Below are 55,303 nucleotides of genomic sequence, written 5' to 3' on the forward strand. Positions count from 1 at the left end.
AAGGTCGGCATGGGCGCCCTGCGCGCCTACCTCCTGGTCGCGATGGTGATGGTCATCATCAAGATCGTCCAGACCGCGCTCAACCACTGAGCCGCAGACCGCAGCCCGGACGGACGGGTGGTGGGCAGCGGCCCGCCACCCGTCCGTCCGTCTCCCCGGTCTCGCAGCCCTTTCCGCTCTCCCCGCTCTCCCAGTGAAGGAGGTGCCGTCGTGCACACCCTGACCACCGTCGACTTCCTCGTCCGGCTCGCCACCGGGGTCGCCTGCGGCGCGCTCATCGGCGTCGAACGCCAGTGGCGGGCCAGGATGGCCGGCCTGCGCACCAACGCCCTGGTCGCCGCCGGCGCCACCCTGTTCGTGCTGTACAGCGAGGCCGTCGGTGACGCCGCCAGCCCCACCCGGGTCGCCTCCTACGTCGTCTCCGGCATCGGCTTCCTCGGCGGTGGCGTCATCCTGCGCGACGGTGCCGGCGTCCGCGGTCTCAACACCGCTGCCACGCTGTGGTGTTCGGCCGCCGTCGGGGTGCTCGCCGCCGCCGGGAAGCTCGAATTCGCCGCCCTCGGCACGCTCGGCGTCCTCGCCGTCCACCTGATCCTGCGCCCGGCCGGCCGGATGCTCGACCGGGCCCCGCAGTCCGGCAGCGACCCCGACTCCACCGTCCGCGCCACCGTCCACCTGGAATGCGAGCGCAAGGCCGAGACCCACATCCGGGCCCTGCTGCTCCAGGCACTGTCCGCCTCCGGCCTCGCTCCCACCGGCCTGCGCGCCCGCCGCACCGACAGCGGCGACGCCACCAGCCTGCGCGCCACCGTGGCCATCACCGGGCAGGTCGCCCCGGCCCTCGAACAGGTCGTCAGCCGGCTCTCCCTCGAACCCGGCGTCCGCGACCTGCACTGGCACCTCGACGACGAACCCGACGACCCGAGCCGCCCGGCGCTCGCCTAGAGACCGGCCCGGGGGAGGTAGAACGGAGGCACCGTCACGAGGCCGACCAGGAGGTCCCGATGTTCACCCCCGACCCCAGGCACGGGCCGCTGGTGCCGATGCTGCTGGTACTCACCGTCGTCACCGGACTGGTGGACGCCGTCAGCTACCTCCGGCTCGGCCACGTCTTCGTCGCCAACATGACCGGCAACGTGGTCTTCCTCGGCTTCGCCCTGGCCGGTGCCGCCGGACTCTCCGCCACCGCCTCGCTGAGCGCCCTCGCCGCGTTCGTACTCGGCGCCCTGGTCGGGGGCCACCTCGCCCGACGGCTGCCCGACCACCGCGGGCGGCTGCTGACCACGGCGGTGGTCGCCCAGACCGTGTTCGTCGCCGCGAGCATCGCCCTGGCCACCGTGGCCGGCTACACCTCCGACCCGGCCCGCTACGGCCTGATCGGGCTGCTGGCCTTCGCCATGGGCGGCCAGAACGCGGTGGTCCGCTCCCTCAAGGTCCCCGACCTGACCACCACGGTGCTCACCATGACCATCACGGCCCTCGCCGCCGACCGCACCGGCCCCCGCCGGCTGGCCTCCGCCGTCTGGATGTTCGTCGGCGCCCTCGTCGGGGCCTTCCTCATCCGCCAGGCCGACGTCCCCGTCGCCCTGGCCCTCGCCCTGACCCTCCTCGTCGCCGTCGCGGCCCTCACCCACCGGGCCGCCGGAGCCCACCCGGCACCGGCCTGGATCCACCCGCTCTGACCCTGCGCCGCGCCCCTCCGCCCGCCGGTTCGCTCCAGGTCCTGTCAGTCGTCCTGGCGGTGGCCGGCGCGGCCGCTCCAGAGGGGTTCGAGGCGGGCCCAGCCCTGGGTCCAGGCTTCGTCGGCGCGGCGGTCGAGGACGTGCAGGCGAAGGCGCAGGGCGAGGGTGAGCAGGGCCAGGAGGGCGAGGAGGGCGCCGGCGCCGGTGCAGACGGCGGAGACGGCGACGGTGGCGCGGTTGGTCGGGGGCGAGGAGAGGGCGCCGGCGGGGTCGACCCACACGGGGACGACGGTGCCGGTGACGGCCGTGCGGGGGGCCTGGACGGTGCCGGTGTGCGGCTGCCCGTCGGGGTAGGTCCAGGCGGCCTCGGCGTCGACGCGGGTGTTGTAGCCGCTGCCGAAGCGTCCGCCGGTGCCCGCGCCGGTGCCGTGGTCGGGGAGGGTGAGCACCACGGCGTCGACCTTGTGGAGGCGCACGCGGTCGCTGTCGGCCTGGGGTGCGGTGGCGTGGTAGGCGAGCAGGGCGCTGCCGGTGGCGAAGGCGAGGGCGAGCACGGCTCCGAGGGTGCTCAGCAGCCAGGCGCGGGCGCGGGCCCGGTCGACGGGCCGGACCAGTGGTTCGTGCCGGGCACCGAAGGCCCGCCGTAGCCGGCGGCCGGTTCGCGGCGGGCGCGACGAGGGCCGGGCGGGGCGGGGTGTGCTGGACACGTCGACGGCTCCTCAGGGGGCTTGGGGCGGCGCGGTGGTGAGGTCGTGGTGCTTCGTCACCCAATTTCCACCCGGTGGCCGCCCGCGCACAAGAGTCGTGCGGGCTCGTACCACCGGGACCTGTGGACGGCGCCGCCGCGCGCCGGTCGCGTTCCGGGTCGCGCCCGGGCACGCGGCCACCCGGCGCCCCTTCGCACACCCGGGACGTTCGGCCCTCGGCAGCGGCCGGGGCGGGCGGGCAGGCTGGGGTCCGGCCGCATCCTTCGTGCCAGGGGACGGCTTGGCCCGGTTGACCGTGGGGGTGCCGGGCCGTGGTGCGGTGCAGGGGGTGAGCGTGGGGCTGCCTCCTGCCCGCCCGCACCCGGGTGACGGCGTCTGCGCCCGGGCGCCGGATGCGCGAACTCGCCGAACGCGCCGGGTGAGCCGCGGCATCGCGAACGGCCACCCGTGGTCGGGATCATCGCCCCGACGCCGCCGCTGCTGAAGCGGATCACCAACCCCGAGGCCGCCCGCAACGGCTGACGGCCCGTCGCCACTCGGAGCGGGCCGCCCGAGCGGTGGGCTCTCAGCGTGGGCCGAACGGGGAGTGGTGCCTCGGCGTCCGAGCGGCGACCGGGTACCCCGTCGCCCTCAGCGGGTGACGGGGTACCCGGTCGTTCCGGCCCGGACCACCGACGGCCGTTCCGGCAGCCAGGCGCCGAGGACCAGCGAGGACGGGTAGAACATCGGCTCCGGCAGCGCGTCCAGCGCGACGCGCTCCCAGCCGCCGCAGGCGTGCGGCTCGGTGACGACCGCCTCGGCCAGGCTCGGCGGCGCCAGCACGGCGGCGGTCAGCCGGGGCCGGCCGAGCTCGTGGTCGAGCAGGAGGGCGAGCACCCGCATCTGCTCGGCGGGCAGCACGATGCCGGTCTCCTCGGCGAGTTCGCGGGCCGCGGTCCGCTCGAAGGACTCGCCGGGATCGACCTTTCCGCCGGGCAGGCTCCAGGTGGGCGGCTCGCCGGCGGTGGTGCGCCGGCCGATCAGCACCCGGCCGTCCCCGGTGGGCACGATGACTCCTGCGCCGAGCAGCGGTGCGGTGGTCAATTCGCCATCTCCTTCGCGGGGATCCTCGCCAGGATCGGGGATTACCAGTTGGAGCGCTCGTAGTCCTTCAGGAAGCAGCCGTACAGGTCCTCGCCGAGCTCGCCGCGGACGATCGGGTCGTACACCCGGGCCGCGCCGTCGACCAGGTCGAGCGGGGCGTGGAAGCCCTCGTCGGCCAGCCGCATCTTGTCCGGGTGCGGCCGCTCGTCGGTGATCCAGCCGGTGTCGACGGCGGTCATCAGGATGCCGTCCGTCTCGAACATCTCGTGCGCGCTGGTGCGGGTGAGCATGTTGAGCGCGGCCTTGGCCATGTTGGTGTGCGGGTGGCCGGCGCCCTTGTAGCCGCGCTGGAACACGCCCTCCATCGCGGAGACGTTGACCACGTACTTGCGGCGGGAGGCGGAGGCGGCCATCGCCGGGCGCAGCTGGCTGATCAGGATGAACGGCGCGGTGGAGTTGCAGAGTTGGACCTCCAGCAGCTCGACCGGGCCGACCTCCTGGACGGTCTGCACCCAGCTGTTGGTGGGCGCGAGGTCGGGCACCAGCCCGCCGGCGTCGATCGCGGTGCCGGCCTCGATCCGGGCGGGCGTGGCGGAGCCGGTGACGAGCGCGAGCGAGGTGACGTCCTCGGCGGCCATCCGCTGCGCGTCGCCGCTCGCCTGGTGGGGGAGGGCGGGAAGGTCGACGCTGCCGCTGCCGAAGCGGCCGATGGTGGTGGCCTGCGGCAGTTCGCCGGCCGGCAGCGGCGCGGACTCGGCGGCGATCAGCTCGCGGTAGGACTCCGGCGGGCGGCGCACGGTCTGCGCGGCGTTGTTGATCAGGATGTCCAGCGGACCGTCGGCGGCGACCTCGTCGGCGAGCGCCATGACCTGGGCCGGGTCGCGCAGGTCGATGCCGACGACCTTGAGGCGGTGGATCCACTCGGCGCTGTCCGGCATCGCGGTGAAGCGGCGGATGGCGTCGTTGGGGAAGCGCGTGGTGATGGTGGTGTGGGCACCGTCGCGCAGCAGCATCAGCGCGATGTACATGCCGATCTTGGCCCGGCCGCCGGTGAGCAGCGCGCGCTTGCCGGTGAGGTCGGCGCGGGCGTCCCGGTGGGACCGGTTCTTGACGGCGCAGTCCTGGCAGAGGTTGTGGTAGAACGCGTCGACCTCGACGTACCGCTGCTTGCACGTGTAGCAGGAGCGGGGCCGCTCCAGGATGCCGGCGATCTCGGTGCTGGTGACGGTGGTCAGGCCGAAGGCGCCGGCGGTCTCGTCGTCGATCCGGGTGGGGGCGCCGGTGGCGGTGCGCGCGGTGACCTCGCGGTCGTTGGCGGTCTTGCGGGCCCGGGTCTCCTGGCGGCGGCGCTGCTTGAGCGTCCGGAATATGCCGCCGACGGCCTGGCGGACGGTGATCGCGTCCGGGTGGTCGACGTGCAGCTGGTCGAGCTCGGCGAGCACGTCCAGGCAGAGCCGCAGCCGCTCGGGGTCGAGGCCGGGACCGTAGTCGATCTCCTCGCCGCTGTCCGTGCCGCTCTGGTCCTGCTTGATGTCCACGCCCGCCGTCATTGCCTGTCGCCGCTTCCCGCTCGCCTCGCCGTTACCGCGTGAATGCTACGGGAGCGGCCCTGGCCGGGGCGAAAACCGTCGGCCTTGGATGATCGTCCAAGTCTACGCGCGGAGCATTGATCATGGTTTGTACACAGTGCCAGCAATAGGCCTCGAACTGGCTTTTGATCCCACCGTCCCGGAGAATCGAATGCTGGGTGCCGGGCGCCCGAGTGCGCCCGGCGGCAGTGCCGCAACCGCACCCGAGGTGTAATTTCTCCCAGCCAGAGAGCCCCCTTCATGCGCTTCCTGAACGACCTCAAGCCCTCGTACGACTTGACGTACGACGACGTCTTCATGGTCCCCAGCCGTTCCGCCGTGGGCTCCCGGCAGGCGGTCGACCTCTCCTCGAACGACGGCACCGGCACCACCATCCCGCTGGTCGTCGCCAACATGACCGCCATCGCGGGCCGCCGGATGGCCGAGACCGTCGCCCGCCGCGGCGGCCTGGTCGCCATCCCGCAGGACATCCCCACCGAGGTCATCGCCGAGGTCGTCTCCTGGGTCAAGCAGCGCCACCTGGTGCACGACACCCCGATCACCCTCGCCCCGGGCGCCACCGTCGCCGAGGCGCTGTCGCTGCTGCCCAAGCGCGCGCACGGCGCCCTCGTGGTCGTCGAGGACGGCAAGCCGGTCGGCGTCGTCACCGACTCCGACTGCCAGGGCGTGGACCGCTTCACCAGCCTCGCCGACGTGATGTCCCGCGACCTGCTGCTCCTCGACGAGGGCATCGACCCGCGCACCGCCTTCGACAAGCTCACCGAGGCGCACCGCAAGCTCGCCCCGGTCGTCGACGCCGAGGGCCGGCTCGTCGGCATCCTCACCCGCAAGGGCGCGCTGCGCGCCACCCTGTACACCCCGGCCGTGGACGCCGCGGGCAAGCTGCGGATCGCCGCCACCGTCGGCATCAACGGCGACGTGGCCGGCAAGGCCGAGGCCCTGATCGACGCCGGCGCCGACGTGCTGGTCGTGGACACCGCGCACGGCCACCAGGAGTCGATGATCAGCGCGCTGCGTGCGGTGCGCGGCCTCGACCCGCGGATCCCGATCGTGGCCGGCAACGTGGTCTCCGCCGCCGGTGTCCGCGACCTGGTCGAGGCGGGCGCCGACATCCTCAAGGTCGGCGTCGGCCCCGGCGCCATGTGCACCACCCGGATGATGACCGGCGTCGGCCGCCCGCAGTTCTCCGCCGTGCTGGAGTGCGCCGCCGAGGCGCGCCGGCTCGGCAAGCACGTGTGGGCCGACGGCGGCGTCCGCCACCCGCGCGACGTCGCGATGGCGCTGGCCGCCGGCGCCTCCAACGTGATGATCGGCTCCTGGTTCGCCGGCACCTACGAGTCCCCGGGCGACCTGCAGACCGCCGCCGACGGCCGCCAGTACAAGGAGAGCTTCGGCATGGCCTCGGCCCGTGCGGTCAGCAACCGCACCTCCCAGGACTCCTCGTACGACCGGGCCCGCAAGGCGCTGTTCGAGGAGGGCATCTCGCACTCCCGGATGTTCGTCGACCCGGCCCGCCCGGGCGTCGAGGACCTGATCGACTCGATCGTGGCCGGTGTGCGCAGCTCCTGCACCTACGCGGGCGCCAACACCCTGGAGGAGTTCCAGGAGAAGGCGATCGTCGGCATCCAGAGCGCGGCCGGCTACGCCGAGGGCAAGCCGCTGCACTCCAGCTGGGCCTGATCGGGCCGGGCCCGAGCGCCCGCTCCTTCACCGGCCGGCCGGTTCCTCGCCTCGGGGAGCCGGCCGGCCGCCGTACGGGGCGCGTCCGGTGCCCTGCGGGGTGCGTCCGGCGCCGTGCCCGGCGCGTGCGGTGCCTTGCCTGGCGCGTCCGCCGTGCCCGCCGCCGCGCCCGGCGCGTCCGCCGTGCGTGGTGAGCCGCCGGGTGCGTCCGGCACGGGGTGCGGGCCGAGCGGGAGCAGCAGGGCGTGGCCGAGCAGGCCGGCCGAGCAGTCCAGGGCGGTGGCGAAGGCCCGCGCGGCGGTCGGCACCGCGCGCAGCTCCCAGAGCGCCTGGGCGGCGGACCACGCCCCCTCGCGGGCGGCCTCCACCGACCAGACGCCGAGCAGGTGGGTGAGCGGCTCGGCGCGCTCCAGCAGGTCCGGGCCGGGCATCAACTGCTCCCGGACGGCCGTCTCCACCTCCGCCAGCAGGCCGTTGATCCGGTGGTAGTCCGCCGCGAGCCCGGCGGGCTCGCAGCCCCGCCGCAGGCAGGTGTCCACGACGGCGAGCGGCAGGTCGTGCTGGATGTGGGCGTTCATCCCGGCCAGCGCGAACTGCAGCGGGTGCACCCCCGGGTGGGCGCGCAGCGCGAACAGCGGCCGCCAGCAGGCGGGCGGCTCCTGCCCGGCCGCGTCGGCGGCCACGGCCAGCAGGTAGCGCCCGGCGAACACCGTATCCAGCTCGGCCATCGCCGCCGGATCGGCGAAGTACGCGCCGCCGAGCCGGTCGCGGACGGCCTCCGTGACGGTGAGGTAGAGCCGGTTGAAGACCGCCACCCCGTCCGCCGGGGGCAGGCCCGCCCCGATCTCCCGCAGCCGACCGACCACCTCCTCGACCGTGACTGGCGCCGTGACTGGCGCCGTGACCTGAGTCGTGACTGGCGTCGCGACAGACGCCGTGACCGTGTTCGCGGCCTGCACCGCGACCGGCGTGCCGTCCGCCGCCATCGTCGTACCGGGCATGCGCCACCCTCCGATGTCGATCGTGCACTGATCGCATCATCGTGGCAGCGCGGACGGCAGCTCGGTGCGTGCGGCACGCGGCGCGCAGGGGAGACCAGATGATCAGCCCAGCTCGTACTCCAGGACGTAGGTGTGGGTACCGGCCTCGTCGACGGTCAGGTGGAACTCGCCGGTGAGCCCGGCCAGCTCGCCCGACCCGGTGCCCGGCACCACGCGTATGGTCGTCCCGCCGGTGTCCCACGCCGCGTGCTGGAGCACGAACGAACCCTTCCGCCCGTCCAGTTCGCCCGTCACGTGCTCCACCGCGACGTACGACGCCGGACCGCCCGAGGGGCCCGCGACGGAGAGCATCCGCACCTCGCTGGTGCCGCTCAGTCCACCCGTGAAGTTCTTGGAGATCCGGACCCGCCCGAAGGCCGCACCCTCGCGCTCCTCCGTCTCCACCGGTTCGAAGCCGGTCAGCTCGAACGACCCGCTGGCCTTGTCTCCCATGGCACTCTCCCTCCGACGATCGCTACCCGGCCGGCCCCTCACCGACCGTGCGTGAAGCCTTGCACACGGCACTGACAATCAGCCGGGCCGTCACCGCTCCCGTCGGCCCGCCCGCCCGCCCGCCCGCCCGCCCGTCCGCCCGTCCGCCCTCCGTCCGCCCGTCCGCCCTCCGCCCGTCAGTGCTCCCAGCGGAGCGCCAGCAGCGCCGCGTCGTCCGTCAGCCCGACGTCGCCGACCCAGCCGTCGACGTCCGCGAGCAGGTCCTCCAGCAGGTCCGCCGGGCTCCCCGCGGGCAGCCCCGGCAGCCGCTCCTCCACGGGGTAGAACCGCCCCGAGGCGTTGCGGGCCTCGGTGATGCCGTCGGTGTACAGGAGCAGCAGGTCCCCCGGCAGCGGCTCGAAGCGGCCCGTCGGGTACCCGTCACCGGTCAGCCCCAGCAGCCCGAGCGGCGGCACGGCGTACGCCGGCGTCAGCGCGCGCACCCGGCCCGCGCGGCGCAGCAGCGGGGGCGGGTGCCCGCAGTTGACCACGCCGACCGGCCCCCGCTCCGCGGGCACGGTCAGCAGCAGCGCGGTGGCGAAGCGCCCCTCCTCCGGCCGGGCGGCGAGCGCCGCGTCCAGCCGCTCGGCCAGCCGCCCGAGATCGGGCTCCGTCCGGGCCGCCTCGCGGAACACCCCCAGCACGTCCGCCGCCGTCTCCACCGCCGGCAGCCCGTGCCCCTGCACGTCCCCGAGCAGGATCCGGGTGCCGTAGCGGGTGTCGACCACCGCGTACAGGTCCCCGCCGATGCGTGCCTCGGCCGCCGCCGCGACGTAGCGCACCGCGATGCGCAGCCGCCCGATCCGCTCGGGCGGCGGGCGCAGCAGGGCCCGCTGCGCCGCCTCGGCGACCGTCCGGACGTGGAACAGCTCCCGCTCCCGGGCCGCGACCAGGACGACGTTGGCGGCGCTGGCCAGGGTCGCCGCGAGCACCGTGATCAGCGCGGTGATGTGCACCTCGGCCGGCAGTTCGGTGTTGGTGGTCTCCAGCAGCGCGACCGCCACGACGGCGATGCCCCCGGCGGCCAGCGGCACCCGGGCGGTGCGGGTGGTCGCCCCGGCCAGGACCGGCGCGACGGCCAGCACGGGGGAGAGGGTCGTCCCCGGCCCCGTCACCAGGTCGGCCACCACGGCGGCGACCAGCAGCCCGAAGGCGCCGACCAGCAGCATCCGGGTGCGCCGCGGCAGATGCAGCGGCGGTACACCGTCCGGGCCGTCTGCGCTCACACGTCCTCCCGGCTGCTCCCGGCGGGTTGGCGACCTACCGTCCACTGTGCTCCGCACTCCCCGTGAGCGGCACCTCGGGGCCGGGGCGGCTCGGGGACCTCGGCCGAGGCCGCCCCGGGCGGGCGGACTACGCTGGCCGGGAGATGAGACGCAAGAGCCGCCGCCCGGCCTCCCCCCTCCCGCAGCGCCACGGTGTGGACCCGGTGCACCTGCGGCTGCCGCCCGAGGGCCCCTGGCCGACCGTCCGCGCCTACCTGGTCGAGCGGCTGCCGGCCGTGGCCGCCGCGCGGATCGACGCGGCGCTGAGCGGCCGCGAGATCGTCGGCGAGCACGGCCCGGTCGCCCCGGACGAGCCGTTCCGGCCCGGCGCGCACCTGTGGTTCTACCGGGACCTCCCCGAGGAGGTCCGCGTCCCGTTCGAACTGGAGGTGCTGTACCGCGACGAGCACCTGGTCGTCGTCGACAAGCCGCACTTCCTGGCCACCACCCCGCGCGGCCGGCACGTCGTCGAGACGGCGCTGTCCCGGCTGCGGCACGGTCTCGACCTGCCCGCCCTCAGCCCCGCCCACCGGCTCGACCGGCTCACCGCCGGCCTGGCCATGTTCGTGGTGCGGCCCGAGGAGCGCGGCGCCTACCAGACCCTGTTCAGCGACCGGCTGGTGCGCAAGGAGTACCAGGCGATCGCCCCGTACGACCCGGCGCTGGAGCTGCCGCGCACCGTGCGCAGCCACATCCTCAAGGAGCGCGGGGTGATCGCGGCCCGAGAGCTGGACGCGCCGCCGAACAGCGAGAGCCGGATCGACCTGCTGGAACGCCGCGACGGCCTGGCCCGCTACCGGCTGCGGCCGCTGAGCGGGCGCACCCACCAGTTGCGGCTGCACATGTGCGGCCTCGGCGTGCCGATCCTCGGTGACCCGGTGTATCCGGTGGTGCTGCCCGAACCGGCCCCGGACGACTTCCGTCGCCCGCTCCAACTTCTCGCCTCGGTGGTCGAGTTCACTGACCCGCTGACCGGTCGGGAACACCGCTTCGACACCCGGCGCACCCTCGCCGCCTGGACGGACCCGCAAGCCTGGGCCGCCGGCCCCGGTCCGGCGACCCATTCGCTCTAGGCCCAACGGACGACCGGGTCCCGGTCCCGGCGGCCGATCCGCCGCCGCCGCTCGCGGGGCGAGGGTGAGGGCATGAACGCAGCACAGCACACCGCCCCCGCGCAGGCCCCCGCCCCCGTCGCCGTGGTCACCGGCGCCTCCCGGGGGCTCGGCCTGGCGCTCGCCCGGGCCCTCGCCGCCGACGGCTGGCAGCTGGTGATCAGCGCCCGCGGCGCGGCCGGACTCGCCGCCGCCGAGGCGGCCCTGGCCGCCGTCACCAAGGTCGTCGCCCTCTCCGGTTCCATCGTCGACGACGACCACCGCGCCCACCTGACCGCGGCCGCCGACGGGCTCGGCGGCGCGAGCCTGCTGGTCAACAACGCCGGTACGCTCAACGGCGCCACCGCGCCCGGCGCCGAGCCGCTGCCCCGGCTGGCCGACCACCCGCTCCCGGACCTGCTGGAGACCTTCGAGGTCAACACGCTCGCCCCGATCGCCCTCACCCAGCTCCTCCTGCCTCAGCTGCGCGCCCGCGCCGGGGCCGTGCTCAACGTCAGTTCGGACGCCGCCGTCGTGCCCTACCTCGGCTGGGGCGGCTACGGCGCCAGCAAGGCGGCGCTCGACCACGCCACCGCCGTACTCGCCCGCGAGGAACCGGAGTTGCGGGTGTGGGCGGTGGACCCGGGCAGCATGCGCACCGGGATGTTGCAGGAGGCCAGCCCTGGTGAGGACATCTCCGGCGAGCCGCTGCCCGAGGAGGTGGTGCCGGTCCTGCTCGGACTGCTGCACGACCGGGCCGCCTCCGGCCGCTACCGCGCCGAGGACCTGAGGGCCGCAGCCGGGGGTGGGCGATGACCGGACTCGTGGACCTCGGCCTCGACGTCGCCGTACCGCCCGAACTCTCCGCCCGGGCACCGGCGGAGGCGCGCGGCGGGGCGCGGGACGGCGTGCGGATGCTGGTCGGCCGACGCGATCGGGGGAGCGTCGAGCACCACCGCTTCACCGAGCTGCCCGGGGTGCTGCGCGCGGGTGACCTGCTGGTGGTCAACAACTCGGCCACCCTGCCGGCCGCGCTGCCTGGCAGGCTGCCCGACGGTACGGCCGTCGCGCTGCACCTGTCCTCCGCCCAGCCCGACCAACGCGGCTCCCACCTGGTGGAGTTGCGTCGGGTGGTGCCGGGGTCGGCGGCCGCCTACTATCCGCCGGCCGACTCCCCGGCCCGCCCCGGTCTGCGGGTGACGCTGCCCGCCGGCGGCGCGGCCGAGCTGGTCGCACCGTTCACCGCCCGGCTCTGGTACGCCCGACTCGCGTTGCCGGCAAGGCTGTTGCCGTACCTGAAGGTGCACGGCAAGGCGATCCGGTACGGCTACGTGGACCGCGACTGGCCGATCGAGGCCTACCAGACGGTCTTCGCGGCCGTCCCCGGCAGCAGCGAGATGCCCAGCGCCGCAAGGCCGTTCAGCGCGGAGGTGGTGGCCCGGCTGGCGGGTCACGGGGTGCTGGTCGCGCCGGTCACGCTGCACACCGGCGTGGCCTCGCCGGAGGCCCACGAGGCGCCGTACGCCGAGCGGTTCCACGTCCCGGCGGCCACTGCCCGCCTGGTCGGCCATGTGCGGGCCGGCGGCGGGCGGGTGATCGCCGTCGGCACCACGGTGGTGCGCGCCCTGGAGTCGGCCGCCGCGTCGGACGGAACCGTCCAGGAGGCGGGCGGCTGGACGGAGTTGGTGATCACTCCGGAGCGCGGGGTGCGCGCGGTCGACGGCCTGCTCACCGGCTGGCACGAGCCCCGGGCCTCGCACCTGCTGATGCTGGCCGCCGTCGCCGGGCGGCCGCTGCTCGCCGAGTGCTACCGGGCTGCCGTCCAGCACCGCTACCTCTGGCACGAGTTCGGCGACGTGAACCTGCTCCTGCCGGACTGAGCCCGCGGGCCGCGCCGCCCGGTCGCGGGCCGTGCCACCCCGCCCGGTCGCGGGCCGGATCACTCGGACGGGCTGCCCGGGGGCAGTTCCAGCTCGAACCAGACCACCTTGCCGTCCCCGGTGCGGCGGCTGCCCCAGCGGTGCGCGAGCTCGTTGACCAGGTGGATGCCGCGCCCGCCCTCGTCGTCGGCACGGGCGCGCCGGATCCGGGGCGTCTCGCTCTCCTGGTCGGCGACCTCGACGGTGAGCGCCCGGTTGCAGAACAGCCTGAGCTGGGTGGGGGATCCGGCGTGCACCAGGGCGTTGGTGATCAGCTCGCTGGTGAGAAGTTCGGCCCAGTCGGCGAGCGCTTCGAGGCCCCAGGCGGCCAGCGTCTCGCGGGTGAAGCGGCGCGAGTGGGCGACCATCGCGCGGTCACCGGTGAGCGGCAGGCTGGCGATCCGGTCCGCGCCGACCGGCCGGACCTGCGCCATGATGACGGCGATGTCGTCCTCGCTGGTGGGGCCGGTGAGTTCGGCCAGGACGGCGTCGCAGGTCTGCTCCAGTGAGCGGCGCCGGTCGGCGATCGTCCGGCAGAGCAACTGCAGCCCCTCGTCGATGTCGTGGCCCCGGCGCTCGACCAGCCCGTCGGTGTAGAGCGCCAGGATGGCCTCCTCGGGGAGGGTGAACTCCACGCTCTCGAAGGGCACCCCGCCGACGCCGAGCGGTGCGCCGGGCGGCAGTTCGACCAGGTGCGCCCGCCCCTGCGGATCGGCGACGACGGGCGGCAGGTGGCCGGCGCAGGCGGCGGTGCAGTGGCGGTCCACCGGGTCGTACACCACGCAGACGCAGGTGGCGAACTGGCCCTCGCCGAGCGCGCTGGAGGCCTCGTCCAGCCGGTGCAGGACGCGTTCCGGATCCAGATCCAGGGTGATCAATGTTCGGGCGACAGTGCGCAGTTGGCCCATGGTGGCGGCGGCCCGGATGCCGTGTCCCATCACGTCGCCGACGATCAGCGCGACCCGCCCCGAGGAGAGCGGCACGACGTCGAACCAGTCGCCGCCGACCTCGCTGACCACGCTGCTGGGCAGGTAGCGGTAGGCGAGGTCCAGGCCGAGCGTGCGGTGGATCTCCTGCGGCAGCAGGCTGCGCTGGAGGGTGAGCGCGGTGTCCCGCTCGCGCCGGTAGAGCCGGGCGTTGTCGATCGCGAGGGCGGTGCGCGCGGCGAGTTCCTCGGCCAGCGAGCGGTCCTCCGGGCCGAACGGCTCCGGGTTGCGGGTACGGACGAACTCCGTGCCGCCCAGCACGAGTCCGCGCGCCACCAGCGGCACCATCAGGTACGAGTGCACCCCGGCGGCCAGCCCCGGCTGGACCCGGTCGGGCGAGGCGGCGATCCGGCGCATCTCCTCCTCGGTCACCTCGGAGACCAGGATCGAGCGCCGGGTGCGCAGGCTCTGGGCGTACAGCTGGGCGGACTGCGAGGTCTCGCCGACCTGGTCGGAGGCCGCCGTCATGGAGCCGTCCCGGGTCGCCTCGCCGACCGCCACCGCCCGCATCAGGATCGTCTCGTTGTCCGGGACGGGGCCGGGCTCCTCGCCGCCGAGCACCGCGTCGCGCAGGTCCACGGTGACGAAGTCGGCGAAGCGCGGGATCACCACCTCCACCAACTCCTGTGCGGTGCGGTGCAGATCGAGAGTGGTGCCGATCCGGGTGCTGGCCTCGTTGAGCAGCGACAGCCGCTGCTGCGCGGCCCGCGTCTCGTCCAGCGCCCGTTGCCGGGCGGCGGCCGCGTCGCGCTCGCGGGTGAACAGCAGCGCGTTGTCGATGGACACGGCGGCCCGCACCGCCAACTCGCCGGCCAGCGCCAGGTCCTCCTCCTCGTAGGGGCGCTCCACCAGGGTGCGGTAGAAGCCCGCGACGCCGACCGCGGTGCCGCGCGCGATCAGCGGGACGACCATGAAGGAGTGGACGTTCTGCTCCCGCACCGCCGCGGCGCGCACCGGGTCGTCGGCGAACCAGGCCATCCCCTCCGCGTCCATCCGCGGCACCAGGACCGGCCTGCGGTGCGCCAGGCTCCACGCGTACGGCGTGCCGGGGACGAAGCGGTGCACCCCGCCGAGCCGGGCGACCGGCCGCAACGTCGAGCCGGGCACCGAGTGGAAGGCCATCCGCCGCAGCAGCGCCGAACCGTCCGCCGGGGCGCGGGCCTCGCGTTCGCCGCGGACCAGGTCCTCCAACACCTCCACCACCACGGAGTCGGCCAGCCTGGGCGTCGCCACCTCGGCCAACTCCTGCGCGGTCTGGGCGAGATCGAGGGTGGTGCCGATCCGGGTGGAGGCCACGTTGACCAGCGCCAGCCGCTCCTGGGCGGCCTTCGCCTCGCGCAGCGCCTGCTGCCGGGCCAGGACGGTCTGGTGCTGGCGCAGGTAGAGCCGGGCGTTGTCGATCGCGACGGCGGCCCGCGAGGCCAGCTCGTCGCCGAGGGTGATGTCGGCCTCGGCGAACGACTCCCGGTCGCCGCGCCGCGAGTACACCACCATGCCGAGCGTGGTGCCGCGCGCCACCAGCGGGGTGATCCGCACCGAGCGCGGCCGGTCGCCGAGGTAGGCCCGGCGGTGGCTCTCGGTGATGGCCGCGCTCAGCAGCGGCAGCTCCCAGGACGGCACCACCACCGTCCGCCCGGTGGCCAGCGCCCGGGCGTACGGGGAGTCCGGCGTCAGTTCGTACAGCGAATCCACCGGCAGCGACTCGGCCGGGTACAGCGGGTCGGTGGTGGCCAGGGCCAGCCGGCGGACCAGTTGCGGCGCGTCCGGGTCGGGCGGTTCGACGTTCCGCCCGGCCACCAGCACCTCCAGCGCGAACACCCCGCTGATGTCGGCGACGCTGGGCACCATCGCGTCGGCCAGCTCCCGGGCGGTCTGCCGGAGGTCGAGCGTGGTGCCGATCGAGGCGGTCGCGTCGACCAGCAGGGCCAGCCGCTCCTGGGCCCGCGCCGCCCGGGCCTCGGCGCGGAACCGCTCGGTGACGTCGATGACGGTGGAACTCACGCCGAGCACCCGGCCGCCGGGTTGCTCCAGCCGGAAGTACGAGGCGGACCACGCGTGGTCGTGCTGCGGGTCGCCCGGGGTGCGGCCGTGCGAGCGGGTGTCCACCACCGGTTCGCCGCTCTCCAGCACCCGCCGCATCACCGCCTCCGCCTCGGCGCCGTTGATCCCGGGCAGCACCTCGGTGAGCCGGTGGCCGAGCTGCTCCTCGACGGACAGGCCGTTGGCCCGGGCCAGCGCCTCGTTCAGCCGGATGAAGCGCAGCTCGGGGTCGAAGACGCCCATGCCGACCGGGGACTGGGTGAAGAACCCGTCGAGCACCGCCAGGTCCGCCTGGATCCGGCGCAGCGTGGTCACGTCGGAGGCGACGGCCAGCACCAGCGTGCGGCCGTCCGGCCCGGTGATCGGATGGGTGCGGAACTCCAGGTTCACCAGGTGCCCGTCCCGGTGCCGGACCGGGAACACACCGGACCAGGCCCGGCCGTGCAGGATCTGCTGGAACAGCTCCAGCACCTCGGGCCGCTGCTCCTCGGAGGTCAGCAGCTTGGCGGCCTTGGCCCCGATCGCCTGCCCCGGGGAGTAGCCGAGCAGTGCCTCCGCGTCGCCGCTCCAGTGCAGGATCCGGCCGTCGGCCTCGATCAGCGCCGTTGCGATCGGCACCATCAGCAGGGCGTCCTGTTGCGGCTCGCCCAGGTGGTGTTCGTTGTCGTTCACCATGGCCAGAGAACCGTCCGGAGATCGTCCCCACCAGCCCTGCCATCTTCGCACGCGGCCCCGGCGGGCCGCTCACCGTAGCGGCTCACCGGAGCGGCAGCGGGCGCTCCGGGGAGAAGCCGTCGAGCTCCCGGCGGTACCGCCGCTACCGGCGGCACCGCGGCGGGGCCGCCGGCAGGCTGCAGGCGGCCCCGCCCACCCCGCCCCGGTCACGGCCGGAACGTCACCTCCGGATCGGCGGCGGTCGGCCCGTCGAGGAGCGGCTGCCGCACGCCCTTGAGCTGGAGGTCGAAGAAGGCCGCCACGTACGAGCGGGTGAGCTCCGCGCCCCGCCCGCCCGACATCGTGGTGCCGGGAGGCTGGGGCAGGTTGAGCTTCTCGAAGAACAGCGGGAAGTCGGTGAAGGTGCCGTGGTTGGAGCCGGCGAAGGTCAACCAGCGCTTCCAGCCGTCGAGGTGCGGCCAGCTCTCCGTCCAGCTGCTGTCCTCGGCGCCGTCGGGCAGCGGGTGGCCGATCATCAGGAAGGGCTTGCCGCCGATCCCGGAGGCGGGGACGGTGACGTCCATGGTGCCGTCCAGGTCCACCCCGGCCCGGATCCGGTCGTCGGTGAGCAGGGACGGGACGGTCGAGGCGCCGCCGGCCGAGTGCCCGGCCATCCCGATCCGGTCGCGGTCGATCATGCGGGCGTAGCGCCACGCCGGGTGGGGGCGGGCGGTCAGCTGGTCGAGGACGAAGGAGACGTCCTTCGCCCGGCTGTTGTCCACGGCCGCCCAGGACTCCGGGGTCGTCAGCTTGTCGCACAGCAGGCACGGGAGGGTCTGCCCGTCGGGGAACGTCGTCCCGGTGTTCTCGTAGGTGTGGTCGACCAGCGCGACGACGTACCCGCGACTGGTCAGGTCCTCGGCGAGGCCGCTCAGCGAGGCCCGCGGCATGGTGAAGCCCGGCGACAGCACCACCAGCGGGAAGTGGCCGCCCTGCGGGCGCGCGTCGGACTTCGCCCAGGTCCGGGTGCCGGTGACCGTCTCGGTCGGGATGGTGTTGCCCGGGAGCTTCCCGTCCAGCAGCATCCGGGCGGCCGCAGGGGTCATGTACGGGGCCGCGCTGCCCGTCCCGGCCTTCGCGGGGTAGTACATCGACACCATCAGCTGGCGCGGACCGGCGGAGGGGACCCACGGATCCGGGCGGTCCTGGTCCACCAGGTGCAGGATCTCCTGCCCGACCGCGTACGGGCCGGTCGGGCGCGGCAGGTCGACGTGGACGGCGGCGGGGTCGGGAGCGGAGGCGTTCGCCGGGGCGGCGGGAGCGGCCAGGGCCGGCGCGGCGGCGGCGACGGACAGGGGCAGGGTGAGCAGCAGGGCCGCCGTGGCGGCGGTGGTGCGAAGTCGGTTCATGTGAGGGACGGTAGGCCGGGGGAGCGGAAGTTGACGTCCCCTCAGCGGTGTACAGATCCCTTCCGGGACGTGCGGGTGGGGACCCTTAGGGGTCGGCCGGATGGACGCCGGCCGGGCCGGGCCGGACCGGAGCAGGCCAGGGTCGCTTGAGGAGCCGGACCCACCGAGGAGCAGTGGGTTCGGGAGTCCAACCCCCGGGTCGCCCTCCGGTCAGAGGCTCAGGGCCCGGACCTCCTCGACGAAGGCCGCCGCCGCACCGGCGTTCGGCACCGGGAGGGTGAGCGGCAGGCCGGCCGAGTGGGTCCGGATCTCCAGCTCCCCAAGCTCCGAGGCCCGCGCGGACCGCACCTCCGCCCACCGGAACGCCTCCGTCGCGGCGAGCGGGTGCGGCGGCCGGTGCACCAGCCCGCCGGCCGTCAGCGTCAGCCGCCCCCGGGCGAACCGGACACCGCCCTCCGTGCGCAGCGCCTCGTGCAGTGCGGCCCGGAGGGTCGGGCGGAGTCGCTCGTCGAGCTCCCGGAACAGGTCGTCCAGCTGCCGCAGCTGCGCCAGTGGCAGCGGCTCGTCCGCGCCGACCAACCAGATCCGACCCTGCTCGCCCACCCCGTGCCGCCCGCCGGGGGAGTACTCGGTGGCCTCCACCGCGCTCCACGGCAGGGGCCGCTCCGCGCCGTCCGACCCGACCAGCACCAGCCCGTGCTCGTGCACCCGGACGGCCCGCAGGCCCGCCGCCGGCCGCAGCCGCCCGTACCCGCTCGCGGCCGTGATCGCCGCCGCGGCCACCACGGGCGCGGGCCACCACTCCCCGCTCGCCAGCCAGGCCGCCCCGGCGACAGCGGCCGACGCCGCGTCCAGCCATGCCCGGGTCCGCCACGGCAGCGGCCGGAACCGCCGGTACACCCGCACCGCCCGGCCGAGCCGCCCGTCGCCGCCCGCGACCGACCGCGCCCGCGCCAAGGGCCACACCACTGCCACCTCGGCCACCTCCCGCTGAGCGAACACCACAACCGGAACCACGACTGTCGGATTCTCAGCATCGACCGACCGCCGCGCCCTCGAACAGGGCCAATTCGTACCTCTTGGCCCTGAAACGACCTCACCCCATCCTCCACCTAGCTCCGCCGCCGGCCGCACCCGGTCCTCCCACCGGGCCCGCTCACCACCTCGCCCCGGCTCCGGCCCGGCCTCGGCTCGTCATCTCGTCGTCGCGTACTCGTCCTGCAGCGTGCGCAGCAGGGCCGTCTCGGCCGGGACGGCGACACCGCCGGGCCGTATGCCGGCGAGCACATGCCTTGAGCGTAGGGGGCCGCGACCTGCGAAGTCGTCCGCCGGAACGACGATTTCGGCCGCCCTTCGCTGCTCCCGCAGGAGTACGCCCCCACATGAGTACGCCCCGCTACGCTCGGCGGCGTACGGGCACCACGGTGTGATGACCGGTCCGGGCGTAGCGGGGCGCGCGGTGGGGCGGGGGCGAGCCGTCAGCAGCTCAGGTTGCCCCCGGGGACGGTGCCGAGGATCTGGACGAAGCTCTGGTACAGGCTGATCCGGTGCTGCATCTGGGCGGTGTTGTTGCCGTTGCACTCCAGCGAGCCGTTGATGCTGCGGATCGTCTCACCGAAGCCGTACCCGTTGACCATGGCGTTGTGCGCGGTCATGGTGCCCGGCCCGTTCTGGGTGTTCCAGTACCAGAGGCCGGTCTTCCAGGCCACCGCCGGGTCGGTCTGCACCAGGTTCGGATTGTGCAGCAGGTCGATGCCGAGCGCGTCGCCGGCGGCCTTGTAGTTGAAGTTCCAGCTCAGCTGGATCGGCCCGCGCCCGTAGTACGCGGCCTGCCCGGCCGGGCATCCGTACGGCTGCGAGGTGTCGCAGTAGTGCGGGTAGTTGGAGGTGTTCTGCTCGACCACGTACACCAATCCGCCGGTCTCGTGGCTGACGTTGGCGAGGAACGCGGCGGCCTCCTGCCGGCGCACGGTGTCGCTGCCGGTGGTCGCGAAGCCGGGGTAGGCGCCGAGCGCGTCGAGCAGGCCCTGGTAGGTGTAGAAGGAGTTCCGGCCCGGGAACATCTGGTCGAACTGGGCCTGGCTGACCGGGAATCCGCCCGGGGTGGGCGGCTGGGTCGAGCCGCAGGTGTACGGCTCCCAGTACCAGGTGCTGATGACCGGGTCGTAGCCCGGGTTGTCGTGGGTGGCGCGGTAGTAGCCGCCGTTGGTGTACCGGACGATGTCGCCGGCGACGTAGGCGCGGCCGGCGGCCCAGGCGGGGTAGTCGCAGGTACCGGACGTCGGGGTCGGCGTCGGGTCGGTGGACCCGCCGCAGGAGCCCTGGTCGGCCCAGACCCCGGTGCCGCCGGTGCTCGGGGGCTCGTTCTGGGTCCACCACTTGGCGGTCCAGTTGTGCCCGTTGTACGAGACGGCCGCGCCGCCGGTGTAGGCGGTGGCCGCGCTCCACGGCGTGCCGCAGGCGGCGGCGCTGGCGGAGGCGGGGAGGAGTACCGCGACCGCCAGCGCCGTGACCACGGCGGAGAGCAGCGCGAGCAGGCGTTTCATTGACACGTCATCACCCCTTGTGCGGTGGGGGCCGCACGTCGTCGTGACAGGGACTTGAGCGGGGCAGGGGAGCCGGGCCTCGTGCGGGGGTGCGCCAGGGGAGGCGACCGACCGGGGTGTGGGCCGGTGCGGGGCCGTGAAGGCGACTCAAGCGGAGTGTTCTATACCTGTCAAGAGAGTGGGTGAAACCGGATCGCAAATGCGGTGCGCACGCCCCCCGGCGCCCCCGCGAGCCCCCTCAGCCGCCGAGTACCGCCCGCAGCCGGGCCGCGACCTCCGCCGCCCCCGCCTCGTCCGGGTACGTCCCCCGCGGCCAGAAGAAGCCGCGCAACCCGTCCTTCGGATTGCGCGGCACCACGTGGACGTGCAGATGCGGCACCGACTGGCTGATCCGGTTGTTCGCCGCCACGAAGCTGCCCGCCGCGCCCAATCCGCGCTCCACCGCGGCGGCCACCCGCTGCACCTGGAGGAAGAACGGCCCCACCTCGGCGGCCGGCAGGTCCGCCAGGGTGCGGTGGTGGGCGCGCGGGACGACCAGCACGTGGCCGGGGAACAGCGGCCGCCGGTCCAGGAAGGCCACCGCCGCCTCGTCGTCCAGCACCCGGTGCGCGGGCTCCTCGCCCGCCACCACCGCACAGAAGACGCAGTCCATCCGTCCATTCAAACCACCGGGCGGCCGCCCCGGCACCTCCGCGATCGCGCGGTCGCGGGGCGTCACCCGTCCGGCCGCCGAGCGGGTGCGGCCGCCCGGTTCGGGGGCGCACGGTGCTGGAGGGGGTCGACCAGAGGCGCGCCGCGCGCCGCACGAGGAGGTGGCCCGATGGCGGGCAAGTTCGAGGTCTACGAGGACGCCGGCGGCAAGTACCGGTTCCGGCTCAAGGCGGGCAACGGCGAGATCGTCGCCACCGGCCAGGGCTACTCCAGCAAGGAGGCCGCCCACAAGGGCGTCGAGGCCGTCCAGCGGGCGGCCAGCGACGCGCCGGTGGTGGACCTGCCCAAGGCCGCCTGAGCACGCCGAGCGTCGAGCACCGAGCGTCGAGCACCGCCCGCGCCGCAGTGGTCACTCGTAGCGGTAGAGCAGCGCCTCCCGCTCGGTCTGCTCGATCATCTCGATGGTCAGCGAGTCGTCCCGCAGGTGCGAGAGGGTGATCTCGGCCGAGGTCGGCTGCGCGTCCTTGGCCAGCCAGTTCTCCGGCTTCCACGCCGAGCCGCGCAGGAAGGACTTCGGGCAGTGCGCGTACACCTCCTCGACGGCCACCACGATCGCGCTGCGCGGGGGCTTGCCGACGGCGGTCAGCTGCCGCAGCAGCTCCGGGTCGGTGGAGACGCAGGCCCGCCCGTTGACCCGGAGCGTGGTCTCCCGGCCCGGGACGACGAAGAGCAGCCCGACCCGGCCGTTCTCCAGGATGTTGTGCAGGGTGTCCAACCGCTTGTTGCCGGTGGCGTCCGGGATGGCCAGGGTGTGCTCGTCGAGGACGGAGACCACCCCGGCCGGCCCGCCGCGCGGGGAGACGTCGCAGCGCCCGGCGGCGTCCGAGCTCGCCACGAACACCAGCGAGGAGCAGGCGATCAGCCGCCGTGCGACCTCGTGCAGGTGGTCGACCTGCTTGCGGCGCGCGTGGTCGCCGGGCTGCTCGTAGATCTCGCGCAGCTGCGCCGGGTCGGTCAGCGCCCCTGCGCTGAGAGCGGCGAACAGGCTGCCCGGCGCGTGCGGAGCGGCGGTTGACGATATGACAGATTCCGGTGTGCTGGTCATACCGGAAATCTAGCCGAACCCCTTCCCGGCGCCCCCGGCCGCCGACCGGTGCAGCCCTCGGTAAAGCTTCCCCGCCACCCCTCCCCACCAGCGGTTCTGCGCTGATAATGGGGCCAGGCGCTCCGCTCGGAGGTGGTGGTCGTGATCGTGAGGATCTGGGCCGGGCAGGTCCTGGCCAGTCGCATCGAGGAATTCTGTGTGCTGCTGACAACCCAGGTGATTCCGCAGCTCGGGCGGACCGACGGCTGTCTGGGCGGCGAGCTGCTGCGCTCGGTGACCGAGGACGGACACCGGGTGCTCGTGGTGAGCCGCTGGCGCGACGAGGAGGCCCTGCGCGGGTACGCGGGGCCGATGTGGCGGATCAGGCCGGTCTGGTCGGAGGGCGAGCTGTGCTACCTCGCGCACCCGCCGGTGGTCAGCCACTTCACGTCGATCGCCGCACCCGCCACGCTCTGACCGCACCCGCCGTGCTCCGGCCGCACCCACTACCCTCCGTACGTGCTCGCCACCCTCCGTAGCTGACCGCCGCGTTGCGGGCGTCACCTACCACCCGGCCGCACATTCCCCGCATCCGCGTGAAACAGCCCACAGCGGAAGGCTCTCCCTGGGCTTGCGCGCGCCGTGGCAGAATGACCCCAACAGCAGTGACGTTCAGCGCACTCCGGGGTCGGTGAAAATCCGAACCGGCGGTTACAGTCCGCGACCCGTCCGCAGCCAGCGGCCGGTTGACCAGGTGAAATTCCTGGACCGACGGTTAAAGTCCGGATGGGAGGCGTGCGCGGGCGGACGAAGAGCAGTATCCGTGGTCCCCCGGTGGACCACGGCCAGGTGAACGGCGGGAGAGGTGTCTCCCGTGCCGGGTGAGCGATCTCCCGGCGGCCTCGGCATCCCGGCGACGGGTCGTGCCGTCGGCTCGCGCGCCGTTGCCCGTCCGTGTCATCTCCCATGCCACCCCGGAGTCCGCGCCCCCAAGCGCGAGGAGAACCCGGGTGTTCACCGGCATCATCGAAGAGCTCGGCCAGGTCGTGTCGATCGAGGAGATCGGCGACTCCTCGCGAATCCGCCTGCGCGGCCCGGTGGTCTGTACGGGTGCGCGGCACGGCGACTCCATCGCGGTCAACGGCGTCTGCCTGACCGTCGTCGACAGCCCAGACCAACTGGCGTCCGGTACGGGCGAGTTCAGCGCCGACGTGATGGCCGAGACGCTGCACCGCTCCAGCCTCGGCGAGTTGAAGCCCGGATCCCGGGTCAACCTGGAGCGCGCCATGGCGCTCGGCGACCGGCTCGGCGGCCACCTCGTCCAGGGCCATGTCGACGCCACCGGCACGCTGTTGGGCCGCGAGCCCGGCGAGCGCGACGCGGCCGGCGACCTGCGCTGGGAGGTGCTGCGCTTCTCGCTGCCCGACACCATCTCCCGCTACCTGGTGGAGAAGGGCTCGATCACGGTCGATGGCGTCAGCCTCACCGTGGTGGAGGCCGCCCGGGACAGCTTCACCGTCAGCCTCATCCCCACGACCCTCGCGCTGACCTCGCTCGGCGCCAAGGCCGTCGGCGAGAGCGTCAACCTCGAAGTGGACGTGCTTGCCAAGTACGTCGAGCGACTGCTCGACTCCCGCACCCTTCCCCCGACGATCGCCGGAGAGTCCAAGTGAACTGGCTCAGCGGAGAAGCGTTCACCGTCTTCGGCGAACACGTGAAGTGGGCCGACATGTTCGGCAACCTGCTCGGCCTGGCCGGGCTGGCCTTCGGCTGGCGCCGCTCGGTCTGGAGCTGGCCGCTCCAACTCCTGTCCGGCGCCGTGCTGATCGCCGCCTACCTCGGGGGCCACGTCCCCGGTCTGATCGGCAAGCAGCTGATCGTGCTCGTCACCGCGGCCTGGGGCTGGGCCCAGTGGCGGCGGGGCCGCCGGGACACCGGCACGATCGCCGTCCGCTTCGCCACCTGGCCAGAGCGGGCCGCCCTGGTGGTCGGCACCGCGGCCGGCACCGTCGCGCTGGCCTGGCTGTTCACGGCCCACCCCAGCCTGTCCTGGAGCCCCTGGTCGGACGCCTACATCTTCGTCGGCACGCTGGCCGCGATGGTCGCCCAGGCCCGTGGCTGGCTGGAGTTCTGGTTCGCCTGGATCGCCGTCGACGTGGTCGGCGTCCCACTGGCCTTCAACAACGGCTACCCCTTCTCCGGCCTCACCTACTCGATCTACTTCGTCCTGGTGCTGCTCGGCCTGCGCTCCTGGTGGCTGAGCAGTCGTGAGCCGCGCGTCAACTCCGCCACCGTCCCGCAGGGAGTCACGGTATGACCGAGAACCACACCGCCGACCGCGAGCGCGAGGCGGCACCCGAACTCGTCCTCGACCCGGTCGAGCGCGCGATCGCCGACATCGCCCTCGGCCGCGCCGTGATCGTGGTCGACGACGAGGACCGCGAGAACGAGGGCGACATCGTCTTCGCCGCCTCCGCCGCCACCCCCGAGCTGATGGCCTTCACCATCCGCTACAGCTCCGGCGTGATCTGCGCCCCGCTGACCGGCGACGAGCTGGACCGGCTCAAGCTGCCGCCGATGACCCAGGTCAACGAGGACCGCAAGGGCACCGCGTACACCGTCTCGGTGGACGCCCGGGAGGGGGTCGACACCGGCATCTCCGCCGCCGACCGCGCCCGCACCGTCCGGCTGCTGTCCTCGCCCGGCACCGAGCCGGGCGACCTCACCCGCCCCGGGCACGTGTTCCCGCTGCGCGCGGTCGAGGGCGGCGTGCTGGTGCGCCCCGGCCACACCGAGGCCGCCGTCGACCTGGCCCGGCTCGCCGGACTGCCGCCGGCCGGTGCGATCGCCGAGGTGGTCAACGACGACGGCACCATGGCCCGGCTGCCCGAGCTGGTCGCCTTCGCCCGCGAGCACGGCCTCGCGATCATCTCCATCGAGGACCTGATCGCCTACCGCCGCCGCACCGAACTGCACGTCGACCGGGCCGCCGTGACCGCCCTGCCCACCGTCCACGGCGAGTTCACGGCCGTCGGCTACAAGGGCACCATCGACGGTGTCGAGCACCTCGCGCTGGTGGCCGGCGGCCTCGGCGCCGACGGCCGGCTGCCCGAGGGCGAGGATGTCGTGGTCCGGGTCCACTCCGAGTGCCTGACCGGCGACGTCTTCGGCTCGCTGCGCTGCGACTGCGGCCCCCAGCTGGAGGCCTCGCTGCGCAAGGTCGCGGAGTCCGGCCGCGGCGTGGTGCTCTACCTGCGCGGCCACGAGGGCCGGGGGATCGGCCTGGCCCACAAGCTGCGCGCCTACGAACTCCAGGAGCAGGGGCGCGACACCGTCGACGCCAACCTCGACCTCGGCCTGCCGGCCGACGCCCGCGACTACAGCATCGCGGCGCAGATGCTGGTGGACCTCGGCGTCCGCTCGCTCACGCTGCTCACCAACAACCCGGAGAAGCTCACCGCGCTCACCGAGCACGGCCTCAAGGTCAAGGGGCGCGAAGCGGTCGAGATCGCGCCGGGTGAGCACAACCTGCGCTACCTGCGCACCAAGCGCGACCGGATGGGCCACGACCTGCCCGGCCTCGACTCCTGAACCCGCCCCGCGCCCCTCGCACCACACCCACGCCCCACGCACCACGCACCACCTCACGCACCACCACCACGGACAGGAAGAACGAGCATGAGCGGCCACGGAGCCCCCGAGCTGACCATCGACGGCGCCGCCGACCTCAAGGTCGCCGTCGTCGCCGCCCAGTGGCACGACGTCGTGATGAACGGCCTGCTGGACGGCGCCCACCGGGCGCTCAAGGAACTGGGCGTCGCCGAGCCGACCGTGCTGCGCGTCCCCGGCACCTTCGAGCTGCCGGTCGCCGCCAAGCGCCTCGCCGACCACGGCTACGACGCGGTCGTCGCCCTCGGGGTGGTGATCCGCGGCGGCACCCCGCACTTCGACTACGTCTGCCAGGCAGCCACCGCCGGCCTCACCCAGGTGACCGTCGACACCGGCGTCCCGGTCGGCTTCGGCGTGCTGACCTGCGACAACGAGGAGCAGGCGCTCGACCGCGCCGGCCTGCCCGGCTCTGCGGAGGACAAGGGCCACGAGGCCGTCACCGCCGCCGTCGCGACTGCCGCGGTGCTGCGCGCCGCGCTCTGAGCGCACCGCCCCGACCCGGACCGTGGACGTCCAACGGACTGTCCACGGTCCGGGACCGTTTACCGCCGGTCAGCCCGCACGCCGTAAGGTGAGTCCCATCATGGCTTCGAAGACATTCGAGGAGCTCTTCGCCGAGCTCCAGCAGAAGGCCGCCACCGGCGACCCCTCGTCCTCCCGTACCGCGCAGCTCGCCCAGCAGGGCGTCCATGCGATCGGCAAGAAGGTCGTCGAGGAGGCCGCCGAAGTCTGGATGGCCGCCGAGTTCCAGACGGACGAGCAGACCGCCGAGGAGATCTCACAGCTCCTGTACCACGTTCAGGTGATGATGATCGCCCGTGGGCTGACGCTCGAAGACGTCTACAAGTACCTCTAAACCGAACCGCACGCCCCTCCCCACAGGTAAGGAACCAACCTCCCATGCTGCGCATCGCCGTCCCCAACAAGGGTTCGCTCTCGGGTCCCGCGGCGGAGATGCTCCATGAGGCCGGCTACCGCCAGCGGAAGGACCCCAAGGAGCTCGTCCTCGTCGACCCGAACAACGAGGTCGAGTTCTTCTTCCTGCGCCCGCGCGACATCGCCGTCTACGTCGGCTCCGGCCGTCTGGACATCGGCATCACCGGCCGTGACCTGCTGCTGGACTCGCACTCCAACGCCGAGGAGGTGCTCGCCCTCGGCTTCGCCGCGTCGACCTTCCGCTTCGCCCGCCCCGAAGGCGTGGCCGTCGAGGACGTCAAGGGCCTGGAGGGCCTGCGGATCGCGACCTCCTACACCGGCCTGGTCGAGCAGCACCTCGCCGACCACGGCGTGAAGGCGACCGTCACCAAGCTGGACGGCGCGGTGGAGACCGCGGTGCAGCTGGGCGTCGCCGACGTGATCGCCGACGTGGTGGAGACCGGCACCAGCCTGCGCAACGCCGGCCTGGAGGTGTTCGGCGAGCCGATCCTGATCTCGGACGCCGTGGTGATCCGCCCCAAGGGCGCGGGCGAGGACACCCGGGTGGACCAGTTCCTGCGCCGCCTCCAGGGCGTGCTGGTGGCCCGCCGCTACGTGCTGATGGACTACGACATCCGTGCCGAGAAGGTCGGCGCCGCCGTGGCGCTCACCCCCGGCCTGGAGTCGCCGACCGTCTCCCCGCTGCACACCGAGGGCTGGGTGGCGGTGCGCTCGATGGTGCTCCGCAAGGAGGCCCAGCAGATCATGGACGACCTGTGGGGCATCGGCGCCCGGGCCATCCTGGTCACCAACATCCACGCCTGCCGCCTCTGACCGGCGCGGCGGTGACCTCGCCCGCCGTGGTGCGGGTAAGGAACGGTTGAATGGGGCGGGGACGCCGACCGGCGTCCCCGCCCTTCGTCCGGATCCGCCCGCTGCCCGGAACCGTCGTTCCCGGGAACGACCGTTCCCCCCGAACCACCCCACCGGAGACCCCACGTGTCCACGCCGCCCGTCGAGTTCCCCGTCACCTGGGCGCCGCGCCGCACCCGCGCCGTGCTGCTGCCGGTCTGCGCGCTGCTGGTGGTGCTCTTCGCCGTGATGGCCGTGGCGCTCCCGGAGAACTGGCAGCTCAACGACCGGATCATGATGGCGGGCAGCGGCGTGCTGTTCGCGTGCGTGGGCCTGATGCTGGCCCGCCCCCGGGTGAGCGCCGACGCGCAGGGCGTGACGGTGGTCAACTTCGTCCGCAGCCGCCGGCTCACCTGGGCCGAGATCGTCCGGGTCAACTTCCGCCAGGGCGACCCGTGGGCCACCCTCGACCTGGCCGACGGCACCTCGCTCGCCGCGGTCGGCATCCAGTCCGGCGTCGGCAAGGACCAGGCGATCGCGCACGCCCGCGCCCTGCGCGACCTGGTCGAGCACCACGCCGGGGCCTGAGCCCAGGGGACCGGCCGGGCCTGTGAATCCTCGGCCCGGCGGGTCCGAACACTCTTCCTACCATCGTCCGGGTATGGTCTACGCTGGTAAAAGCAGGGCAAAACTTCCGTCCTGCCCGAAAGACGACTTGAGGAGTGACTTCCCCCCTCGATGGACGATCCGTCCGGTAGTACCTGCGCCGCCCACCTTCCTGTCAGCGGAAGGCAGGCGGCACTGTGATCACCGCCTGGCTGCTGTTGCTCGCGGCCCTCCTGCTGATCCTCGCCAACGGCCTGTTCGTGGCCGCCGAGTTCGCCTTCGTGACCGTCGAGCGCGGGGCTGTCGAACGCTCCGCCGAGGCCGGCGACGCCAAGTCCGTCCGCGTCTCCCGGGCCCTGCGGCACCTCTCGTTCGAACTCTCCGGCGCCCAGCTCGGCATCACCGTCACCTCGCTGGTGGTCGGCATGCTCGCCGAACCGGCGCTGTCCACCCTGCTCAGCCCCGTCATGACCGGGATCGGCGTGCCCGAGTCGGCCGCCCGCGGCGTCGCCGTGGTCGTCGGCATGGTGCTCGCCACCGTGGTGCAGATGGTGATCGGCGAGCTGGTCCCGAAGAACTGGGCGATCTCCCGCCCGCTCCAGGTGGCCCGCGCGGTCGCCGCTCCGCACATGGCCTTCTCCTTCGCCTGCCGCCCGCTGATCAGCTTCCTCAACGGGGCGGCCGACCGGACGGTCCGCGCCTTCGGCGTCGAGCCGCAGGAGGAGCTGGACCACGCCCGGACCCCGGCCGAACTGGTCTCGCTGGCCCGCCACTCGGCCAAGGCCGGCGCGATCGACGAGGAGTCGGCGACCCTGTTCGTCCGCACCCTGGGCCTGGGCGAACTGACCGCCGAGTCCGTGATGACCCCGCGGATCGACGTCGCCTCCCTCCAGGGCGACGCCACCGCCTCCGACGTGATCAACCTGACCCGGGCCACCGGCCTGTCCCGCTTCCCGGTCTACACCCACAGCCTGGACGAGGTCACCGGCATAGTGACCCTCAAGGACGCCCTCGCCGTCCCGGCCGCCCGGCGCGGCCTGGTCCGGGTGAGCGAGCTCACCTCGCCGCCGCTGCTGGTGCCCGAGACCCTGCCCGCCGAGCGGCTGCTCGACCAGCTGCGCCGCCTCCAGCCGATGGCCATCGTGGTCGACGAGTACGGCGGCACCGCCGGCGTCGTCACCGTCGAGGACATCGTCGAGGAGATCGTCGGCGAGGTGCAGGACGAGCACGACCCCGCCGACCGCCCCGAGCTGCTCCCGCTGCCCCCGGTGAACGGCCTGCCGGCCTGGGAGGCCGAGGGCCGCGCCCGGATCGACCAACTGGAGACGATCGGCCTGATCGCCCCGGACGGCCCGTACGAGACGCTGGCCGGCCTGGTCGCCGACCTGCTCGGCAAGCTGCCCGAGGTCGGCGAGCAGGCGGAGCTGCCGGGCTGGCGCTTCACCGTGACGGGTGTCGACCGGCACCGCACCAGCCAGGTCCGGGTCGAGCGCACCAGCGCGCCGGCCTCGTTCGAGGACGACCAGGAGAATGCCCGATGACCGCGCTCCAACTGGCCGTCGCCGTCCTGCTCCTGCTCGGGAACGCCTTCTTCGTCGGCGCCGAGTTCGCCGTCGTCTCGGTGCGCCGCAGCCAGATCGAACCGCTCGCCGAGGCCGGCCACAAGCGTGCCCGCACCGTGCTGCACGCGCTGTCCAACGTGTCCGCGATGCTGGCCGCCGCCCAGCTCGGCATCACCGTCTGCTCGCTGGGCCTCGGCGCCCTGGCCGAGCCGACCATCGCCAGTCTGCTGGAGGGCCCGTTCCACGCGATCGGCGTCCCGTCCGGTCTGATGCACCCGCTCTCGTACGGCATCTCGCTGGCCGTCGTGGTCTTCCTGCACATGGTGATGGGCGAGATGGTGCCCAAGAACATGGCCATGGCGGGCCCGGAGAAGGCCGCGCTCTGGCTCGGCCCGCCGCTGGACCGGCTGGCCCGCTGGCTGGCCCCGGTGATCAGCCTGCTGAACGCCATCGCCAACGGTGTGCTGCGGCTGTTCCGGGTCGAGTCCAAGGACGAGGTCGAGTCGGTGTTCACCACCGAGCAGCTGATGTACCTGCTGGTCGACTCCCGGGACGCCGGCCTGCTCGACGAGGGCCGTCAGGAGCGTCTTGAGGACGCCCTGGAGCTGGGCCACCGCCCGGTCACCGAGGTGCTGCTCAAGCCCGAGCAGCTCGTCACCGTGGACACCAAGGTGACCGCCGCGGAGGTCGAGGAGCTCGCCCTGCGCACCGGCTTCTCGCGCTTCCCGGTCACCGACGGCGACCCGGCCGGCCACGGCTACCTGGGCTACCTGCACCTCAAGGACATCCTCGACGTGGAGGACCCGTCCGCGCCCGTCCCGGCCCGGCTGTGGCGTCCGATCACGGTGCTGCGCGGCAGCCTCCCGCTGGACGACGCGCTCGGCGCGATGCGCCGGGCGACCTGCCACCTGGCCGCCGTGCTGGACCAGGACGGCCGCACGCTCGGTGTGGTCATGCTGGAGGACGTGCTGGAGGAGCTGGTCGGCGAGATGCACGACCCGGACCACCGCTCCGCCGCCTGAGGTTCCCCCTTTCGCTGACGGCGTGTCCGCCGCGGGCGATTCTGCTCTCAGCGTTCAGCCGTTCCCATGCCGACCACCCTGGGCGCAGGGTGGTCGGCATGAGGCTTCTCCTGCTGGGTGGAACGAATTTCGTCGGACGGGTCGTCGCCGAGGAGGCGCTGGCCAGGGGATGGGAGGTGACGGCCCTCAACCGCGGTACGCAGCCCGCGCCCGCGGGCGTGACCGCGCTGCTGGGCGACCGCACCGCCGAGGGCGGGCTCGCGGCGCTGGCCACGGGGGAGTGGGACGCGGTGGTGGACACCTGGTCCGGAGCCCCGACGGCGGTCCGCGACAGCGCCCGGCTGCTGGCCGGCCGGGTCGGCCACTACGGGTACGTCTCCAGCCGGTCGGTGTACGACCACCCGTCGGCGCGCGGGGCGGACGAGTCGGCGGAGGTGGTCGAGTCGTCCCCGGACGCCGAGGGCGAGGTGCCCTACGCCGAGGCCAAGCGCGGGGCCGAACTGGCCCTGGAGGCGGAGTTCGGCGGGCGCGCCCTGCTCGCCCGGGCCGGTCTGATCCTCGGCCCGCACGAGAACATCGGCCGGCTGCCCTGGTGGCTGAACCGGATCGCCAGGGGCGGCCCGGTGCTCGCCCCCGGTCCGTACGACCTGCCGCTGCAGTACATCGACGTCCGCGACCTCGCGGGCTGGCTCCTGGACGCGTCGGCGGCCCGGCTCGGCGGCGCGTGCAACGTGGTCGGCCCGGCGGGCCACACCACGATGGGCGAGCTGCTGGAGGCCTGCGTGCGGGTCACCGGCTCGGACGCGGACCTGCGCTGGACCGACCCCGAGCGCATCCTGGCGGCCGGCGTCGAGCCCTGGACGGAGCTGCCGATCTGGCTGCCGCCCGGCGAGCTGAACGACTTCCTGCACGGCGCGTCCGTGGACCGGGCGGTCGCCGCCGGGCTGCGCTGCCGGCCGGTGGGCGAGACGGTCGAGGACACCTGGGCCTGGCTGCGGTCGATCGGCGGCGTCGCCCCGCAGCGCGCCGACCGGCCGAAGGTCGGCCTCGACCCCGAGCGCGAGGCCGAGCTGCTCCGGGGCTGAGCCCGGCGCGATCCCGGCGTGATCCCGGGGAGCTGGTCTCAGCCGCGGCCGTCGATCAGCTCCCCGTAGGCCTGGACGAGGTCGGGCAGGCGCAGGGTCGCCAGGTCCTCCCGGCCCGGCGGTTCGCGCAGCATCGAGAGCCGCAGGTCCCGGTAGGCGCAGGACTTCTCGTACAGGGTGCGGATGAACCGGCCGTTCCCCAGTTCGTCGATCCAGCCCTCGCGGACCACGTGGGCGCAGATGCTGGCCAGTTCCTCGGCCGCGTCCTCGTCCCAGCCGTCGCCGTCCCGGCCGGCCAGCGCGGCGCCGATCGCGGTCAGCTCGTTCGGGCGGTAGCTGGGGAAGTCGACCCGGGTGGTGAAACGGGAGTTGAGGCCGGGGTTGGTGGCGAGCAGCCGGTTCATGCCCTCGGGGTAGCCGGCCAGGATCACCACCAGGCGGTCGCGGTTGTCCTCGGCGCGTTTCAGCAGCACCTGCAGGGCCTCGTCGCCGTAGGCGTCGCCCTTGGTGTAGCCGGAGTTGGAGAGGCTGTACGCCTCGTCGATGAACAGCACGCCGTCCAGCGCCGAGTCGATCAGCTCGTTCGCCTTGACCGCGGTCTGGCCGAGGAACTCGCCGACCAGGTCGGCCCGTTGGGCCTCCACCAGGTGGTCGCCGGAGAGCAGTCCGAGGGCGTGGAAGACCCGGCCGAGGATCCGGGCCACGGTGGTCTTGCCGGTGCCGGAGGGGCCGGAGAAGACGAAGTGGCGCTTGGGCGGCTGGACCGGCAGGCCCTGCGCGGCCCGGAGTCTGGACATCCGCAGCTGCGCCGACAGTGCCCGCACCTGGCGCTTGACCGGCTCCAGGCCCACCATCAGCGAGAGTTCCGCCAGCGCCGCGTCCAACTCGCGCTCGTCGTCGACCGGTTGGGCGGTGGGCAGTGGAACGGTGCGGGGCTGGGCCTCGGCGCGGACCGGCACCGGCAGCGGGGCGGCGGAGCCGCCCGGCGAACCCGACCGCTCGCCGGCCGCCTGCGGCGCCGGGTTCGCCGTGGAGCCGTCGCCCGGGCCGGGCCCCGTGAGGAACCCGACGCCCTCGACGAATCCGACCCCGCCGGTGTACCCGACGCCCTCGGTGAACCCGGGGGCCGCGTCGCCGAAGCCCCCCGCCGTGGCGTATCCGGCCCCGTCCTGGAAGTCCGCCCCGTCCACCTCGTCGGCCTCGTCCACCTCGGCCGGCTCGGTGTCCTCGTACCCGGCCGCCCGCCCGCCCGTCGGCAGGCCGCCGTCCAGCAGGGCGTCCGGCAGGTCGTCCGCCAACCCGTCCTCCGACGCGATCGCGGCCAGCCGCGCGGCGGTGTCCATGAACACCGGATCGGCCCGGTGCACCGCCCGGTAGAGCGGCAGCGCGGCCGCACTGCGCCCGGCCCCCTCGTACGCCCGGGCCAGCCAGTACCGCAGTTCCTTGCGCTGGGGCTGCTCGGAGCGGCAGCGGGCCAGCGAGGCGGCCAGCGGCGCCTGCGCCTGGGCGCACATGTCCAGCCGGACCCGCGCCATGCCGGCGAACAGCCCGGCCTCGATGCCGAGCAGCGGGTCGTCCAGCAGCCGGTCGGTGTCCCGGACCAACTGCTCCCAGTCCTTGAGCAGGTAGGACCGGCAGGCGTACAGGAACCGGGCGGACGGGTCCTCGCTGGGCGCCGGGCACTGTTCCAGCGCCCGGTCCAGCTCGGCCAGGTGGCGGCCGTCCAGCCAGTGCGAGGCGTGCGCGAGCGCCAGGTCGCGGGCGTCCTCCAGGACGGGCTGCACCCACCAGCCCAGCCAGTACCAGGAGCTGAGCGGGCGGCGGTGGCGCCGCCGCTGCTCGCCGAACCGCTTCTGGTTGCGGTACATGGCCAGCAGCGCCGCCGAGGTGTCGCTGCGCAGCGCGTGCAGGCCGAGCCAGGCGTCGGCCATGCCCGGGTCCAGCCGGACGGCCGCGCGGAACTCCTCCTCGGCACGGGCGTACGCGCCCGCCGTGTACGCGTCCATGGCACGCAGCCACGCGCGTTCGGCGAGCCGGTCCGGGCCGCCCGCGTTGCTGTCCGAACTGTCCACCGTCGTCACTCACGCCCCCCGCGGCTTGGCCCGGGGCTCGGTGGCAGGTCGCCTGCGTGCAGCCGGGCCGGTGGTCGAAAGCCCCCGGGCGCATCTGCGCCTGCGAGGAATCGTACCGGCGTGGCGCTGATCCGGAAGGGCGCCCACGGAGTCAAATGCGATCGTGCGAGCGGTCGTTGAGCGGGTGGGGGCTTGGACCGGCGGCGGGGGAGCGCGATTCGGAAAGGACCGGACGGCGCCCCCGGCTCACGGGGGAACAAGCCGGGGACGCCGGGTCCGAGGCGGCCGGAACATCCCGTTCCGGCGGCTGATGAGAACCTAAATCCTGGCGACAGCGCAGGTCAAGGGCTTGTTGAAGGTTCACCCACGGTGCCCGGCGTGATTCGTCCGGTCACCCCGTCGACCCGCGTCCCGGCGAACGGACGGCTCGGATCCGCGGCGAAATGCGCCGATTCGGCCCGGGCCCAGCCGGCCCAGAACTCGGCCAGATCCGGCCCGTCCCGCTGCTCGCCGCGCCGCCGGGCCGCGGCGGCGTCCAACTCCAGCCAGATCACCCGGGCCAGCCACGGCCGCACCGCCCGCCGTCCGGCGCCGACGCCCTCCACCAGCACCACCGGGGCGACCGGCACCGCGGCCGTGCCCGCGAAGCGGCGCAGCGTCCAGTCGTACACCCGGTACGCACCGTCCCGGCCGGCCGCCAGCGGCTCCAGCACCTGTTCGCGCAGCCGCCCGGTCCAGCCGAAGGGCTCGGCGTGGGTGGCCAGGTCGTCGAGGTGGACCACCGGCGCCCCGCCGAGTGCCGCCGCCAGTCGCCCGGCGAAGGTCGTCTTGCCCGAGCCCGCGTGCCCGTCCACCGCGACCAGCCGCACCGGCCCGCAGGAGGGCGGCAGTGCGCGCAGCTCCGCCGCGAGCGAGGCCACCGCGTCGCCGGGAAGGGGCGGAAGGGCGGGGGAGAGGGGTCGGGAAGCAGCCACAACGGCAACCCTACGGTGCCGTAGCCCACCAGTCCGTCCAGTTACTCCTGGGTGATCGTGACGGCGGCGCGGGTTTCCGGCATACTCGCATCGCCATGCCTGTGAACGGCCGTTCACCGTAATCCGGTGCCGGTCGGGCCGACCTGCCACACCCGCGCCGGACCAGCCACACCACGCTCCGGTGCCCGATCGAGGAGGCGACCGCCGCCATGACCCCGTCCCCAGTGAAAGCCGTGGAGCGCCAGCTGCCCAGCGAGGAGGCCCACGAGCTGCTGAGCCTCACCCGGGACCTGGTCCAGCGCGAGCTGCAGCCCCGCGCGGCCGAGGACGAGGCCGTCGGCCGCTTCCCGCGCGAGGTCTTCCGCACCCTCGGCGAGGCCGGCCTGCTCTCCCTCCCCTACGACGAGAAGTACGGCGGCGGCGGGCAGCCCTACGAGGTGTACCTGCAGGTGCTGGAGGAGCTGGCGGCCGGTTGGCTGGCCGTCGGCCTCGGGGTGAGCGTGCACACCCTCTCCTGCCACGCGCTGGCCGGCTTCGGGACCGAGGAGCAGCGCGGCCGGTGGCTGCCCGGAATGCTCTCCGGCGAGCAGCTCGGCGCCTACTGCCTCTCCGAACCGCAGTCCGGCTCGGACGCGGCCGCGCTGCGCACCCGCGCCGACCTCGACGGCGACGCGTACGTGGTGAACGGCACCAAGGCGTGGATCACCCACGGCGGCCGGGCGGACTTCTACAGCGCCCTGGTGCGCACCGGCGACGAGGGCTCCAAGGGCATCAGCTGCCTGCTCGTCCCGGGCGACGCACAGGGCCTGTCGGCCGCCCCGCCGGAGCACAAGATGGGCATGCGCTCCTCGCCGACCGCGCAGCTGCACTTCGACGGCGCCCGGGTCTCCCGCGACCGGCTGATCGGCGAGGAGGGCCAGGGCTTCCAGATCGCGCTCGCCGCACTGGACTCCGGCCGCCTCGGCATCGCCGCCTGCGCGGTCGGCGTCGCCCAGGCCGCGCTCGACCTCGCGGTCGACTACGCGCGCACCCGCCGTCAGTTCGGCCGCCCGATCGCCGAGTTCCAGGGCCTGTCCTTCATGCTCGCCGACATGGCCACCCAGATCGAGGCCGGGCGGGCGCTCTACCTGTCCGCCGCCCGGCTGCGGGACGCGGGCCTGCCGTTCTCCAAGGAGGCGGCGATGGCCAAGCTGTTCTGCACCGACGCCGTGATGCGGGTGACCACCGACGCGGTCCAGGTGCTCGGCGGCTACGGCTACACGCAGGACTTCCCGGCCGAGCGCTACATGCGCGAGGCGAAGGTGCTGCAGATCGTCGAGGGCACCAACCAGATCCAGCGTCTGGTGATCGGCCGTCACCTCACGAAGGGCTGAGCCCCCCACAAACGGCCTCCGGCCGTCACTCCAGGGTGCGGAGTGACGGCCGGAGGCGTCTTCGATTCTGCGTCAACCCGCCCGCGCGGGCGGGCGGATCGGCAACCCGCCCGCGCAGGGCGGCGGTTCAGCAACCCGCCCGCGCAGGGCGGCGGTTCAGCGCCGGACCAGGCGGCGGCGCTGCTCGGGGATGGCCGAGATGACCGGGACGGCCGGGGCGACGACGGCGGTCCGCGTCGGCCGGTGCGCCACCGCGTGGGAGAACGGCTGGGTGCGCCAGTCGAGTTCGGTGGGGAGCCTGAACAGGGCGTCGAGCCCGCCGGGTTGGGCGTCCTCCGGGGTCTCCACCTCGGCGAGGTCGTCGGTCGGCGTGCCCGAACCCGGGCACAGCGCGGGGGTGAAGGGGTTCCAGGCGGTCGGCAGCAGCGCGTGCTGCGGCAGCCGCTCCTCGTCGGCCACCAGGGCGATCGGGCGGCGGCACTCGGGGCAGTGCACCCGGAAGATGTCCCAGGTCTCGGCCTCGCCCGGGTCGATGCCCGGGACGTGGCCGTGATCGACCGCGAGGTCGTCGCGGCCGGTCGTATCGTCGGTCTCGTCGGCGCCCAGGGCACGCTGGTCAGTCGGCATGAGGATCCCCCTCGGATCGGGCCCGGCGTGGTCGCCCGGGGCCACAACCAGCATTTCCCTCCGATTCGGGCTCATAACCCTGCGGCTCGGTGCACCGTGATGCACCGGGTGTGTCCTTGGCCACATCCAGTGCCACATTCGCCTGGCATTTGCCCGCGTGACACCTGCGGGCATCCGATGTGACACCGCGTGCGCCCCCCGTGCCCCCGACCGGGTAGGTTTGCGCACTGTGGAGGATCTCGACCAACGCATCGTCCAGCTGCTCCTAGAGGACGGCCGGATGAGCTACACGGACCTGGGCAAGGCCACCGGCCTGTCCACCTCGGCGGTGCACCAGCGGGTGCGCCGCCTCGAACAGCGCGGGGTGATCCGCGGCTACACCGCGATCATCGACCCCGACGCCGTCGACCTGGCGCTGACCGCGTTCATCTCGGTCAAGCCCTTCGACCCCAGCGCCCCGGACGACACCCCCGAACGGCTGGCCGGCCTGCCCGAGATCGAGGCCTGCCACAGCGTCGCCGGCGACGAGAACTACATCCTCAAGGTGCGCGTCGGCGCCCCCGGCGACCTGGAGGACCTGCTCGCCCGCATCCGCAGCGCCGCCGGCGTCTCCACCCGCACCACCGTCGTCCTGTCCACCCCCTACGAGGCGCGACCCCCGAGGCTCTGAGGGCGAACCCCGCAGGTGCAGACTTAGCGGCATGACCGAACGCACTTCCCGGACCGTCCTGCTGCGCGGCGGCGCCGTCTACAGCCCCGCCGACCCGTTCGCCACCGCGATGCTCGTCGAGGGCGAGCACATCGCCTGGGTCGGCAGCGACGGCGCCGCCGAGGCGTACGCCGCCGCCGCCGACGAGATCGTCGAGCTGGACGGCGCCCTGGTCACCCCCGCCTTCGTCGACGCCCACGTGCACGCCACCGCCACCGGCCTGGCGCTCACCGGCCTCGACCTCACCGGCAGCCCCTCGCTGGCCGACGCCCTCGCCGCCGTCACCGCCTTCGTCGACGCCAGGCCCGAGCCCGGCGGGGTGCTCATCGGCCACGGCTGGGACGAGACCGGCTGGCCCGAGGGCCGCCCGCCCACGCTCGCCGAACTCGACGCCGCCGCCCGCGGCGCCGCGCTCTACCTCTCCCGCACCGACGTGCACTCCGCGCTCGCCACCACCGCGCTGCGCACCCTCGCCCCCGGCCTGGCCGAGTGCCCCGGCCACACCGAGGACGGCCCGCTCACCAAGGACGCCCACCACGCCGTCCGGCGGACCGCGCTCGCCCACCTCACCCCCGAGCAGCGCGGCCGCGCCCAGCGCGCCACCCTCGCCCGCGCCGCCGAACTCGGCATCGGCGCGCTGCACGAGTGCGCCGGCCCGGAGATCTCCTCCGAGGCCGACCTGGCCGCCCTGCTGGCCCTCGCCGCCGAAGGCGAAGGCCCCGAAGTCTTCGGCTACTGGGGCGAGTTGGGTGGAGCCGAGACGGCCCGCCGGCTCGGCGCGGTGGGCGCCGGCGGCGACCTCTTCGCGGACGGCGCGCTGGGCTCGCACACCGCCTGCCTGCACACCCCCTACGCCGACGCCGAGCACACCGGCACCGCCTACCTGACCGCCGAGCAGGTCGCCGACCACGTCGCCGCCTGCACCGAGGCCGGGCTCCAGGCCGGCTTCCACGCCATCGGCGACGCGGCCGTGGCCGCCGTCCTGGACGGCGTCCGGGCGGCCGGGGAGCGGGTCGGCACCGGGCGGGTCAAGGCGCTGCGCCACCGCGTCGAGCACGCCGAGGCGCTGGACGACGAGTCCGTCGCCGCCTTCGCCGAGCTCGGCCTCACCGCCTCCGTCCAGCCCGCCTTCGACGCCGCCTGGGGCGGCCCGGACGGCATGTACGTCCAGCGCCTCGGCGCCGAGCGGGCCGCCGCGCTCAACCCCTTCGCCGCCCTGCTGCGGGCCGGCGTGCCGCTGGCCTTCGGCTCGGACGCCCCGGTCACCCCGCTGGACCCCTGGGGCACCGTCCGCGCGGCCGCCTTCCACCAGACCCTGGACCACCGGATCTCCGTCCGCGCGGCCTTCACCGCGCACACCCGCGGCGGCTGGCGCGCGATCGGCCGCGACCAGGACGGCGTGCTCGTGCCCGGCGCCGTCGCCAGCTACGCGATCTGGGCCGCCGACGAACTGGTCGTCCAGGCCCCCGACTCCCGGGTGGCGGGCTGGTCCACCGACCCGCGCTCCGGCACCCCGGGCCTGCCCGACCTCACCCCCGGCCACCCGCTGCCGGCCTGCCTGCGCACCGTCGTCCGCGGCCGCACCGTCCACCTGGCGGCCGAGTAGAGCCGGGCACGCCCGCGTAGCCCCAGCTGAAGCGGCGGCCGGCCGGCCGGCACGGTCCCCAGGACGACCGTCCCGCCGTCCCCCGCCGGCTTCACCGTTCCCCGCGTGCTGCCCGCCCCGGACTCCCGCCCGGAGTCCCTGGGCGGGCAGCACCACGCCTGCGACCCCGCCGCCCGGTCGGGGGCGTGTGCGGCAAGGCCCGCCGGGCCGTGGGCCGCCGACCCGGCTACCACCCTGACCTCACGGCTCCCCGACGGTCCGGGGTACCTTCTTCGGACAGCGTCCGAACAGCAAGATCCAGGAAGATGGTGCGCCGGTGGCCATGCCCGTCACCCAGGAGCGGCCCGGGGCCGCACCCGAGCCGGCGGAGTCGGCGCCCAGGCCCGGCCGGGCCGCCCGCGCCGTCGCCAAGGTCCGGGCGGGCCTTCCCCGCACCGGCCTCGCGGCCCTGTCGGGTCTGCTGCTCGCACTCGCCTTCCCGCCCTTCGACCTGTGGCCGCTGTCGCTGCTCGGCGTCGCCGCGCTGTCCCTGCTCACCCGGGGCCGCACCGTCCGCCAGGCGGCCTGGACGGGCTTCGCCTTCGGCCTGCCGTTCTTCCTGCTGCTGCTCAGCTGGCTGCGGGTGGTCGGCTGGGACGCGACGGTCGGCCTGTCGGTCGTGGAGGCGCTGTTCCTGGCCGTCCTCGGCGGCGGTCTGGCCCTCACCTCCCGGCTGCCGGCCTGGCCGCTCTGGGCGGCCTGCCTGTGGATCACCCAGGAGTGGGCGCGCGACCGGCTGCCGTTCGGCGGCTTCCCGTGGGGGCGGCTGGCCTTCGCCAACACCGCGACCCCGTTCACGCCGCTGGCCGCGCTCGGCGGCGCACCGCTGGTGACCTTCGCGGTCGCCCTCTCGGGCGCCCTGCTCGCCGGCGCCGCGCTGCGCCTGCGCGGGCCGCGCAGGACGCCCCGGGCCGCCGCGCTGGCGGGGCTGGGCGCGGTGGCCGCGCTGCTGGCCGGGTACCTGGTGCCGGTGCCGACCGCGCCGGCCGACACCGTGAAGGTCGCCATCGTCCAGGGCAACGTGCCCAACCCGGGCATGGACTTCCTGGGCCGCCCGATGATGGTCCTCAACAACCACGCGGTGGCGACCGAGCGGCTGGCCGCGGACATCGCCGCCGGCAAGGTCGAGCGCCCCGACATCGTGATCTGGCCGGAGAACTCCTCCGACCTGGACCCGTTCAGCGACCCGCTCGCCTACCAGCGCATCGACCAGGCCGTGAAGACGGTCGGCGTGCCCACCCTGGTCGGCACCCTGGTGGACGGCCCGGACGCGCAGCACGTCCAGAACGAGGGCATCGTCTGGGACCCGAAGACCGGCCCCGGCGCCTCCTACACCAAGCAGCACCCCGTCCCGTTCGGCGAGTACGTGCCGTTCCGCGCCCAGCTGATGAAGGTGATCACCCGGCTCCAGCGGGTCGCCCGGGACTTCTACCCTGGGGACCACAACGGCGTCATGCAGCTCGGCCCGGCCCGGATCGGCGACGTGATCTGCTTCGAGGTCGCCTACGACGAGATCGTCCGCGACACCGTGGACAGCGGCGCCCGCGTCCTGGTGGTCCAGACCAACAACGCGACCTACGCCAAGACCGGCCAGCCCGAGCAGCAGCTCGCGATGAGCCGGCTGCGCGCGGTCGAGCACGGCCGGGCCGTGCTGATCGCCGCCACCAGCGGCATCAGCGCGGTGATCGCCCCGGACGGCACGGTCCAGCAGCGCACCGAGGAGCTGACCGCGGCCGAGCTGTCGGCGGTCGTCCCGCTGCGCGACGGCACCACCGTCGCCGACCGGGTCGGCGCCGCGCCGGAGTGGACGCTGGCCTTCGCAGGCCTGCTGGCCTGCGGCGCGGGCGTGCTGGTCGGCCGCCGACGGAAGGCCCGCGCCGGAACACCGGCCGCCGGGGAATCGTTGGACCAGGTGGTGCCGTAGCCGGCCCGGACCTCCCGTGCGGCGCGCAGAGCACTGCTTGGAGTGGATTCGTACCGTGACCCAGCAAGCTACCCCCGCCCGTCCGGCCCCGCGCGGCAAGCTCCGCCGGGTGCTGCCGCTGCTGATCACCGCCTGGCTGGTGCTGGAGATCTGGCTGCTGGTCCAAGTGGGCTCGTGGCTGGGTGGATTCGTCGTCGTGCTGCTGCTCATCGCGGGCGCGCTGGTCGGCGGTTCGCTGATCAAGCGGGCCGGGCTGAAGGCGCTGTCCGCGGCGATCGAGCAGAGCAAGGACCCGAAGTCCGAGCAGCCCGAGACCGGCACCAGCCTGACGGTGCTGGCGGGCCTGCTGCTGATCGTCCCGGGCTTCCTGTCGGACCTGGTGGCGCTCACCCTGCTGTTCCCGCCCACCAGGGCGCTCTGGCGGGCCGGTGGCCGCCGGGTGGCAGACAAGGCGCTGCGCAGCACCGTCGCCGCCGGGGCCGATCCGTTCGCGGACGCGATGCGGCTGCAGGAGCAGCTGCGTATCCACCGCCCGGACGGCAAGGTGATCCAGGGCGAGGTGGTGGAGCCCGGCGACGGCCCGCGCGGTCCGCAGGGCCCGGACACCACCTACCGCCCGCCGATCCCGGGCTGACCGCCCCTCCCGGGGACTCCAGGGCCGGCCCTGGAGTCCCCGGGGAACGCGAAAGGGACCCTGGTGACCAGGGTCCCTTTTCGCGTCCTCCCGCCGTGGCGGGAGCGAGGTCAGGCGCTCTTGCGGGTGTCCCGCGGGTGCACCGCGAGGTTCATTCCGCCGGAGCGGAGCACGGCCAGTCGCTCGGCCAGTACCTCCTCCAGTTCCTCACGGGTCCGGCGCTCCATCAGCATGTCCCAATGGGTACGCGTCGGCTTGACCTTCTTCTCTTCCGGCTCGTCGCCGTCGAGAAGTACCGCCTCCTGGCCACAGAAGCGGCATTCCCAGGCCTGGGGGATCTCCGCCTCGACCGAGAAAGGAACCTCGAATCGGTGGCCGTTCTGACATGCATACTCGACGGTCTGGCGGGGAGCCAGATCGATACCGCGGTCGGTCTCGTAGCTAGTGGCCCCGAGTCGCGTGCCGCGGAGAGCTCGCTCGCTCATGAATCGTGCCTCCCGGGCTTATGGCCCACAGGACTAGTGGTCGCTGTTCTTCGTCGTTCGGTCAACGCTCGGCTTCCGACGAAGATTCCCGTCCGGGGACATGCGTCGTCTGTCGTGCCGCCCCTGTTTGTACCCATCGGCGCCCGATTTGTCACATCTGGCCGTGGATATCACCCTGGGTGTCACCTATTTCACATCTGGTGATCGGTCGGCCTTTCCGTGACGAGCCTACCGGGACGGGATTCGAGGACCGCCGCCGCCCCCGTCCGCCGCGGTCAGGAGATCGGGCGGGAACGGATCATCGGCTCGCCCTTGGCGAGGTCGATCGGGTGGGCCCCGGGTGCCGGATCGGCGGGCAGGACCAACGGCGGGCGCTCCGGCCGGGGCGGCAGGTCGGCGGCGGCCTCGGTGCGGGTGTCGCGGTGCGGCAGCAGGGCGATCACGGCGTCCCGCAGCTGGGTCGGGGCCTCCTCGTCCAGCGGGTCGACGGTGGCCGGTACCTGGAGCCGGACGGGGGTGCCGTTGCCGATCCGGGCGTAGCCGCGGCCGGCGGGGGCGTGCGCGGCGGGCACGATGTCCAGCGGCGCGCCGAGCGCGGCGTGGCCCTCCTCGGGCCCGGCGGGGCCGAGGACGACCCGGGCCCGGGTGGTGGCGCGCACGGTCGAGGTGATCCGGCCCCTGGCCTCGACGTCGTCGGCGATCACCACGGTGACGCGGGCGGCGCGGCCGTGCCGCAGCGGCAGCTCCAGCAGGTCCTGCGGGTCCGGGCGGCCCTCGGCGTGAGCGAGCTCGCTGAGCTCGGTCGGGTGGTCCAGGAGCAGCCAGAGCGGGCGGGTGGCGTCCTCGGGGGGTGCGGTGCCGGCGTGCCGGGCGGCGTTCAGCGCGGCGAGCCGGCGCTCGGTCTCCTGGGCGGCCCACTCCAGCGCGGCCAGCGCGCCGTGCAGGCTGGTCTCCACGGTGTGCACGCCGGGCCGGTTGACCAGGCAGGCGTGCTCCCCGGTGCCCGCGCCGTCGACCACCACCAGGTCCCCGTACGGGAGCGCCTGGAGGGCGATCGAGCGGATCAGGCTGGAGGTGCCGTAGCCGGTGACGCCGAGCGCCAGCAGGTGCGGCTCGGCCGAGCGCGGGCCGGTGCGCCAGACGACCGGCGGCTGCTGGGCGATCGCGCCGCCCTGGGTGACCGGGATGGTCCGGGCGGTGCCGTCCTCGTCGGTGAAGCCGAGCACGATCTCGCCGGGGGCGGCCACGAAGCGCTGGGCGACGATGTCGGCGGGCAGTGGGGTGAGCGCGGCGATCCGCAGCCGGTTGGACTCCTCGTCCCAGTCGAAGCGGTACTCCCGGGCCCGGCCGGCCTTGCCCTGGACGACCTGCTCGATCCGGGCCCGCGCGATCGGCTCGGTGTCGGTGAAGTAGGCCGGATAGCCGAGTTCCAGCCGGGAGAGCCGGCCCTCGTCGTCGAACTCCCAGGAGCCGAAGGCGTGCTTGTAGTGGCCCTGGTAGTGGTACAGCGGGTTGGCGTCCTCGGGGCCGCACAGGTACGGCGTGAGCGCCGCGTAGAGCGCGCCGAGCTTGATGTCGGCGACGTCCGGGGCGGGCGGGGCGGGTGCCGGCTTGGGGGCCCGGCCGGCCCAGGCGGAGCTGGCCATCAGGGCGATCAGGGCGAACAGCAGGCCGTGCGGCAGCAGGTAGACGCCGACCAGCATCGCGGCGGAGAGGAACAGCGTCGGGCCGCGGCGCTCCTTCGGGGTGGCGTTCCAGCGGTCCTTGGCCCAGCCCGCGTGGTGGCGCAGTCCGCGGGCGATCACGGAGAGCGGGGCGAACATGTCGGAGGCGTGGTCCCCGGCGGTTCGGGCGATCTCGCGGCCCTTGCTGAGGTGGCGTTGGAGCGGCATTCCTTGACTCCCCGGGCGAGTGGGACGGGTCGGGTGGCGGGGGCGGAGCAGGTACGACGGGACCCGGGGCGGTGGGATCCGCGCCCGGGCCCGTGCGGGGGAGTGGCAGCGCCTGGAACGTGGACCGCTAGAACTTGAGGCCGCCGAGCAGGCTCGCCAGGCTGGCGCCGCCGGCGGTGATGCTCGGGGCGATCGAGGAACCGGCGACGTAGAAGCCGAAGAGGGCGCAGACGACGGCGTGGGAGACCTTTAGTCCGTCCCTGCGGAAGAACAGAAAGGCGATGGTGCCGAACAGGACGATGCCGGAAATCGAGAGGATCACGTTCTGCTCCTCGGGAGGGGGGACGGGGACGGTGTTACGGAAAGTGCGTTAATCGTGACAAAAAGTAATAGATGATGGAACGGTGCAAATGGGTGGTTTCCCGTTCAACGTCGCCCTGGAGTTCGGGCGAAGGCGGGCGGACCGGCCGGGGTGGGGCCGTGTCCCGCGCAGTTCCGGTGCGGCGAGGCATTCCCGCCGGGTGGGCGGGAGGTTTCCGGGGGGTCGGGGAAGTTCGCCCGGATGGCCGCCGTCCGAGGGCCGTCATCCGCCATCCGGACGCGCGCTGGCCGGGCCCGGCGCCCGGCCGCTACGGTGCGGTACGCGCAGCTCCTCCAGCCGCACCCCGTCAGCGACACTCCTCCACCGTGGCCCTGCCGCCTGCGCAACCCGCAGAACCCGCAGAGCCCGCAGACCGGAAAGGCCGCCCGCCATGACCGACGCCGCCGACCAGCAGCCCGCCGACGCCCCCGTCGCCCCCGACGCCGAGGTGATCGCCCTGGCCGGAAAGCTCTTCGACGCCGCCCGCGCCGGCGAGACCGACGCCCTGACCGCCTACGTGGACGCCGGTGCGCCCGCCGACCTCACCAACGACCGCGGCGACACCCTGCTCATGCTCGCCGCCTACCACGGCCACGCCGCCACCGTCGAAGCCCTGCTGACGCGCGGCGCCGACCCGAACCGCGCCAACGACCGCGGCCAGACCCCGCTCGCCGGCGCCGTCTTCAAGGGCGCCGAGGACGTGCTGACCGTCCTGCTGGACGGCGGCGCCGACCCCGCCGCCGGCACCCCGAACGCCGTCGACACCGCGCGGATGTTCGGCAAGGACGAGCTGGTCGCCCGTTTCGAGGCCCGCTGACCCAGGTCGTAGGCTCTTCCCTCATGAAGAGCACCACCATGGAGGCCGGAACCGTCGAGTTCCGTGTCACCGGCTACGCCCACCCCGACGCCCAGGCCCTGTCGGCGGAGGTGCAGCAGGAGTACGTCCGCCGCTACGGCGACCCCGACGAGACCGTGCTGCACCTCGACGACTTCGACTCGCCGGCCGGCCTGTTCCTGGTCGCCTACCTCGACGGCCGACCGGTCGCCTGCGGGGGCTGGCGGGCCAAGCAGGCCGGGCCGGACGGGCTGCGCGACGGCGACGTCGAGCTGAAGCGGATGTTCGTGGTCCCCGCCGCCCGCGGCCGCGGCCTGGCCCGGGCGGTGCTGCGCCGCCTGGAGCAGACCGCCGCCGAGGCCGGACGCACCCGCGTGATCCTGGAGACCGGCACCGAGCAGCCCGAGGCCGTGGCGCTGTACGGGTCCGAGGGGTACGCGGCGATCCGGAAGTTCGGCATCTACCGCGACCACCCGCAGAGCATCTGCCTCGGCAAGGAACTTCCCGCGGCGGTCTGACCGGCCCGCCCGCCGGGTAGGCTCACGACACCTCTGAGGGGGGACGATGAGCCAGCAACCGCCAGGAGCCGACCGGCTCCCCGCCCTGGCCGCGCCCGGCGGGGAGCTGGACCGGCTGGTCCGGGGCGGCGTGCGCGCCGTCGGGGCCGGCGCCGTCTGGGCCGTCGGCGATGCCGGGGGGACGCTCGGCGGCGGCGCGCACGGCGTGCTCGGGCGGGGCCCGTACGCCCGGCTCGCCCCCGGGCCGGACACCCGGTACGACCTCGCCAGCCTCACCAAGATCATCGCCCTCTGGCCCTGCGCCGGAGTGCTCCGGCAGGCCGGGCGGCTTCCGCTCGACGAACCGCTCGGCCACTGGTGGCCGCCCGCCTCCGGGCATCCCGTCGGATCGGTGACGATCCGTCAACTCCTCGCGCACACCGCCGGAATGCTCCCGCGCACCGGATTCGAGCAGCGCTACGGACGCGACCTCGCGGCGATCCGGGCCGGGGTGATCGCCGCCCCGCTGCACCGCGCCCCCGGCACGGTCGTCGAGTACACCGACCGCGCCGCCGTCCTGCTCGGCTACCTCGTCGAGGACCTCGGCGGCGCGCCGCTGGACGAGCTCGCCGCCCGCTGGATCTGGCGGCCGCTCGCCATGGCCGACACCCGGTACGGGCCGCTCGGCCCCGCCGACACCACCCGCACCGCGCCCACCGAGTACGACCCGCAGACCGGGAGCCACCTGTGCGGCGTCGTCCACGACCCCTCGGCCCGGCTGCTCGGCGGCGTCTGCGGCAACGCCGGGGCCTTCTCCACCGCCCGCGACCTCGCCCGCTTCCTCGCCGCGCTGCTCACCCCGCCGCCCCAACTACCCTGGGGCGAGGCCTGGATCGCCGAGTCGCTGCGCGAACAGACCGGCGGCCTCGCCCCCGCCCGCGGCCTGTCCTGGCTGTACGCCCCCGGCACCGATCCCGCCGAGGGCACCTTCGTCCACTACGGCTTCACCGGCACCGGCATCTGGATCTCCCGGCGGCTCGGCCGCTGGGCGCTGCTGCTCACCAACAAGGTCCACTACGACCGCGGCATCCAGCCGCTGACCGACCTGCGCAACGCCTACCGGCGGGCGGTCTTCGGGTAGGGGCTCTCGTGCGTCGAGTACCCGATCGGGTGGATTAGGTACGAACCGCCGGATCCGGCACGGGGGTTGCGGCAGAGTGGCCACCGCGACGGGGCACCGGCGGAGGAGGCGCGATGACGGACACCTGGCTCTCGGAACAGGATTGGCTGGCCGGGCTGCTGCGCGCCTACGTCGGCTGCAGCGTGCTGCTCACCGGCGAGGGCGGCGACGTCCTGCTGCTGAAGGCCAGTTACCGCGCCCAGTGGCAGTTCCCCGGCGGCGGGATGGACCCCGGCGAGGGTCCCGCCGAATGCGCCGCCCGCGAGCTGCGCGAGGAGACCGGGCTGGTGGCCGGCGAGCTGCGGCTGCTCGTCGTCGAGTGGCGCGATCCGATCCCCGGTCAGGGTGAACACGCCCACCCCGCCGTGCAGTTCATGTTCGACGGCGGAACGGTCGCGGCCGGCGCGACCATCCGGGTGCAGGCCGAGGAGATCGCCGAGTACGGGTACTTCACCCCCGCCCGGGCGGCCGCGCTGCTGCACCCCTGCGCGGCGCGCCGGCTCACCCGGGCCCTGGCGGCCCGGCGCACCGGCGCCACCGCGCTGCTGCACTCCACGGGATACGTCGGCTGACGATCCGTCAAGCACGCCGGTCCGTCGGACCCGTCAGACCAGCGTGCTCCAGTAGTACCAGAACCGGTTGAGGATCAGCAGCGCGATCACCGCCGCCCACAGCACCGGCACCGCCCAGTGGTAGCGCGCCGCCTCCCGCACGATGGGCCGCAACCGCGGACCCACCGGGATCACCCCCGTCCGGAGGTTGTGCAGCGTCGTGTACCAGAACAGCGCCACCACCGTCGCCCACACCACCATGCAGTACGGGCACAGCGCGCCGATCCGGTACAGCGCCTCGTCGATCAGCCAGTGCACGAACACCACCCCCAGCAGGGTGCCCGCGTGCAGGCCCAGCCAGAACCAGCGCCGGTACGCGGCACCGGCCAGCAGCCCCGCCCCGACCGCCGCCAGCGCGCCGAAGGCGGCCAGCCCGAGCAGCGGGTTCGGGAAACCGAAGACCTCCGCCTGCTCGGTGCGCATCACCGAACCGCAGCTGATCACCGGATTGATGTTGCAACTGGGGACGTAGGACGGATTCTCCAGGATGCGGAGCTTGTCGAAGGTCAGGACGGCCGAGGCGGCCAGCCCGATCAGCCCGCCCAGGAACAGCAGCAGGGAGAACACCCGGCCCGCGCCGACCGGCGCACGGCCGGCGTCGCCGGGAACGGAAGGGGAGAGGTGCACAGAGGTAGCGGCGGTCATGGCAGCGCACTCCGGTGGCTGGGAGGAGCCGGCCCGGCCGGGGTTCGGCCGGGCCGGTGGTGCCGTGCTTACTTCAGGCCGGCGGCCTGCTTCACCTGGGCGGTGAACTGCTCCGGCGTCACCGTGGACTGGCCGCTGAACAGGGTGATCGGCTTGCCGTCCACCTTGACCGTCGGGGTGCCCGTCACCCCGCTGCCGTTGAACGCCTCCGCGACCTTCGCCGCCCACGGCGCGTACGTCTTGTCGGTGACGGCCTTCACGAAGGCGTCCGTCTTCAGCCCGGGCACCTGGCCGGCCAGGTCGAGGATGTGGTTGACGTCGCCGAAGTCGTCCTTCCGCTCGTCGGGCTGGTTGGCGTACAGCACGTCGTGGAACTGCTTGAACTTGTCCACGCCCTCGTTGAGCGCGGCGCCCGCGGCGGCCAGCGCGGTGCGCGAGCCCTTGCCGCCGAGGGCGTTGTCCAGGAACGCCGCCAGGTGGAACTCCACCTTGATCGAGCCGTCCTCGGTCAGCTTCTTGACCGCCTCGCCGTTCGCCGCCTCGAAGTGCTTGCAGACCGGGCAGCGGAAGTCCTCGTACACCTCCATGGTGTGCGGGGCGTCGGCCTTGCCGTAGGTGATCACCGTGCCGCCCGGGCCGGAGGCGTTCGCCGGGACGACCAGCTCCGTCGGCGCGGACGCATCGGCCGCCGCCTTCGAGTCCTTCTTGCCGGACGCCGAGTTGATCGCGACCGCCGCTCCGCCCGCGAGGGCGAGCACCGCGACGGCGGACACCGCCACGACGATCCGCTGACGGCGCTTCGACGCCGCCTGTTCGATGCGCTGCGCCTCCTGGATCCGCTCACGGGCACTGATGCGCTTGGCCTGCTGCTTGCTGGGGGTCTGAGCCATGGAAGGCAACTCCTGTACGCGGCGCGCGGATGCGCGCGGGAAACCGCACCGGGTGCGGCGGGGTCGGTGAACGCGGGAGTTGTGCGCGCTGCCTGCGGACGAACGTGCGCGGCGGCCCCGGAAGGCCTCGGGCGGGTCAGCAGGCAGGCGCGAGAACCGGCGGACCACGCCGGGGAGCCGGGCTCAGCACCACGTCCTCGCGGCGCGGCCGCACGCGGTCCGACACCGGCAGCGGCACCCGCAGCACCGGTCGAACCGGAGCCGGGAGCAGCAGCAGGACCAGGGCGCGCAACGGGCGGGCCAGTGACTGGCGCAGCGCGCGCAGCGACCGGGCCAGGCCCGACAGGGCGGCGTCGCCCAGCCGCAGCCAGGCGGCGGCGGCCAGCGCGATCACCAGGTGCACCAGCAGGAGCAGCACCTGGGTCGCCGCCGGGGCCAGCGGCCCCACGTGGCCCAGCGGACCGGCCAGCAGCGACCCGTCCACCGAACCGCCGCCACACACCAGCAGGTTCACACCGCGCGCGGGCACGTGCTCGGACAGGATCGGCCCACAGCCGGCCTGCCCCAGGTTGAACGTCGTGTTGAGCAGCAGCTCGACCGGCACCAGCACACCGGAGATGTGCAGCAGCCGCCGCTCCCCGCCGGCCAGCGCGGCCGCGACCAGGAAGACGACGGCGGTCGCGGCCGCCACCAGCGAGAGCGGCAGCGGGCGACCCGTGATGACCACCTGGCCCAGCGCGGACAGCGGCACGGCGAGCGCGGTGAACACCGCGGCCCGCAGGGCCCTGATCGCATGGGTGGAGGTCGTCACGTCCCGGAGTATGCCACGACGCTTACATCCGGCACGAGGGCGCGTACCCGGGGAGTCGAAGCGTTGCCCGCCGGAGGCCGTTCGTTCACCCGGGGCCTGTGTGTCAGGGCCGGTAGGCAGAGCAGCGGAGCTGTCGTGGAAGAGGTCACTCCAGGACCTCCTCCACGACGGCTCCGCTGCCGGAGCGGGCTGCCGGACCACGGACGGTCGGGGGCGCGGGCTCCTGGCGGGGTGGGGGGCGGGCTCAGATGATCTGGATACCGGGGGCGAACAGGTCGGTGTTCAGGTTCTGGTTGTTCTCCCCACCGGTGGTGTCGTCGATGGCGGAGGACCAGACGTTGCCGGTGGGGGCACCGGGCGATGCGGTGATGATGACGCTGACGGCCTGTTCGGCGCCGGGCGGAAGGCCCAGCAGCGGGGTGATGGTGCAGTCCTCGATCTCCGAGACGGTCGGGTCGGTGGGGTCGTTGAACAGCGTGGTGCAGGTCATCGGGCTGCCGAAGGCGACTTCCTTGAACCGGACGTACGGAGGCAGGGAGAAGACCAGACGGATCGGCTGGTGGGCGGTACCGGCGTTCTTGTCGTTGCCGGCCACGAAGTGCAGGATGCCGTCGGTGCCGTCGGCGTAGACCGCGCCGGTGGGAGGGCGGAGGTAGAGCGCGGGGGAGGTGTCGACGGTGGGGGCGGGCGGTGCGCCGTTGATGTTGACGCCGGGGGTGATGATCGCGTCGGTCGGGTCGGTGACGGTGTCGCCGCCCGGGACGGGCAGTGCCGAGGCAGTGCCCCAGGAGGCGACCTTCGGGGTGGGCGGGGTGCCGGTGGGGGCGTCGATGGTGACGGTCAGGGTGGTGCTGGCGCCGGCGGACAGCGGGGAGAGGGTGCACTCCAGGACTTCCGGGACCAGCCGGTCGGGGTTGCTGTAGCGCTTGGCGCAGGAGACGATGCCGGGCCCGGACGGCAGCGGGGTGTCGATGTTGACGAAGATCGGGGAGGTGTAGCGGAACGTGATGTTGCTGGTGCCGTTGTCGGCACTGACGTTCGTCACGGTGAACGTCTGGGTCGTGGTGGTCGGGCCCGGGGTGACCACGGCCTCGGAGGCCGACAGCGCCAGGTCGATCACGGTCGGGGCCAGTGGTCGGGCCGGGCCGGGCCGGCCGGCGGCGGGCGTCGCGGACAGGCTCACCGTCATGGCTGCGGCAATCGCCGCCGTCAGTCCGAAGCGCTTGAACATCGATTCACACCTGTGCCTTCCATGTGGGAGTGAGAGCAGGGCGTACAGCAGTTGCCCATTCTGATTCGCGCACGAAGGATGTGAAGCTCCCACGACCACGGAAGGCGAAGAACTGCCACCAACGGGCGAGTGGCCCGCTGCTGGAACCGCCCGGGCGACGGCTGGTCGGGCAGCCCGCCGCCGGGTTCACTAGCCTGGAAGGCGTTCCAGGCGACCCCGACGAGGGGGTGAACGCTCATGGCGCGACCCACCGCCACGGTGGGGCAGGTGCTGCTGGACCGCATCGGGGCCCAGGCGGCGGTGCTGGCAGGCCTCGACGACGCCGTCCGGGCGGACGAACCGGACGCGGTGCACCGGATGCGGGTCGCCTGCCGACGGCTGCGCAGCGCCCTGCGGACCTTCCGGCGGCTGTTCGCCCCCGGGGCCACCGACCACCTGGTCGCCGAACTGCGCTGGCTCGCGGCCGCCCTCGGCCGCGCCCGGGACGGCGAGGTGCTCGCCCAGCGGCTGGCAGCCCAGGCCCGGGCACTGCCCGCCGAGTGCCGGCCGGAGCGAGTCGCGGCGGAGCTGGAGCGGTGGGGACGGGCTGAGTACCGGCAGGCCTGGCCGGAGGTGCTCGCGGCCCTCGACAGCCCGCGCCGCCGTGCCCTCGCCGACGCCCTCGCCGCCCTTCTCGCCGACCCCCCGCTGCGCCGCCGGGCCGCCCGCGCAGCCGTCCCCGAGCTGGCCCGGATCGCCGAACGCGAGCAGCACCGCACCGGCGAGCGCGTCCGGGCGGCCCTGGACGCCGAGGCCGGGCCCGCCGAGCAGCGCGACCGCGCCCTGCACGAGGCCCGCAAGGCCGCCAAACGCGCCCGTTACGCCGGCGAGACCGCCGCCCCGGCGGTCGGCGCGGCCGCCGAGCGGTACACGGACCGGATGAAGGCCGTCCAGGAACTGCTGGGCGAGCACCAGGACGCCGTGATCGCCGCCGACACCCTCACCGGGCAGGCCGCCGAGAGCGGCGAGCCCTTCGGCCTCGGGGCGCTCTACGCCCGCCAGCTCACCGCCGCCGAGACGGCCCGGGCCCGCTTGCCCCAGGTGTGGGCCCGGGCGGCGCGGCGCACATTGCTGCGGTTCGGCTAGGTCGAACCTAGGCCGGCGCCGCGTGGGCCGGGGCCGCGTCGTGGGCGGCGGCGAGGGCGTGGCGGGCCCGGCCGGTCGGGAGCCCGGTCGGTCGGGGCGGCTCCGGCGGCGCCGTACGGGGGGTCGGTGCCGTCGGGCCTACTCCGGCGCCGGTTCCAGCCCGGCCGACCGGGCGGCGGTGCGGAGCAGGGCGCGGAGCATGGGGGTGGTGAGGCGGCCGGTGTTGGTGTTGCGCGGGCTCACGTGGTAGCAGCCGTACAGCTGGAGGGCGGGGCCGCCGTCGGTGGCGGGGAGGACGGCGAGGGCGCCGTGGCCGAAGGCGGGCCGGGGCCGGGGGACCTGCCAGCCGGCCTGCGCGAGGGCGGGCAGGAGGGCCTGCCAGGCGAAGCCGCCGAGGGCGACGACGGTCCGTACGGTGGGGCGCAGCAACTGGAGTTCGCGGGTGATCCAGGGGCGGCAGGTGTCGCGTTCGGCGGTGCTGGGCTTGTTGTCGGGCGGGGCGCAGCGGACCGGGTCGGTGATGCGGACGCCGTGCAGGCGCAGGCCGTCGCCGTACCGGACGGACTCGGGGCGGTTGGCGAGCCCGAGGTCGTAGAGCGCCGCGTAGAGCAGGTCGCCGGACGGGTCGCCGGTGAAGATCCGGCCGGTGCGGTTGGCGCCGTGGGCGGCGGGGGCGAGGCCGACCAGGACGAGCGGGGCGTCGGGCGGGCCGAAGCCGGGGATCGGGCGGGCCCAGTAGTCCCAGTCCAGGTAGGCGCGGCGCTTGGTGCGGGCGGTCTCCTCGCGCCACTGGACCAGGCGCGGGCAGGCCCGGCAGTCGGTGACGACGCGGTCCAGCGCGGTGAGCGAGGTGGCGCGGGCGGCGGCCTCGGCGGGGTGGCGGGGGTGGCCGGGGTCGTCGGCGGCGGACTGCGGCATGGCCACGATCCTAGGGCTCGCGCCCGGCCCGTACTGAGCTTGCACCGGCCCCGCACCGGTCCCGCGTCGGCCCTGCGCCGGCCTGCCCGGGCAGGCGTAGCGTTGAATCAGCTGCTCCGGCGGCCCCCGGCTGGGCCGGGTCGGCGACGGCCGGGGCTGGCTGGTGCGCGAGGAGGCCTCGCCGAGGCCGCAAGGAGGCCGCGATGATCGTCGATGCGGTGCTGGGTGCCATCGGGGGGCTGGTTGGGCTGGGGGCGATCTGGGCCGGCCTGAGTGTCCGGGTCGTCCAGCAGTTCCAGAAGGGAGTGGTGTTCCGCTTCGGCCGGGTGCGCAGGGAGGTGCGCGAGCCGGGGCTGGTGGCGCTGCTGCCGATCGCGGACAAGCTGCGCAAGGTGAACGTGCAGATCGTGACGATGCCGATCCCGGCGCAGGAGGGCATCACCCGGGACAACGTGACCGTCCGGGTGGACGCGGTGGTGTACTTCCGGGTCGAGGACCCGGTGAGGGCGACCGTCAACGTGCAGGACTACCACTTCGCGATCTCCCAGGTGGCGCAGACCTCGCTGCGCTCGATCATCGGCAAGAGCGAGCTGGACGACCTGCTGGCCAACCGCGAACCGATCAACCAGGGGCTGGAGTTGATGATCGACAGCCCGGCGCTGGGCTGGGGCGTCCAGATCGACCGGGTGGAGATCAAGGACGTCGCGCTGCCGGAGTCGATGAAGCGCTCGATCGCGCGGCAGGCGGAGGCCGAGCGGGAGCGGCGGGCGCGGATCATCACGGCGGACGGCGAGTACCAGGCCTCGGCCCGGTTGTCGGAGGCGGCGGCGGTGATGAGCGCGACCCCGGCGGCGCTCCAACTGCGGTTGCTGCAGACGGTGGTGGAGGTGGCGGCGGAGAAGAACTCGACGCTGGTGCTGCCCTTCCCGGTGGAGCTGCTGCGCTTCCTGGACAGCGCGACGGACAACCAGCAGCGGGCCGCGGTGAATGCCGCGGCGGCAGCGGCGAAGGCCGCCGAACGGGCCGCCGTGGAGCGGGAGGAGGCGGCGAAGGCGGAGGTCGAGCAGGACCGGTTGCAGCACGAACTCCCGCCGTTGGAGGAGGTGTTGGACCAGTCTCCACTGTCAGGAGCGGACGCACCGGGCGGGCGCGCGGAGCCGGACCAGGCGGCCTGACCGGTGCCCGGTGGCGGCCTCCGCGGGCCCGGACCAGGATGGAACAGGGGGCGGAAGCCAGGCCAGGAGGCGGGATCATGACCAGAGCCAGCGACATCATGCACCCGGGCGCGGAGTGCATCCGCGAGCACGAGACGCTCGCCGCCGCCGCCCGGATCATGCGGGAACGACACGTCGGCGCGCTGCCCATCTGCGGGGAGGACGACAAGCTGCTGGGCATCGTGACCGACCGCGACATCGTGCTGCGCTGCGTCGCCGAGGGCCGGGACCCGGCCGGGGTGACGGCGGGCGAGCTGGCCCTGGGCCGGCCGATGACGGTGGAGGCGGACGAGGACGCGGAGCAGGTGCTACGGGTGATGGAGCAGTACCGGGTGCGTCGGCTGCCGGTGATCAACCACCCGGATCACAAGCTGGTCGGGATGATCAGCGAGGCGGACATCGCGCGCGGGCTGCCGCAGGCCCGGGTCGCGGAGTTCGTGTCGGCGGTCTGCGCGGAGGAGGCGCCCGCGGAGGAGGCGGCCAAGGCCGGGACCTGACCGCGCCGGAGCGTGACGACGCCGGGGTCTGACGACGGCGGGGTCTGACGACGGCGGCGGCTCAGGGGCGCGGCGAATGCTCAACGCCCGCGACCTGTTCGCGCCGCCGATCGAATCCAGCGGTAACTTTGGTTGTCATGTGACGATTCGTTAACTATGGTTGTCGCATGACGGCGATCGAGATCACCCCCGAGGAACGGTCCGAACTGGCCAGGGCGCTCGGTGACGCCCTGAACCCCCTTGCCAGGGCTGTGCGTTCGCGCGAGACCGGACTGCCCGAGGATCGGATGTGGGGCGCGGACCCAGTCGATGCCACGCTCTCCGTCCTCGCTGCCTGGAAGGTGCTGGACGCGGAGGTCAAGCGGCTGACCGCGATCGCGGCGGCGACCGCGGGCTCCTACGGCGCGAGCTACGAGCAACTGGGTGCGGCCTGGGGCATCACCCGGCAGGGCGCCCGGAAGAAGTGGCCGCAAGCCCGCCCGGTGGCGCCGCAGGGAACGCTCGAACTGTTCGGTGGCACCGCC

At 74.0% G+C, this 55,303-nt stretch carries 54 protein-coding genes and 1 riboswitch (1 of these 55 cut by a window edge); of the genes, 31 read left to right on the forward strand and 23 right to left on the reverse strand.

Annotation, left to right across the window (positions count from 1 at the left end):
- Positions 1–210: 210 nt before the first annotated feature.
- Positions 211–945, forward strand: a complete 735-nt coding sequence (locus tag ABT015_RS27165; RefSeq protein WP_350883503.1) for an MgtC/SapB family protein — start codon at positions 211–213, stop codon at positions 943–945.
- A 59-nt stretch (positions 946–1,004) separates the two neighbouring features.
- Entirely contained in the window at positions 1,005–1,682 is a 678-nt protein-coding gene (locus ABT015_RS27170; RefSeq protein ID WP_350883505.1) for a YoaK family protein, read from the forward strand.
- A gap of 44 nt (positions 1,683–1,726) precedes the next feature.
- Here the strand turns inward: ABT015_RS27170 and ABT015_RS27175 are convergent, their stop codons facing one another.
- The 3 genes from ABT015_RS27175 to ABT015_RS27185 all read right to left on the reverse strand — a co-directional run bounded on the left by ABT015_RS27175 (position 1,727) and on the right by ABT015_RS27185 (position 5,022).
- A complete protein-coding gene (locus tag ABT015_RS27175) occupies positions 1,727–2,389 on the reverse strand; it encodes an Rv1733c family protein (protein WP_350883507.1) in 663 nt (220 codons plus the stop codon).
- A gap of 630 nt (positions 2,390–3,019) precedes the next feature.
- Positions 3,020–3,472 (reverse strand): nucleotide triphosphate diphosphatase NUDT15, encoded by a 453-nt coding sequence (locus tag ABT015_RS27180; RefSeq protein WP_350883509.1) that lies wholly within the window; start codon positions 3,470–3,472, stop codon positions 3,020–3,022.
- Between the two features lie 41 nt (positions 3,473–3,513).
- Positions 3,514–5,022, reverse strand: coding sequence for an SDR family NAD(P)-dependent oxidoreductase (locus ABT015_RS27185; RefSeq protein ID WP_502897408.1), 1,509 nt, complete (start codon positions 5,020–5,022; stop codon positions 3,514–3,516).
- Between the two features lie 279 nt (positions 5,023–5,301).
- Here ABT015_RS27185 and ABT015_RS27190 point away from each other — a divergent pair, with 279 nt between their 5' ends.
- Positions 5,302–6,741: a GuaB1 family IMP dehydrogenase-related protein gene (locus ABT015_RS27190; RefSeq protein ID WP_350883514.1), complete on the forward strand. Its 1,440-nt coding sequence runs from the start codon at positions 5,302–5,304 to the stop codon at positions 6,739–6,741.
- On the opposite strand, the gene ABT015_RS27195 is transcribed toward ABT015_RS27190, so the two are convergent.
- From ABT015_RS27195 to ABT015_RS27205, 3 genes are all read right to left on the reverse strand, one after another.
- Positions 6,702–7,607 carry a DUF5995 family protein gene (locus ABT015_RS27195; RefSeq protein ID WP_350883516.1) on the reverse strand — a complete coding sequence of 302 codons (906 nt, stop codon included), beginning with the start codon at positions 7,605–7,607 and terminating at the stop codon, positions 6,702–6,704. The two genes, ABT015_RS27190 and ABT015_RS27195, sit on opposite strands and share 40 nt — an antisense overlap.
- A gap of 237 nt (positions 7,608–7,844) precedes the next feature.
- Positions 7,845–8,234 (reverse strand): DUF3224 domain-containing protein, encoded by a 390-nt coding sequence (locus ABT015_RS27200; RefSeq protein ID WP_350883518.1) that lies wholly within the window; start codon positions 8,232–8,234, stop codon positions 7,845–7,847.
- Positions 8,235–8,410: 176 nt separating this feature from the next.
- Positions 8,411–9,499: a PP2C family protein-serine/threonine phosphatase gene (locus ABT015_RS27205; protein WP_350883520.1), complete on the reverse strand. Its 1,089-nt coding sequence runs from the start codon at positions 9,497–9,499 to the stop codon at positions 8,411–8,413.
- 143 nt (positions 9,500–9,642) lie between these two features.
- On the opposite strand from ABT015_RS27205, the gene ABT015_RS27210 reads away from it, so the two are divergent.
- The 3 genes from ABT015_RS27210 (at position 9,643) to ABT015_RS27220 (ending at position 12,509) form a co-directional block, all read left to right on the forward strand.
- Entirely contained in the window at positions 9,643–10,611 is a 969-nt protein-coding gene (locus tag ABT015_RS27210) for a pseudouridine synthase (protein ID WP_350883522.1), read from the forward strand.
- Positions 10,612–10,683: 72 nt separating this feature from the next.
- Positions 10,684–11,445 (forward strand): SDR family NAD(P)-dependent oxidoreductase, encoded by a 762-nt coding sequence (locus ABT015_RS27215; RefSeq protein ID WP_350883524.1) that lies wholly within the window; start codon positions 10,684–10,686, stop codon positions 11,443–11,445.
- Positions 11,442–12,509, forward strand: a complete 1,068-nt coding sequence (locus ABT015_RS27220) for an S-adenosylmethionine:tRNA ribosyltransferase-isomerase (RefSeq protein ID WP_350883527.1) — start codon at positions 11,442–11,444, stop codon at positions 12,507–12,509. The genes ABT015_RS27215 and ABT015_RS27220 overlap by 4 nt, the downstream gene beginning before the upstream one ends.
- A 59-nt stretch (positions 12,510–12,568) precedes the next feature.
- On the opposite strand, the gene ABT015_RS27225 is transcribed toward ABT015_RS27220, so the two are convergent.
- From ABT015_RS27225 to ABT015_RS27245, 5 genes are all read right to left on the reverse strand, one after another.
- Entirely contained in the window at positions 12,569–16,249 is a 3,681-nt protein-coding gene (locus tag ABT015_RS27225; protein ID WP_350883529.1) for a SpoIIE family protein phosphatase, read from the reverse strand.
- A gap of 206 nt (positions 16,250–16,455) precedes the next feature.
- The gene (locus tag ABT015_RS27230; RefSeq protein WP_350883531.1) at positions 16,456–17,637 is read right to left on the reverse strand and encodes an alpha/beta hydrolase family protein; all 1,182 of its coding nucleotides are present in this window, start codon (positions 17,635–17,637) and stop codon (positions 16,456–16,458) included.
- A 210-nt stretch (positions 17,638–17,847) separates the two neighbouring features.
- A complete protein-coding gene (locus ABT015_RS27235; protein ID WP_350883533.1) occupies positions 17,848–18,612 on the reverse strand; it encodes a hypothetical protein in 765 nt (254 codons plus the stop codon).
- Positions 18,613–19,115: 503 nt separating this feature from the next.
- Entirely contained in the window at positions 19,116–20,183 is a 1,068-nt protein-coding gene (locus ABT015_RS27240) for a glycoside hydrolase family 19 protein (RefSeq protein WP_350883666.1), read from the reverse strand.
- Between the two features lie 238 nt (positions 20,184–20,421).
- Positions 20,422–20,835 carry an HIT family protein gene (locus tag ABT015_RS27245; RefSeq protein ID WP_350883535.1) on the reverse strand — a complete coding sequence of 138 codons (414 nt, stop codon included), beginning with the start codon at positions 20,833–20,835 and terminating at the stop codon, positions 20,422–20,424.
- Between the two features lie 168 nt (positions 20,836–21,003).
- On the opposite strand from ABT015_RS27245, the gene ABT015_RS27250 reads away from it, so the two are divergent.
- The gene (locus ABT015_RS27250) at positions 21,004–21,192 is read left to right on the forward strand and encodes a YegP family protein (RefSeq protein WP_350883537.1); all 189 of its coding nucleotides are present in this window, start codon (positions 21,004–21,006) and stop codon (positions 21,190–21,192) included.
- 51 nt (positions 21,193–21,243) lie between these two features.
- Here the strand turns inward: ABT015_RS27250 and ABT015_RS27255 are convergent, their stop codons facing one another.
- The gene (locus ABT015_RS27255) at positions 21,244–21,939 is read right to left on the reverse strand and encodes an MSMEG_1061 family FMN-dependent PPOX-type flavoprotein (protein ID WP_350883539.1); all 696 of its coding nucleotides are present in this window, start codon (positions 21,937–21,939) and stop codon (positions 21,244–21,246) included.
- Between the two features lie 141 nt (positions 21,940–22,080).
- Between ABT015_RS27255 and ABT015_RS27260 the strand changes: the two genes are divergently transcribed.
- From ABT015_RS27260 to ABT015_RS27310, 11 genes are all read left to right on the forward strand, one after another.
- Entirely contained in the window at positions 22,081–22,395 is a 315-nt protein-coding gene (locus ABT015_RS27260) for an antibiotic biosynthesis monooxygenase family protein (RefSeq protein WP_350883541.1), read from the forward strand.
- A gap of 197 nt (positions 22,396–22,592) precedes the next feature.
- Positions 22,593–22,720, forward strand: a riboswitch (FMN riboswitch).
- Between the two features lie 208 nt (positions 22,721–22,928).
- Entirely contained in the window at positions 22,929–23,591 is a 663-nt protein-coding gene (locus ABT015_RS27265; RefSeq protein ID WP_350883543.1) for a riboflavin synthase, read from the forward strand.
- 56 nt (positions 23,592–23,647) lie between these two features.
- On the forward strand, positions 23,648–24,235 hold the full coding sequence (locus ABT015_RS27270) for a nicotinamide mononucleotide transporter family protein (protein ID WP_350883668.1): 588 nt from the start codon (positions 23,648–23,650) through the stop codon (positions 24,233–24,235).
- On the forward strand, positions 24,232–25,509 hold the full coding sequence (locus tag ABT015_RS27275; protein WP_350883545.1) for a bifunctional 3,4-dihydroxy-2-butanone-4-phosphate synthase/GTP cyclohydrolase II: 1,278 nt from the start codon (positions 24,232–24,234) through the stop codon (positions 25,507–25,509). The genes ABT015_RS27270 and ABT015_RS27275 overlap by 4 nt, the downstream gene beginning before the upstream one ends.
- An 87-nt stretch (positions 25,510–25,596) precedes the next feature.
- Entirely contained in the window at positions 25,597–26,070 is a 474-nt protein-coding gene (ribH, locus tag ABT015_RS27280; protein WP_350883547.1) for a 6,7-dimethyl-8-ribityllumazine synthase, read from the forward strand.
- Between the two features lie 100 nt (positions 26,071–26,170).
- Positions 26,171–26,443 carry a phosphoribosyl-ATP diphosphatase gene (locus ABT015_RS27285; protein WP_350883549.1) on the forward strand — a complete coding sequence of 91 codons (273 nt, stop codon included), beginning with the start codon at positions 26,171–26,173 and terminating at the stop codon, positions 26,441–26,443.
- Positions 26,444–26,487: 44 nt separating this feature from the next.
- The gene (gene hisG / locus ABT015_RS27290; RefSeq protein ID WP_350883551.1) at positions 26,488–27,336 is read left to right on the forward strand and encodes an ATP phosphoribosyltransferase; all 849 of its coding nucleotides are present in this window, start codon (positions 26,488–26,490) and stop codon (positions 27,334–27,336) included.
- A 165-nt stretch (positions 27,337–27,501) separates the two neighbouring features.
- Positions 27,502–27,942, forward strand: a complete 441-nt coding sequence (locus ABT015_RS27295; protein ID WP_350883553.1) for a PH domain-containing protein — start codon at positions 27,502–27,504, stop codon at positions 27,940–27,942.
- 215 nt (positions 27,943–28,157) lie between these two features.
- The gene (locus ABT015_RS27300; RefSeq protein WP_350883555.1) at positions 28,158–29,501 is read left to right on the forward strand and encodes a hemolysin family protein; all 1,344 of its coding nucleotides are present in this window, start codon (positions 28,158–28,160) and stop codon (positions 29,499–29,501) included.
- Entirely contained in the window at positions 29,498–30,544 is a 1,047-nt protein-coding gene (locus ABT015_RS27305; protein ID WP_350883557.1) for a hemolysin family protein, read from the forward strand. The genes ABT015_RS27300 and ABT015_RS27305 overlap by 4 nt, the downstream gene beginning before the upstream one ends.
- A 98-nt stretch (positions 30,545–30,642) precedes the next feature.
- Positions 30,643–31,629 carry an NAD-dependent epimerase/dehydratase family protein gene (locus ABT015_RS27310; RefSeq protein ID WP_350883559.1) on the forward strand — a complete coding sequence of 329 codons (987 nt, stop codon included), beginning with the start codon at positions 30,643–30,645 and terminating at the stop codon, positions 31,627–31,629.
- Between the two features lie 38 nt (positions 31,630–31,667).
- On the opposite strand, the gene ABT015_RS27315 is transcribed toward ABT015_RS27310, so the two are convergent.
- Together ABT015_RS27315 and ABT015_RS27320 are read right to left on the reverse strand one after the other, a co-directional pair.
- Complete coding sequence (locus ABT015_RS27315; RefSeq protein ID WP_502897409.1) at positions 31,668–33,635, reverse strand: AAA family ATPase; 1,968 nt, start codon at positions 33,633–33,635, stop codon at positions 31,668–31,670.
- Between the two features lie 407 nt (positions 33,636–34,042).
- Entirely contained in the window at positions 34,043–34,675 is a 633-nt protein-coding gene (locus ABT015_RS27320; protein WP_402448795.1) for a uridine kinase family protein, read from the reverse strand.
- A 209-nt stretch (positions 34,676–34,884) separates the two neighbouring features.
- On the opposite strand from ABT015_RS27320, the gene ABT015_RS27325 reads away from it, so the two are divergent.
- Positions 34,885–36,048: an acyl-CoA dehydrogenase family protein gene (locus ABT015_RS27325; RefSeq protein ID WP_350883563.1), complete on the forward strand. Its 1,164-nt coding sequence runs from the start codon at positions 34,885–34,887 to the stop codon at positions 36,046–36,048.
- 156 nt (positions 36,049–36,204) lie between these two features.
- On the opposite strand, the gene ABT015_RS27330 is transcribed toward ABT015_RS27325, so the two are convergent.
- The gene (locus ABT015_RS27330; RefSeq protein WP_350883565.1) at positions 36,205–36,675 is read right to left on the reverse strand and encodes a hypothetical protein; all 471 of its coding nucleotides are present in this window, start codon (positions 36,673–36,675) and stop codon (positions 36,205–36,207) included.
- Positions 36,676–36,904: 229 nt separating this feature from the next.
- Here ABT015_RS27330 and ABT015_RS27335 point away from each other — a divergent pair, with 229 nt between their 5' ends.
- The 4 genes from ABT015_RS27335 (at position 36,905) to fxsA (ending at position 41,587) form a co-directional block, all read left to right on the forward strand.
- Entirely contained in the window at positions 36,905–37,345 is a 441-nt protein-coding gene (locus ABT015_RS27335) for an Lrp/AsnC family transcriptional regulator (protein ID WP_350883567.1), read from the forward strand.
- A 31-nt stretch (positions 37,346–37,376) separates the two neighbouring features.
- On the forward strand, positions 37,377–38,990 hold the full coding sequence (locus tag ABT015_RS27340; protein ID WP_350883569.1) for an amidohydrolase: 1,614 nt from the start codon (positions 37,377–37,379) through the stop codon (positions 38,988–38,990).
- 322 nt (positions 38,991–39,312) lie between these two features.
- Positions 39,313–40,953 carry an apolipoprotein N-acyltransferase gene (gene lnt, locus ABT015_RS27345; protein WP_350883571.1) on the forward strand — a complete coding sequence of 547 codons (1,641 nt, stop codon included), beginning with the start codon at positions 39,313–39,315 and terminating at the stop codon, positions 40,951–40,953.
- A gap of 55 nt (positions 40,954–41,008) precedes the next feature.
- Complete coding sequence (fxsA, locus tag ABT015_RS27350; RefSeq protein ID WP_350883573.1) at positions 41,009–41,587, forward strand: FxsA family membrane protein; 579 nt, start codon at positions 41,009–41,011, stop codon at positions 41,585–41,587.
- Between the two features lie 110 nt (positions 41,588–41,697).
- Here the strand turns inward: fxsA and ABT015_RS27355 are convergent, their stop codons facing one another.
- The 3 genes from ABT015_RS27355 to ABT015_RS27365 all read right to left on the reverse strand — a co-directional run bounded on the left by ABT015_RS27355 (position 41,698) and on the right by ABT015_RS27365 (position 44,286).
- Positions 41,698–42,072 carry an RNA polymerase-binding protein RbpA gene (locus ABT015_RS27355; RefSeq protein WP_030306127.1) on the reverse strand — a complete coding sequence of 125 codons (375 nt, stop codon included), beginning with the start codon at positions 42,070–42,072 and terminating at the stop codon, positions 41,698–41,700.
- Between the two features lie 275 nt (positions 42,073–42,347).
- Positions 42,348–43,964 carry a hypothetical protein gene (locus ABT015_RS27360; protein WP_350883575.1) on the reverse strand — a complete coding sequence of 539 codons (1,617 nt, stop codon included), beginning with the start codon at positions 43,962–43,964 and terminating at the stop codon, positions 42,348–42,350.
- Positions 43,965–44,091: 127 nt separating this feature from the next.
- Positions 44,092–44,286 carry a hypothetical protein gene (locus tag ABT015_RS27365; protein WP_063346460.1) on the reverse strand — a complete coding sequence of 65 codons (195 nt, stop codon included), beginning with the start codon at positions 44,284–44,286 and terminating at the stop codon, positions 44,092–44,094.
- Positions 44,287–44,716: 430 nt separating this feature from the next.
- On the opposite strand from ABT015_RS27365, the gene ABT015_RS27370 reads away from it, so the two are divergent.
- The 4 genes from ABT015_RS27370 to ABT015_RS27385 all read left to right on the forward strand — a co-directional run bounded on the left by ABT015_RS27370 (position 44,717) and on the right by ABT015_RS27385 (position 47,409).
- Positions 44,717–45,142, forward strand: coding sequence for an ankyrin repeat domain-containing protein (locus ABT015_RS27370; RefSeq protein WP_350883578.1), 426 nt, complete (start codon positions 44,717–44,719; stop codon positions 45,140–45,142).
- Between the two features lie 23 nt (positions 45,143–45,165).
- Complete coding sequence (locus ABT015_RS27375) at positions 45,166–45,678, forward strand: GNAT family N-acetyltransferase (protein WP_350883580.1); 513 nt, start codon at positions 45,166–45,168, stop codon at positions 45,676–45,678.
- Positions 45,679–45,724: 46 nt separating this feature from the next.
- The gene (locus ABT015_RS27380) at positions 45,725–46,798 is read left to right on the forward strand and encodes a serine hydrolase domain-containing protein (protein ID WP_350883582.1); all 1,074 of its coding nucleotides are present in this window, start codon (positions 45,725–45,727) and stop codon (positions 46,796–46,798) included.
- A 113-nt stretch (positions 46,799–46,911) separates the two neighbouring features.
- On the forward strand, positions 46,912–47,409 hold the full coding sequence (locus ABT015_RS27385; protein WP_063346456.1) for an NUDIX domain-containing protein: 498 nt from the start codon (positions 46,912–46,914) through the stop codon (positions 47,407–47,409).
- A gap of 33 nt (positions 47,410–47,442) precedes the next feature.
- On the opposite strand, the gene ABT015_RS27390 is transcribed toward ABT015_RS27385, so the two are convergent.
- From ABT015_RS27390 to ABT015_RS27405, 4 genes are all read right to left on the reverse strand, one after another.
- The gene (locus ABT015_RS27390; protein WP_350883585.1) at positions 47,443–48,093 is read right to left on the reverse strand and encodes a vitamin K epoxide reductase family protein; all 651 of its coding nucleotides are present in this window, start codon (positions 48,091–48,093) and stop codon (positions 47,443–47,445) included.
- 68 nt (positions 48,094–48,161) lie between these two features.
- Entirely contained in the window at positions 48,162–48,983 is an 822-nt protein-coding gene (locus ABT015_RS27395; protein WP_350883587.1) for a DsbA family protein, read from the reverse strand.
- A gap of 136 nt (positions 48,984–49,119) precedes the next feature.
- Positions 49,120–49,794 carry a hypothetical protein gene (locus ABT015_RS27400; RefSeq protein ID WP_350883589.1) on the reverse strand — a complete coding sequence of 225 codons (675 nt, stop codon included), beginning with the start codon at positions 49,792–49,794 and terminating at the stop codon, positions 49,120–49,122.
- Between the two features lie 244 nt (positions 49,795–50,038).
- The gene (locus ABT015_RS27405; RefSeq protein WP_350883591.1) at positions 50,039–51,025 is read right to left on the reverse strand and encodes a hypothetical protein; all 987 of its coding nucleotides are present in this window, start codon (positions 51,023–51,025) and stop codon (positions 50,039–50,041) included.
- Positions 51,026–51,262: 237 nt separating this feature from the next.
- Here ABT015_RS27405 and ABT015_RS27410 point away from each other — a divergent pair, with 237 nt between their 5' ends.
- The gene (locus ABT015_RS27410) at positions 51,263–52,150 is read left to right on the forward strand and encodes a CHAD domain-containing protein (protein ID WP_350883593.1); all 888 of its coding nucleotides are present in this window, start codon (positions 51,263–51,265) and stop codon (positions 52,148–52,150) included.
- Positions 52,151–52,288: 138 nt separating this feature from the next.
- Here ABT015_RS27410 and ABT015_RS27415 read toward each other — a convergent pair whose 3' ends face one another.
- On the reverse strand, positions 52,289–53,068 hold the full coding sequence (locus tag ABT015_RS27415; RefSeq protein ID WP_350883595.1) for a uracil-DNA glycosylase: 780 nt from the start codon (positions 53,066–53,068) through the stop codon (positions 52,289–52,291).
- A gap of 203 nt (positions 53,069–53,271) precedes the next feature.
- Here ABT015_RS27415 and ABT015_RS27420 point away from each other — a divergent pair, with 203 nt between their 5' ends.
- The 3 genes from ABT015_RS27420 to ABT015_RS27430 all read left to right on the forward strand — a co-directional run.
- On the forward strand, positions 53,272–54,243 hold the full coding sequence (locus ABT015_RS27420) for an SPFH domain-containing protein (protein ID WP_350883597.1): 972 nt from the start codon (positions 53,272–53,274) through the stop codon (positions 54,241–54,243).
- Between the two features lie 77 nt (positions 54,244–54,320).
- Positions 54,321–54,779, forward strand: coding sequence for a CBS domain-containing protein (locus ABT015_RS27425; RefSeq protein ID WP_350883599.1), 459 nt, complete (start codon positions 54,321–54,323; stop codon positions 54,777–54,779).
- Between the two features lie 167 nt (positions 54,780–54,946).
- A protein-coding gene (locus tag ABT015_RS27430; protein WP_350883601.1) for a hypothetical protein crosses the window boundary here: on the forward strand, positions 54,947–55,303 show its 5' portion. 150 nt of this gene lie beyond the right edge of the window; 357 of the gene's 507 nt are visible here — the first part of the coding sequence; its start codon is at positions 54,947–54,949; its stop codon lies beyond the right edge, outside the window.

The organism is Kitasatospora sp. NPDC094016 (assembly GCF_040304045.1).
GTDB lineage: Bacteria > Actinomycetota > Actinomycetes > Streptomycetales > Streptomycetaceae > Kitasatospora.

Excerpts from the sequence above, each read along its gene's own strand:
- ABT015_RS27270 (WP_350883668.1), top strand. The coding sequence starts at position 23,648 with ATGTTCGGCAACCTGCTCGGCCTGGCCGGGCTGGCCTTCGGCTGGCGC.
- ABT015_RS27245 (WP_350883535.1), bottom strand. The coding sequence starts at position 20,835 with ATGGACTGCGTCTTCTGTGCGGTGGTGGCGGGCGAGGAGCCCGCGCAC.
- hisG (WP_350883551.1), top strand. The coding sequence starts at position 26,488 with ATGCTGCGCATCGCCGTCCCCAACAAGGGTTCGCTCTCGGGTCCCGCG.
- ABT015_RS27385 (WP_063346456.1), top strand. The coding sequence starts at position 46,912 with ATGACGGACACCTGGCTCTCGGAACAGGATTGGCTGGCCGGGCTGCTG.
- ABT015_RS27360 (WP_350883575.1), bottom strand. The coding sequence starts at position 43,964 with ATGCCGCTCCAACGCCACCTCAGCAAGGGCCGCGAGATCGCCCGAACC.
- ABT015_RS27215 (WP_350883524.1), top strand. The coding sequence starts at position 10,684 with ATGAACGCAGCACAGCACACCGCCCCCGCGCAGGCCCCCGCCCCCGTC.
- ABT015_RS27355 (WP_030306127.1), bottom strand. The coding sequence starts at position 42,072 with ATGAGCGAGCGAGCTCTCCGCGGCACGCGACTCGGGGCCACTAGCTAC.
- ABT015_RS27380 (WP_350883582.1), top strand. The coding sequence starts at position 45,725 with ATGAGCCAGCAACCGCCAGGAGCCGACCGGCTCCCCGCCCTGGCCGCG.
- ABT015_RS27170 (WP_350883505.1), top strand. The coding sequence starts at position 1,005 with ATGTTCACCCCCGACCCCAGGCACGGGCCGCTGGTGCCGATGCTGCTG.
- ABT015_RS27425 (WP_350883599.1), top strand. The coding sequence starts at position 54,321 with ATGACCAGAGCCAGCGACATCATGCACCCGGGCGCGGAGTGCATCCGC.
- ABT015_RS27275 (WP_350883545.1), top strand. The coding sequence starts at position 24,232 with ATGACCGAGAACCACACCGCCGACCGCGAGCGCGAGGCGGCACCCGAA.
- ABT015_RS27225 (WP_350883529.1), bottom strand. The coding sequence starts at position 16,249 with ATGGTGAACGACAACGAACACCACCTGGGCGAGCCGCAACAGGACGCC.
- ABT015_RS27230 (WP_350883531.1), bottom strand. The coding sequence starts at position 17,637 with ATGAACCGACTTCGCACCACCGCCGCCACGGCGGCCCTGCTGCTCACC.
- ABT015_RS27240 (WP_350883666.1), bottom strand. The coding sequence starts at position 20,183 with ATGAAACGCCTGCTCGCGCTGCTCTCCGCCGTGGTCACGGCGCTGGCG.
- ABT015_RS27375 (WP_350883580.1), top strand. The coding sequence starts at position 45,166 with ATGAAGAGCACCACCATGGAGGCCGGAACCGTCGAGTTCCGTGTCACC.
- ABT015_RS27250 (WP_350883537.1), top strand. The coding sequence starts at position 21,004 with ATGGCGGGCAAGTTCGAGGTCTACGAGGACGCCGGCGGCAAGTACCGG.
- ABT015_RS27410 (WP_350883593.1), top strand. The coding sequence starts at position 51,263 with ATGGCGCGACCCACCGCCACGGTGGGGCAGGTGCTGCTGGACCGCATC.
- ABT015_RS27220 (WP_350883527.1), top strand. The coding sequence starts at position 11,442 with ATGACCGGACTCGTGGACCTCGGCCTCGACGTCGCCGTACCGCCCGAA.
- ABT015_RS27285 (WP_350883549.1), top strand. The coding sequence starts at position 26,171 with ATGGCTTCGAAGACATTCGAGGAGCTCTTCGCCGAGCTCCAGCAGAAG.
- ABT015_RS27340 (WP_350883569.1), top strand. The coding sequence starts at position 37,377 with ATGACCGAACGCACTTCCCGGACCGTCCTGCTGCGCGGCGGCGCCGTC.
- ABT015_RS27255 (WP_350883539.1), bottom strand. The coding sequence starts at position 21,939 with ATGACCAGCACACCGGAATCTGTCATATCGTCAACCGCCGCTCCGCAC.
- ABT015_RS27325 (WP_350883563.1), top strand. The coding sequence starts at position 34,885 with ATGACCCCGTCCCCAGTGAAAGCCGTGGAGCGCCAGCTGCCCAGCGAG.
- ABT015_RS27330 (WP_350883565.1), bottom strand. The coding sequence starts at position 36,675 with ATGCCGACTGACCAGCGTGCCCTGGGCGCCGACGAGACCGACGATACG.
- lnt (WP_350883571.1), top strand. The coding sequence starts at position 39,313 with ATGCCCGTCACCCAGGAGCGGCCCGGGGCCGCACCCGAGCCGGCGGAG.
- ABT015_RS27390 (WP_350883585.1), bottom strand. The coding sequence starts at position 48,093 with ATGACCGCCGCTACCTCTGTGCACCTCTCCCCTTCCGTTCCCGGCGAC.
- ABT015_RS27370 (WP_350883578.1), top strand. The coding sequence starts at position 44,717 with ATGACCGACGCCGCCGACCAGCAGCCCGCCGACGCCCCCGTCGCCCCC.
- ABT015_RS27415 (WP_350883595.1), bottom strand. The coding sequence starts at position 53,068 with ATGCCGCAGTCCGCCGCCGACGACCCCGGCCACCCCCGCCACCCCGCC.
- ribH (WP_350883547.1), top strand. The coding sequence starts at position 25,597 with ATGAGCGGCCACGGAGCCCCCGAGCTGACCATCGACGGCGCCGCCGAC.
- ABT015_RS27395 (WP_350883587.1), bottom strand. The coding sequence starts at position 48,983 with ATGGCTCAGACCCCCAGCAAGCAGCAGGCCAAGCGCATCAGTGCCCGT.
- ABT015_RS27190 (WP_350883514.1), top strand. The coding sequence starts at position 5,302 with ATGCGCTTCCTGAACGACCTCAAGCCCTCGTACGACTTGACGTACGAC.
- ABT015_RS27200 (WP_350883518.1), bottom strand. The coding sequence starts at position 8,234 with ATGGGAGACAAGGCCAGCGGGTCGTTCGAGCTGACCGGCTTCGAACCG.
- ABT015_RS27185 (WP_502897408.1), bottom strand. The coding sequence starts at position 5,022 with ATGACGGCGGGCGTGGACATCAAGCAGGACCAGAGCGGCACGGACAGC.
- ABT015_RS27315 (WP_502897409.1), bottom strand. The coding sequence starts at position 33,635 with ATGGACGCGTACACGGCGGGCGCGTACGCCCGTGCCGAGGAGGAGTTC.
- ABT015_RS27210 (WP_350883522.1), top strand. The coding sequence starts at position 9,643 with ATGAGACGCAAGAGCCGCCGCCCGGCCTCCCCCCTCCCGCAGCGCCAC.
- ABT015_RS27310 (WP_350883559.1), top strand. The coding sequence starts at position 30,643 with ATGAGGCTTCTCCTGCTGGGTGGAACGAATTTCGTCGGACGGGTCGTC.
- ABT015_RS27305 (WP_350883557.1), top strand. The coding sequence starts at position 29,498 with ATGACCGCGCTCCAACTGGCCGTCGCCGTCCTGCTCCTGCTCGGGAAC.
- ABT015_RS27420 (WP_350883597.1), top strand. The coding sequence starts at position 53,272 with ATGATCGTCGATGCGGTGCTGGGTGCCATCGGGGGGCTGGTTGGGCTG.
- ABT015_RS27405 (WP_350883591.1), bottom strand. The coding sequence starts at position 51,025 with ATGTTCAAGCGCTTCGGACTGACGGCGGCGATTGCCGCAGCCATGACG.